This window comes from Siccibacter turicensis LMG 23730, assembly GCF_000463155.2.
Classification (GTDB): Bacteria; Pseudomonadota; Gammaproteobacteria; order Enterobacterales; family Enterobacteriaceae; genus Siccibacter; species Siccibacter turicensis.
This window is the reverse complement of the sequence record NZ_AWFZ01000042.1, coordinates 361557-419227: the sequence shown is the minus strand read 5'-3', so window position 1 is coordinate 419227 and position 57671 is coordinate 361557. Positions and strand designations below refer to the sequence as shown.

Sequence of the window (57671 nt, the reverse complement as noted above, 5' to 3'; positions counted from 1 at the left end):
CGTGCAGCCGCAGCCCGGCGAAGCCCTGCACGGCCCCGAGCCAGATGGCCCCGGTCGCCGCCGCGTGGATGCCGTCATCGCAGCTGTGCGGGTCGTCGCCGAGATCGATGTGCGTTCCCTCGTGCCAGAACCGGTAGGCGCTTGCCGCATCGTGACAGCGTGCGGCGACAATGCCGTGGATCGCCTTGCTCAGGGAGGAGTCGTGGATGGTGCGCGGCTGGTAAAACGCGAGGTTCGCCGCCATCTGCTGCGGGGTAAAACAGCCCGGCAGCATATAGGTGAGCATCACCACGTCCGCCTGCTTGAGGATCTGCATCTCGTTGACTTCCGCCCGGGAGTAGTCGAGCAGGATCACCTGGCTACCGGCCCGCGCCTGATAGCGGGTCAGATCGATGGAGGGCTTCTGCATAAAGGTATCGTCCTGTGCCAGCACCCCCTGCTCATCCGGCTGCGGCAGCCAGAGCCGGGCGAGAAAATCCTCCGCCCTGGATTCAAATGCCGCGTCGCACAGCTGCCACTCGCGCAGCCAGGCCAGCGTCTGGGCCACGTTGTAGTGCGCCATGTAGTTGGTGAACGCGTTGTTGTTCACGTGCTCGGTGTATTCGTCGGGGCCGATGACGTCGTGCAGCTCCAGGCGGCCATTCACCTCCACCGCGCGGCTCATCCAGAACAGCGCCGTTTCGCGCAGCAGGTCCAGCCCTTCCCGCGCCATAAATTCGCCGTCCTGGGTCGCCTGATAGTAGTTCACCACCGCCCAGGCGATGTCGGCTACCAGATGGTGCTCCGCCAGCGCCGACGCCACGCGCTGCCGTACCCCGGTGCGGATATTGATGGCCGCAAATGCCGGGGTCTCCTCCTCGCCGCTACGGGCGCTCTCCCAGGGGAACAGCGCACCCTGATAGCCGTACTGGGCCGCTTTCTGCCTGGCGCCCGGCAGGTTATACCAGCGGTAGCGCAGCAGCTGGCGCGCCACGCCGGGACGGGTGAAGAGAAAAAACGGCAGCAGAAACACTTCGGTATCCCAGAACACATGGCCTTTGTAGCCCTCGCCGGTCAGCCCTTTCGCGGCGATACTGGCGCGGGCATCGTGGCAGGGCGTCATGGCAAACAGGTGATAGAGGGCAAAATCAAGCGCCTGCTGATCGTCCGGGTTGTCGCTCGCCACCTCTACCCGGCTGCGGGTCCAGAAGGTGGTCCAGCTGGCCGCCGACTCTGCCAGCAGCGCGTCGTAGCCCTGCCCGAGCGCGTCACGCAGATGGCGCAGCCCGTCGGCGCTGATGTCGTTGTTCTGCCCGCTGCCGTCGAGCCAGGCGGCAATCCAGCTGATTTTTTCCAGATTGACGCTCTGGCCCTTCTCGACCGTAGCGCTGCTGCACTGGGTGAGCCGCCGGTTTTTGGCCGTAAAGTGGGTGACCGCGCCGTCGTCCACCCGGCAGTGGCTGGAAATGGTCAGCTGATGTGCGCCATCCTGGGTAGCGTAGATTCCCTGCATATGCGCCCGATCGAATACCCGGACCTGGACTTCGTCCAGATGCTGGCGTCCGACGTTGGTCTGGGTGGCGTCGATCCCGGTAGTGACGGTTATCGTCGCCGGGCCACTGAGCGGCGTGATGGAAAGCTGCTGAGCAAAGCACGACAGGCGCCGGGCGCTTAAAAAGCGGCGGCTTTCAATGGCGAAGCGCTGTCCGTTCGGCGACAGCCACACCAGTTCCCGGCGCAGCTCGCCGCAGTCGTAGCGCAGTTCGCGCCGGCTCGACAGCAGCGTCCCGCTGAGCAGCGAGAACGGCTCGCCGTCCAGCGTGATCTGCATACCCACCACGTCAGGCAGGTTAACCAGTTCGGTTGTCTCCTGCTCGCCGGCACGGTGGTAAAACCCGGCGCAGAACATGCCGCGGGTCTGGTGGGTGTAATCCTCTTCCAGCGTCGCGCGGATCCCTAAATAGCCGTTGCCGGAGGCCATCAGCGTGGCGTCCTTGTTCAGACTGTGCGGGTCAAAATGCGAACGTGTCAGTGAGGTCAGTGTATTCATAGTTCGACGAAGGTCCCTTTCTCCGCGGCCTCGTAGATAGCGCTCACCAGTTGCTGAATGATGAAGCCCTGCTCCGCGTCGGCGATGGTCACCGGTTGGCCCTGCACGTGATCGACAAACGCCTTCATGCTGCGCACGTGGCGGTTGTCATCCGCACTCTGCCGCTCGCACAGGGTAATCAGCTTGCCGTCCCGATCCTGATAAACCTGCGCCGGAAACAGCGTGGCGCCGGCCCGTTCGCCGCAGAACTCGACGTTCATGATCGACTGCTGGGGAATGTTGAGCGCAAACGAAGTGTCGAGGCGCAGGATGCCGCCGTTGTGGAACTCGACGGTCGCGAACACCGCGTCCTCCACGCTGTAGGCGGCGGGGTCCCACTCGCCAAACTGGCCGCTGTGCTTGTGGGTGCCGATGCGCTGAAAGCTGTGGGCGCTGACGCGTCGCACCGCCGGGAAGCCCAGCACGTACATCGCCGCGTCGAGCATGTGAATGCCGATATCAATCAGCGGCCCGCCGCCGGAGAGCGCTTTGTTGGTAAAGACGCCCCAGCCGGGGACGCCGCAGCGGCGCAGCGCTTTAGCGGTGGTCACGTACACTTCACCCAGCACGCCCGCCTGGACCTGCTCTCGCAGCATCCGGGCATCAAGCGCAAAACGGTGATGAAAGTCATAGGCCAGCACCCGGCCGGCCTGACGTGCGGCACGGCGCATTGCGTCGGCCTCGTCCAGCGTCATAGCCGGGGGTTTTTCGCACATCACGTGGCAGCCTGCCGCCAGGGCCTGCATCACGTGCTCATAGTGAAAGCGGTTCGGCGAGCAGACGCTGACGATGTCAGGCCGCGCCTCGTTGAGTAACGTCTGCACGTCGGTGCAGACCAGTGGAATACCGTAGCGCCCGGCGAAGTCCCGTGCCTGAGCCTCACTACTGTCGCACACCGCGACCATCCGAAGATCGTCGCGGGTGCGGTAGTAAGCGGCATGAACCTTGTCGGCCACCTGTCCGGCGCCGATTATCGCCACGCGAAGCGGAGACGATGAGGTTGCATTCATTCGCTCACCGTCCCTCAGCAGTCACGCAGAAATGCCAGCGACTGGCGATACGCCTGCGCCGGGTCCTCGGCGCGGATGCGGCACTCGTACACCACATAGCCGGTGTAACCGTCGCGGCGTAGCTGGTCGAACAGCGCGTGGAAATCCAGCGCGCCGCTGCCCGGCTGGTAGCGATGGTTATCGGCGATATGTACATGGCCGAGCAGATCGCGGTTGGCGTGCAGCGCCCCGGCGATGCTGTCCTCTTCAATATTCATGTGGTAGAAGTCACCGATGATTTTCACCTGCCGTAGCGCGCCCTCTTCGATATAGCGTCGCGCATCCGCCAGGGTGTTAATCATGTGATCCTGGTAGCGGTTCAGCGGTTCAAGGAACACCGTGGTGCCGGTACGGGCAGCCACCTCGTCCAGGTAGCGCAGCGAGGCGCTGACGGCCTGGCGATCCCCGGCCAGGCTGCGCGGTGACACCATCGGCGGCAGACGGAAGGTAAACATTCCCCAGGCCGCCGGGACCACAATGCCCTTGCCGCCCACTTCCGCCAGCGCCTCCAGGATGCGGGCAATCTGCGCCAGACCGTTCAGGCGGCGCTCCTCGATAAAGTCACCGATCCAGCCGTCATAGCCGCCGCAGGCGGTGGTCACCGGCAGACCGGTTTCCCGGATGGCGGCCTTGACCTCATCGAGGTGGTCCACCAGCAGCCTGCCGTCGATCTCATACCCGTCAAAGCCCATTGCTTTGATGTAGCGGAACTTCTCCAGAATATTTTCCGGAAAGAAGCCCTGATTCTGCGTTGCGATTTTCATGGTCATTTCATCCTTGATTAAAATGTCACACCCATTTTGATGCTCAGTTCCGGGTGTTGGTCCACATACTTCATGTAGCTTTCCGGGCTGCTGGCGAAGGTGACCACCGGGTCAATCAGGTCTTCGCACGCGAGATAGCCGTTCATCAGCAGTTCCCAGCAGGTATTCTCAATGCGCTTGCGGCTCCAGCGCGGGTAGTCCGGGTTTGGTTCGCTGCAGGCGCGCGAGAACACGATCTTCGCGTTATTAAAGTGCGCTTCCCGGCCCAGGTTGAGGCGGGTAAAGGGCTTGGCGAACGCCACGTAAGAGATCGTGCCGCCGTAGGCCAGCCCGCGCAGCGCCGACTGCAGCGCATCGCTGTGGCCGCTGGTTTCGATGATCGCATCCGCGCCCTGTTTGCCGGTCAGGGTTTTAATCTCCAGCCCCACGTCGGTTCCCACCGGGTTAAGACAGAAATCCGCCCCGTGGCGACGCGCGATGTCGCAGCGGTGCGCGATAGGATCCACGCCGATCACCACCGAGGCACCGGCTTTTTTCGCCAGCTGAACGGCAATCTGCCCGATGGCTCCCAGCCCGATGACCACCACGTAATCCCCGACGCGCACGTTGGCATCCCGCACGCCGCTCATGGCAAACTGCGCCGGGTCGTAGCACACGGCGTTCTGCCACGCCGCGTCCTGCGGCATGATGCGCAGCTTATAGTTGTCCACGCCGTTGACGATGACCGTCTCCTGCAGCGGCCCGTAGGTGCAGACGCGGTCGCCCAGCTGGTAATCGGTCACCGCGCTACCCTTCTCAACGATCTCCCCCACCACCATATTGCCGAGCTGGAATTTACCGAACTCGATGCCGCGCGCCGCACCTTCCGGGCGCGGGCAGAACAGCTGCCACTCGCTGTTGAACTCTTCATCAATAAACGGGCTGGCCGCCCGGAAATCCACCACTTCGGTGCCGTGCTTCGGCGCGCCAAAACGGACGCGGATCTTCACCTCATGTTCCGCAACGGGACGATCCTGATACTCGACCAGCGCGGCAACGCGCGGCTGTGTGGCAATTAACTTCTTCATCATTTCTCCTTAAACAATGGCCGCCTTAGCCCTTAACGCCGCCGGCGGTCAAACCACTTTTGATAAAACGTTCAGACAGGGCGTACATCAGAATGACCGGCAGCGCGGTAACCAGCGATGCCGCCATCATGCGTCCCCAGACGTAGTCCGGCGTGCTGAACAAGGCGTTCAGTCCGACCGGCAGCGTGAAGTTGCTGGCGCTGGAGAGGAAAATCGAGGCAAACAGATAGTCGTTCCACGCCACCATAAAGCAGTAGACGAACACCGAGACCAGCCCGGAAATCGCCAGCGGCACGGTGATGTAGAAGATGATCTGTAGCCGGTTAAGTCCGTCGACCATCGCGGCTTCTTCGATCTCATCCGGGATGGTGTCGAAGTAGCTTTTCAGCATGAAGACCGCGGTGGGCAGCGTCTGGGTGACCATGGTGACGATCAGCGCCAGTTCGGTGTCGTAGATGCCAAGCGCGGTGATGATTTTGAACAGCGGCACCACCAGCAAAATCCCGGAAAACATGTACACCGTATAAAAGCTGGCATTGATGGTGGTTCGCCCCTTGAAGCGCAGGCGCGACAGCGCATAGGCGCCGAGAATGCCAATGAACACCGCCACCACCGAGGCGCTGACCGCTACCACCAGGCTGTTGCGAAAGTAGGTGACGAACGGAAAGATCAGCGGATTAAAAATGTCGAGATAGTGCTCCAGGGTCCAGTGCTGCGGCAGCAGCGTCGGATGCAGCGAAATCGCCTCTTTCGGGCTTTTGAACGAGGTCATCAGCATCACGAAAAACGGCAGCAGCGTGAAGAACAGAAACGCCACCAGTCCGGCATAGAACCCGACCCGTTTCAGGGTACGTTTATTTATTGCCATAGAGATTCACTCGTTTACGGGTGAGCAGGATCACCGCGAAGATAATGATGAACAGCACCACGGAGATGGCGGCCGCCTTGCCCAGGTCGTTGAAGGCAAACGCGGTTTTGTAGAGATAGACGCCGAGAATATCGACCTTGCTGGTGAGCAGCCAGACGTCGGCAAACATATAGAACATCCAGATGGCGCGCAGGGTCAGGACGGTGGCCAGCACCGGCAGGATCGCCGGGAGCGTAACGATGCGAAACCGCTGCCAGCCGTTGGCGCCGTCCATCTCTGCCGCCTCGTACAGCGACTTATCGATGGTTTGCAGGATCGCCAGGAAGGAGATAAAGGCGTACGGGAAATAGCGCCAGATGGCGAACAGCACCACCAGCACAAAGCTGCTGCCGGGGTTGTCAAACCACAGCGGCGCGCGATCGTAGAGGTGAAGCAGATCCCCCGCCACCCAGTTCACGATGCCGTAGCCGTTGTTGAACATATACTTCCACGCGAACACCAGCGAAATGGAGGGCGTCACGTAGGAGAGCAGCACCAGCGAGCGCGCGGTTTTACGCAGGCGAAACTCGCGGTTGAAGAAGATGGCCACGCCCAGCCCCAGCGCCGTACTGCCGATCACCACCAGCGCGGTGTACCAGAAGGTCAGCCACAGGGCGTGCCAGAATCCGCTGTCGGAGAGGATGCGGATATAGTTATCCAGCCCGACAAAGCGCGGCGTCAGACGCGGGTTAAGCGGCAGACGCAGAACGCTGATCTCGACGTTCGACAGCGCCGGCCAGAGCACCAGGCCCCCCAGCAGCAGCAGGCTGGGGCGAGAAGTAACAGAGCGAACGGCATATCCGAACGCCCGTTGAACCACGTTTTCATTGTGCGTATCCCTGCCGATTACTGCTGAGCGATCAGCGCGTCAAGACGCTTCTGGCTGCCGGCTACGGCGTCGGCCACCGCGTGATGACCGACGGTAACGCCGTTCACCATGCTGCTCAGCACGCCGGTGGCGGTCACGTCTCCCATGCGGGTGAAGTTTTTATCCCCTACCGAGCCGAACACTTTGACGTTGGGATACTGGGCAATCAGCTCAGCCGGCAGCGTGCCGAAGGCTTTGATCACCGCGTTGTCCTTGTACGCCGGAATCTGGCTCACCGCTTTGGTCACCGGCAGTGCGGCGCCCGGCGACATCAGCACCCAGTCGGCGGCGCTCTGCCCCTCTTCGATAAAGGCGACAAACTTCTCGGCGGCCGCGGTCTCCTCCTTGGACTGCCCGGCGGTGATGGTCAGCGAGGTCACCATGCCGTAGACCGCAGACGACGTCTCGGTGGGCACCATAAAGCCGATTTCGTCCGGGCTGCCCTCTTTGTAAACCGCCGGCAGAATATAGGTGGAGTAGATCGCCATCGCGGAGGTGCCGTTCATGAAGGCGTCTTTCACTTCCATGACGTCGTTCGAGCCGGGCATGGTATAGGCGGCAAGCTGGCGGTAGTAGTCCAGGGCCTGGCGCATTTCCGGGGTGTCCACCGTGATGTCGCCATTGGCGTTAAACACGTTGGCATTGTTAGAGAGCGCAAACTGCGAGAAAGCCTGCTCGGTGATCACGCTTTCCGCGGTAGGGAGCGCGATACCAAACTTCTTGTGGGCGGGATCGTTGAGGGTTTTCGCAGCGTCGAGCAGCAGCGACCAGTTGCGCGGCGGTGCCAGATTGGCCTTTTCGAAGGCGGATTTGTGATACCAGACGCCCTGGATCCAGGCGCTGATCGGTACCCCGGTCCAGGCCGTGCCGTCTTCGGTACGCACGATACGCAGCACGCCATCGTAGAACTGCTGTTCGCCCATGCCGTGAATCACATGACCGATCGCCTCTCGGTCGATCATCTGCTCTTTATCCATCACCTTGGCGTAGTCATGGCTTATCTCAATCACCTCCGGCAGCGCGCCGGTCTGAGCCAGAGTGATCACCTTGGTGTTGTAGGCGTCCTCCTCAACCGGCACCTGTTTCACGGTGATGTCCGGGTTGCGTTTTTCGAACTCGGCGATGAGGCGCGTCAGTACCGCCTGGCGCTCCTGCTCCACTGACGAGTGCATAAACTCGATGGTGACCGCGGACTTTTTATCATCCTTACAGCCTGTCATCAGGGCGCAGGCAATCAGTGCTGATAACAGCACGGTGCGTTTTGTTGTCATGGTAATTTCCCTTTACTGTTGGCGAAGCCACATAACCTGCCAGGGTTTCACAATCACTTCGGGCGTGATGAGCGTGGTGGCAGTAATTAATTCCTGATAATCTCCCGGCGGCAACTCAACATAAAACGGCGTCTCCCCGAGATTAAATAATGCTATAACCGTTTCACCGTTATTGGCGGTGCGCGTCAGGCAAATAACCGATTCCCCGACCGCCTCAATCGTAAAGGCGCTGTCCGGATGAAACGCACAGTGCTGACGGCGAAGTCTGATAAGGTGAGAGAGCTGCTGATAAACCTGATAATTAAGCGAACGGGTATCACCGAGCAGCGCATCTATTTCACTTTCGGTATATTTACGCCGGTTAATGGCCCGGTTATAACCGAGGCGCTTCACGCCATCATAATCATTACGCGCCCCGAGAATGCTCTGAATATAAATGGCCGGTACACCCGGGAAGGAGAGCAAAATAGCGTGCGCCATAATAAACCGCGCCAGGCGTTCATTATTACTGCTGTCACGACGGCTCACGGCGTCAATATAGGTGACGTTTATTTCATAGGGGCTGCGGCTGCCGTCAGGGTTATTTTTCCAGTTCACCAGGGCGCCCTCCAGCTGGAGCGCATCGACCAGCGCCAGAATCTCCTCTTCGGGTAGAATACCGCGCAGCGGATTGAGGCCGATGCCATCGTGGGAGGCAAGAAAGTTAAACCAGGTGGTCTCGGTAGAGACCGGTTGCAGCGACTGTGCCCACTCGCACAGCGTCACCACCGAGCCGGTGTGGATGGCATGCAGCACCAGCGGCGGGAGCGTAAACTGGTACACCATATGCGCTTCATCGTGGCCATTGCCCAGATAGGCAATATTATCCTGATGCGGCACGTTGGTTTCGGTAATGATAAGCGTACCCGGCGCTACATGGTCGACGATGGCCCGGAACAGCTTCACCAGCAGGTGGGTTTTGGGCAAATGAATGCAGCGGGTACCCGGCGTTTTCCACATATAGCCCACCGCATCGAGCCGGATATACTCCGCCCCTTCGCGCAGGTAGTGGAGCAGCACGTCCACCATCGCCAGCAGCACCTGCGGATTTTCGTAATTAAGGTCAATCTGATCGTCACTGAAGGTGGTCCACAGATGACGCTCGCGGCCGGCGGCGTCACGAAACGGCGATAACAGCGGCAGCGCCCGCGGACGCGTCACCGCCGATAAATCCGTGGCGGGGTCGACGTTAATAAAGAAATCAGCGTATTGCGGGTCCAGCGCCAGATAGCGAGTAAACCATTCGCTGCGTGCGGAAATATGGTTACAGACAAAATCGAACATTAAACGGGTAGAATTATTGAGGCGTGAAATATCTCGCCAGTCGCCGCTTATCGGGTTGACCTGATGATAATCAATAACTGAAAAGCCATCGTCGGAAGACCAGGGATAAAACGGCAGAAGATGAATATGGGAAAATTGCTTTGCCAGCCAGCGGGCGCGAATGCGATCGAGGGTTTTTAATCGCGCCTTCCCTTCACAGGAGAATTGATCGGCGTAGGTAATAAGCACCACATCATTTTCATCCCACCCCGGTTTGCGCGGACGGTTTATTTCCCTGGCGCAGGCGGAAATATTCTCCGTTAGCTGCTTAAGGTGCGCATCGGTAAATGCTTCGCCGTAAATTTCCGTGAGTAACTCTGTTATTTTCTGCATAGCGTCCTTTTCCATGGTAGCGGTCCCACGGAAAGCGAGACTACTCCCGGCCTATTATTCTGTCAACGAAGCGGAGGCGGGAGAATGCTGAAAAAATAGCGCAATTAATGCAGTAAGATCAGTAAATGTGAACTAACTCAAATTTGACTGTGAACGGCTGCGCCGGAGCGCAGCGTTTATCGGGAAAGCGGCGGGCGTTTTTGCAGATAGCGGGCGCTGAAGCGGGTGGCGACTTTCTTAAGCAGCGGTTCGAGGGCGAACGCCAGCAGCATTTTCGCCGGGCGGCGCGCAACGGATTTCACTGCCCAACCGGCGACGCCTGCGGGGCCGTAGCGTAACGCGGTCAGCAGCACCATTTTACCGGCGAACTTCAGTACCGGGGTGGCGCGGCGGCCGGCGGTGTGCCATTTAGAATCAGAATACATGGAACCTCATTAAGGGGGCGTGGCCCCCCAGATTAAAGCTGACGGAAACGGCTGCGCAGCGAGAAGGTATCCGACGTCACGTAGCGCTCCATGGCACGTAACCGCGTTTCGCCAGCGGCAAGCTGGGCATCAACGCTGTCCAACAGCTGCTGGCTGGTGGGGCTAATCTCGCCCTCCTCTGCCCCGGCGGGCATCGGGTCGAGCACAAACGTCAGGGCGATATAGGCCACAACGACCAGGAAAAACAGGCCAAAGAGCATCGCCAGCACGGTAATCACCCGGACCAGTTTCACGGGGACATCAAGATAGTATGCGATACCGGCGCAGACGCCTTTCACCATTCCCTGTTGCGGCATACGCCACAGTTTACGGCCTGCAAAGGTGCGGGTCATGACGGGTTCCTCCAGTTCGGGTGTTCGGCATCCAGGATCTGCTCCAGCGTCTCAATACGTTCGCGCATCCGGCGCGCCTCGTCGGTCAGCGCGGCAAGGCGCTGCTGCTCGCTCTGGCTCAGCTCCCCGCTGCGTGCGGCGCGGTTGTTGTAGTGCAGCCAGAGCCAAATCGGCGCGACGAACAGCACGAAAATCGTCAGCGGAATGGCAAGAAAAAGGGCGCTCATGTGTACTCCTTACGTCTGCTATCGCGGCGCGCTCGGGCGCCGCCTTTTTCATTATTGACCGTCGCGTACTTTAGCTTTCAGGGCTTCAAGCTGGGCGTTGATTTCATCATCCGCCTGCAGCTCGGCAAACTGCTGATCGAGGTTCTTCTGCTTACCGAAACGGTGGCTTTCCGCTTCCGCTTCCATGTGGTCGATACGGCGCTCAAAGGACTCAAAGCGGGCCATCGCTTCATCAATCTTGCCGCTGTCGAGCTGACGGCGCACGTCGCGAGAAGAGGATGCCGCCTGATGACGCAGCGTCAGCGCCTGCTGGCGTGCGCGGGTTTCAGAAAGCTTGTTCTCCAGCTCGCCGATTTCGGTCTTCATGCGTGCCAGGGTTTCATCCACCTGGGCGGCTTCGTCCTGCAGCAGCGCGATAAGGTCGGTCAGCTTCTGTTTTTCAATCAGCGCGGCGCGCGCCAGATCGTCTTTCTCTTTACGCAGCGCCAGCTCGGCTTTTTCCTGCCATTCGGCCTGCTGCGCGGTCGCCTGCTCAATGCGGCGTGACAGCTGTTTTTTCTCAGCCAGCGCACGGGCCGACGTGGAGCGGACTTCCACCAGCGTATCTTCCATTTCCTGAATCATCAGACGCACCAGCTTCTGCGGATCTTCCGCTTTCTCAAGCAGGGAGTTGATGTTGGCGTTCACGATGTCGGCAAAGCGTGAAAAAATACCCATTGTTAATTCCTCCAGTTATGGGATGGGCAAAGCCCGTCTGAATTTAATAATCCAATTATCGTGCCAACTTTGTAAGTTACTGTTATCTGGTAAAAAGGGTGTGAACGCGCCTGTTCTGTGCCAGGCTATAGCGGTGACATTCACTAACAAGTGGTTAATTTCATCATGTCCGAACAAAAAGAGACGCTGATTGGCGAAGCCAACGCCTTTATAGAAGTGCTGGAGCAGGTCTCCCGCCTCGCGCCGCTCAACAAACCGGTACTGGTGATCGGCGAGCGCGGTACCGGGAAAGAGCTTATCGCTAACCGCCTGCACTACCTCTCCCGCCGCTGGCAGGCGCCGTTTATCTCCCTCAACTGCGCAGCGCTCAACGAAAACCTGCTCGATACCGAGCTGTTCGGGCATGAGGCTGGTGCCTTTACCGGGGCGCAGAAACGCCATCCGGGACGCTTCGAGCGCGCCGACGGCGGGACGCTGTTTCTTGACGAGCTGGCCACCGCCCCGATGCTGGTGCAGGAGAAGTTGCTGCGCGTGATTGAGTACGGCGAGCTGGAGCGCGTCGGCGGCAGCCAGCCGCTGCAGGTCAACGTCCGGCTGGTGTGCGCCACCAATGCCGATCTGCCCGGCCTGGTGCAGGAGGGCAAATTCCGCGCCGATCTGCTCGACAGGCTGGCGTTTGACGTGGTGAACCTTCCCCCGCTGCGCGAGCGCCGCACCGACATCATGCTGCTGGCGGAGCAGTTCGCCATTCAGATGTGCCGCGAACTGGGCCTGCCGCTGTTTCCGGGCTTTACCCCAGATGCGGAAGCGATCCTGCTCAACTACGGCTGGCCGGGCAATATTCGCGAGCTGAAAAACGTGGTTGAACGCTCGGTGTACCGGCACGGCACCAGCGACGCGCCGGTGGACGAGATTATTCTCGACCCCTTCCAGCGCACCGCGTCAGACGTTCCCGCGCCGGGCGTGGCACAGGCCGCAGATAAGCTGCCCGCCCTGCCGCTAGACCTGCGTGAGTGGCAGACGCATCAGGAGGAAGCGCTGCTGCGCCAGAGTCTCGTCCAGGCCCGATATAACCAGAAACAGGCGGCGGAACTGCTGGGTGTGACCTATCACCAGCTGCGTGCGCTTTTGAAAAAGCATGCGATTCGCTGAACCGATGGCAATTCCGGGATAAAAACGCGCGTTTTTACAGCTAAAGGGTAGAGATTTTTACGCGGCGTGCCTAAGTGCGATACACTTTGGCTATTCGTCTTAAAAACTCATACTCTAATGCGCGTATTTCTCTCTTTCCTGTTGATGACGTGTGGTTTTCTCGCGGGCCAGACGCAGGCTGCCACGCCGCCTGGCGACATTCGCCAGAGCGGTTTTGTCTATTGCGTTAACGGTCAGGTCAACACCTTTAGCCCGCAGAAAGCCAGCAGCGGGCTGATCGTCGATACGCTGGCCGCCCAGATTTACGAGCGGCTGCTCGACGTCGACCCCTATACCTACCGGCTGGTGCCGGAACTGGCCGAAAGCTGGGAAGTGCTGGATAACGGCGCCACCTACCGTTTTCATCTACGCAGCGGCGTGCAGTTTCAGACAACCGCGTGGTTTACCCCTACCCGCGCGATGAATGCTGACGACGTGGTGTTCACCTTCCAGCGCATCATTGACCGCACCAATCCCTGGCACACCATCAACGGCGGCAGCTTCCCCTATTTCGACAGCCTGCAGTTCGCCGATACCGTGCGCAGCGTGCGCAAAATCAACAGCCGCACCGTGGAGTTTCGCCTCGTGCGCCCGGACGCCTCTTTCTTATGGCATCTGGCCACGCACTACGCCTCGGTGATGTCGGCAGAGTACGCTGACCGTCTGGCCGCGGTGGATCGTCAGGAGCTGTTCGATCGTGAACCGGTCGGCACCGGCCCGTTCCTGCTGGGGGAATACCGCGCCGGGCAGTACATTCGCCTGCAGCGCCATCCGCACTTCTGGCGCGGCACGCCGCTGATGCCGCAGGTGGTGGTGGATCTCGGCTCCGGCGGTACCGGTCGCCTCTCGAAACTGTTGACCGGCGAGTGCGACGTGCTGGCGTGGCCGGCGGCCAGCCAGCTGACGGTGATGCGCGACGACCCGCGTCTGCGCATGACGCTGCGTCCCGGCATGAACATCGCCTATCTGGCGTTCAACACCAATAAAGCACCGCTCAATAACCCCGAGGTGCGTCACGCCCTGGCGCTGGCGATCAACAACGAGCGCCTGATGCAGTCCATCTACTACGGCACCGCCGAGACCGCGGCGTCTATCCTGCCGCGCGCCTCCTGGGCCTACGACAGCACCTCGACCATCACCGAATACAACCCGGCCAAAGCGCGCGCCCGGCTCAAGGCGCTGGGGATTGAAAACCTGACGCTGCAGCTGTGGGTGCCCACCAGTTCCCAGGCCTGGAATCCCAGCCCGCTGAAAACCGCCGAGCTGATTCAGGCGGATATGGCGCAGATTGGGGTTGAGGTGATCATCGTCCCGGTGGAGGGCCGCTTCCAGGAGGCGCGCCTGATGGACATGGACCACGATTTAACCCTCGCCGGCTGGTCAACCGACAGTAACGATCCGGACAGCTTCTTCCGTCCGCTGCTGAGCTGCGCGGCCATCCGTTCCCAGACCAACTACGCCCGCTGGTGCAACCCGCAGTTTGATGAGGTGCTGCGTAACGCCCTCACCTCGCAGCAGCTGGCCTCGCGCATTGAGGTCTACGACACGGCGCAGAAAATTCTGGCGCGCGAACTGCCGGTGCTGCCGCTGGCCTCGTCGCTGCGCCTGCAGGCCCACCGCTCGGATATTAAAGGGCTGGTGCTCAGTCCGTTTGGCAATGCCTCGTTCGCCGGGGTGACGCGCGACAGCGCCGGGGTGAAAGAACCATGATTATTTTTACGCTACGCCGTCTGCTGCTGTTGCTGATCACGCTGTTCATGCTGTCGATCGTCGGTTTCAGCCTGAGCTATTTCACGCCGCACGCCCCGCTGCAGGGGGCGTCGCTGTGGAACGCCTGGGTGTTCTGGTTCAATGGCCTGCTGCACTGGGATTTTGGCGTGTCGAGCATCAACGGACAGCCCATTACCCAGCAGCTTGCCGAGGTGTTCCCCGCCACCATGGAGCTGTGCGTGCTGGCATTCGGGCTGGCGCTGCTGATTGGCATTCCGGTCGGCATGATGGCCGGAATTATGCGCAACAAGTGGCAGGATCGCTTTATCAGCGCGCTGGCGCTGATGGGATTCTCGATTCCGGTGTTCTGGCTCGCCCTGCTTCTGACCCTGTTTTTCTCGCTCACCCTTGGCTGGCTGCCGGTGTCCGGGCGCTTCGACCTGCTATACGAGGTGAAAACCGTCACCGGGCTGGCGCTGGTGGATGCCTGGCTCTCCGACTCCCCGTGGCGCGATGAGATGATCGTCAGCGCCCTGCGCCACATGGCGCTGCCGGTGGCGACGCTGGCGGTGGCGCCGACCACCGAGGTGATCCGCCTGATGCGTCTGAGCACCATCGATGTTGTAGATCAGAACTACATCAAAGCCGCCGCGACCCGGGGCCTGTCGCGCTTCGCCATTCTGCGTCGGCACATGCTGCATAACGCCCTGCCGCCGGTGATCCCGCGCCTCGGGCTACAGTTCTCCACCATGCTGACGCTGGCGATGATCACCGAAATGGTCTTCAGCTGGCCGGGGCTTGGGCGCTGGCTGATTAATGCCATCCGTCAGCAAGACTATGCTGCCATCTCTGCCGGGGTGATGGTGATTGGCGCGCTGGTTATTATTGTTAACGTGATTTCAGATCTGGTGGGTGCGCTGGCGAACCCGTTGAAGCATAAGGAATGGTATGCCTTACGATAGCGTTTATCGCGAAAAGCGCCCGCCTGGCGCGCTGCGCACCGTGTGGCGTAAATTTTATGGCGATACCACCGCGATGATCGGCCTTTACGGCTGCGGCGCGCTGGCGCTGGTGTGCATCTTCGGGTCGCTGTTTGCGCCCTACGGGCTGGACCAGCAGTTCCTCGGCTATCAGCTGATGCCGCCCTCCTGGTCGCGCTACGGCGACGTGTCGTTCTTCCTCGGTACCGACGACCTCGGGCGCGACGTGTTAAGCCGGCTGCTCAGCGGTGCGGCCCCGACGGTGGGCGGCGCCTTTGTGGTGACGCTGGCGGCGTCGGTCTGCGGGCTGGTCCTTGGCGTGATTGCCGGGGCGACCCACGGCCTGCGCTCGGCGGTGCTCAACCACGTGCTGGATACCCTGCTCTCGATTCCGTCTCTGCTGCTGGCGATTATCGTGGTGGCCTTTGCCGGGCCGCAGCTCTCCCACGCCATGTTTGCGGTGTGGCTGGCGCTGCTGCCGCGCATTGTGCGCTCGGTCTACAGCATGGTGCACGACGAGCTGGAGAAAGAGTACGTGGTGGCCGCGCGGCTTGACGGCGCGACCACGCTTAACATTCTCTGGTTCGCGGTGCTGCCCAATACCGCGTCGATACTGGTTACCGAAATCACCCGCGCGCTGTCGATGGCCATCCTTGATATCGCGGCCCTCGGCTTTCTCGATCTCGGGGCGCAGCTCCCCTCGCCGGAATGGGGCGCGATGCTCGGCGACGCGCTGGAGCTTATCTACGTGGCGCCCTGGACCGTGATGCTGCCGGGTGCGGCAATCATGATAAGCGTGCTGCTGGTCAATCTGCTGGGCGACGGCATGCGTCGCGCCATCAATGCAGGGGTGGAATAATGCCGTTACTTGATATCCGCAACCTGACCATCGAAGTGAAAACCGGCGACGCGTGGGTCAAAGCGGTAGACCGCGTCAGCATGACCCTCAGCGAAGGCGAAATTCGCGGCCTGGTGGGTGAGTCCGGCTCGGGTAAGAGCCTCATCGCAAAAGCGATTTGCGGGGTGACCAAAGACAACTGGCGCATCACCGCCGACCGTATGCGCTTCGACGATATCGACCTGCTGCGCCTGAGCGCACGCGAGCGCCGCAAGCTGGTGGGCCATAACGTGTCGATGATTTTCCAGGAGCCGCAGTCCTGTCTCGATCCGTCGGAGCGCATTGGCCGCCAGCTGATGCAGAACATCCCCGGCTGGACCTACAAGGGCCGCTGGTGGCAGCGTTTTGGCTGGCGCAAGCAGCGCGCCATTGAGCTGCTGCACCGCGTCGGCATCAAGGATCATAAAGATGCGATGCACAGCTTCCCCTATGAGCTGACCGACGGCGAGTGCCAGAAGGTGATGATCGCCATTGCGCTGGCAAACCAGCCGCGACTGCTGATTGCCGATGAGCCGACCAACGCCATGGAGCCCACCACCCAGGCGCAGATTTTCCGCCTGCTGACCCGGCTCAACCAGAACAACAACACCACTATTCTGCTCATCAGTCACGACCTGCAGATGCTGAGCCAGTGGGCGGATCGCATCAACGTGATGTACTGCGGCCAGACGGTGGAAACCGCGCCGAGCGAAGAGCTGATCACCACCCCGCACCACCCGTACACCCAGGCGCTGATCCGCGCTATTCCCGACTTTGGCAGCGCGATGCCGCACAAGAGCCGACTCAACACCCTGCCGGGGTCGATTCCGCTGCTCGAACAGCTGCCGATTGGCTGTCGCCTCGGCCCGCGCTGCCCCTACGCGCAGCGCGAGTGCATCATTACCCCGCGTCTTGACGGGCCGAAAAATCACCTTTTCGCCTGCCACTTCCCGCTAAACATGGAGAGAGAGTGAGATGGTTGAGACGCTGCTTCAGGTTCGTAACTTAAGCAAAACCTTCCGCTACCGCACCGGCTGGTTCCATCGTCAGACCGTGGAGGCGGTAAAACCGCTCAGCTTTACGCTGCGCGAGCGCCAGACGCTGGCGATCATCGGTGAAAACGGGTCGGGTAAATCAACGCTCGCCAAAATGCTGGCGGGCATGGTGGAGCCGACCACCGGCGAGCTGATGATTGATGACTGTCCGATGCACTACGGCGACTATTCGTTTCGCAGCCAGCGCATCCGCATGATTTTCCAGGACCCTTCTACCTCGCTCAACCCGCGTCAGCGCGTGTCGCAGATCCTTGATTTTCCGCTGCGCCTGAATACCGATCTCGACCCCGAGTCGCGGCGCAAGCGGATTAACGAAACGCTGCGCATGGTCGGCCTGCTCCCGGACTACGCCAGCTACTATCCGCACATGATGGCGCCGGGCCAGAAGCAGCGTCTGGGCCTGGCGCGCGCGCTGATCCTGCGCCCGAAGGTGATTATTGCCGACGAAGCGCTGGCCTCGCTCGATATGTCGATGCGCTCCCAGCTGATCAATCTGATGCTGGAACTGCAGGAAAAACAGGGGATTTCGTACATCTACGTTACCCAGCATATCGGAATGATGAAGCACATCAGCGATCAGGTGATGGTGATGCACCACGGCGAAGTGGTAGAGCGCGGCAGCACCGCCGACGTGCTGGCCTCGCCGCTGCATGATTTAACCAAACGGTTAATTGCCGGGCATTTTGGTGAGGCGTTAACCGCCGACGCCTGGCGAAAAGACAGGTAATATTAATAATGACAGTGCCGGTCACCCGCCGCGTGCAGGATAAGTGGAGTGGTCGGATTAACGGATTCTTAGAGACGTGGTAGAATCCCCGCGATTTAACGACGGCAGTGTGGCTTATTCACCTGCCGCCATAACAATATGATAAGGATCAAAGCTATGGGTTTTCTTACCGGTAAGCGCATTCTGGTGACCGGCGTCGCCAGCAAACTTTCCATCGCCTACGGTATCGCGCAGGCGATGCAGCGTGAAGGGGCTGAACTGGCGTTCACCTATCAGAACGACAAACTGAAAGGCCGCGTGGAAGAGTTTGCCGCTCAACTGGGTTCCAGCATCGTGCTGCCGTGCGACGTTGCGGAAGATGCCAGCATCGAAGGCCTGTTTACCGAGCTTGAGAAAGTATGGCCGAAATTCGACGGCTTCGTACACTCCATCGGTTTCGCACCGGGCGACCAGCTGGACGGCGACTACGTTAACGCCGTAACCCGTGATGGCTTCAAAATTGCGCACGACATCAGCTCTTACAGCTTCGTGGCGATGGCGAAAGCCTGCCGCGCGATGCTGAACCCGAACTCTGCGCTGCTGACCCTCTCCTACCTGGGTGCCGAGCGCGCCATCCCGAACTACAACGTGATGGGTCTGGCGAAAGCGTCTCTGGAAGCCAACGTGCGTTACATGGCGAACGCCATGGGGCCGGAAGGTGTGCGCGTGAACGCCATCTCCGCGGGTCCGATTCGTACCCTGGCGGCATCCGGTATCAAAGACTTCCGTAAGATGCTGGCGCACTGCGAAGCGGTCACCCCGATCCGCCGCACCGTCACCATCGAAGACGTGGGTAACTCCGCGGCGTTCCTGTGCTCCGATCTCTCTGCCGGTATCTCCGGTGAAGTGGTTCACGTTGACGGCGGCTTCAGCATCGCCGCGATGAACGAGCTGGAACTGAAATAATCGTCGCCCCTCGCGCAGAGGGGTAACGCAGACAAGGCAGATAGTGCAGACTATCTGCCTTTTTTATTTCCCGCTCCGCAGTTATGCCTTTCCGCTATTTATTATCACCGAACAATCTTTTGTCACCCTTTCCCCTTACGCCAGGATAAAGCCAACACGATCCGTGACAGCGCGGTGTTGCTACGGATTGCTCACCAGACCAAGGAAAGACCATGGAACAACGCCGCTTCTCCGGCAAAAGCCACTGGTACCATGAAACCCAGGCACGAACCTGTCACGCGGATGTGCAGCCGCTGGTTCCGGAAGCCGCCCGCGTTAACGACCGCTTTCTGCTCGACCTCGTGGTACCCGACGACGTTCTTCACGCCCATCACGCCTGGCTCACTGTCGCCCGTGACGCAGGTGACCATCTGCTTCCTGATACGGTAACGCCCTCTCGCCTGGCCACGCTCACGGCCTATGACCGGCTTAGCACCGCGCTTACCGTGGCGCAGGTGTCCGGGGTGCAGCGCCTGTGCAACCACTATGCCGCGCGCCTGGCGCCGCTGCCGGGTCCGGACTCCTCCCGGGAGAGCAATCGCCGTCTGGCGCAGATCACCCAGTACGCCCGCCAGCTCGCCAGCTCCCCAACGCTTATCGATGCCCGGGCGCGCATTCAGCTTGCCGAGGTCGGCCTGACCGACGCTGACCGCGTGACTTTTAACCAGATTGTCGGCTTTATCGGCTTTCAGGCGCGGGTAATTGCCGTACTTCAGGCGCTCAACGGCCAGCCGGCGCGCTGGCTGCCGGGGATTGATATTCAGCAGGATGCGCCGGTGGAGCGCTTCGCCGCCGCCGCCGCGCCCCAGTGGCAGCCGGATATCCCGCTGCCCGCGCCGGGCTATCTGCGCCCGGAACAGACCCAGGCGCTGACCGAGGCGCAGCGCATCGAGGCGATGCAGCCGTTGGCCGAGGGTCTGGTAGGTGATGAAGCGGCCCTCTCGCTGCTGAGCGCGCTGGTGGAGGCGCTCTATCAGGGGCCGGACGCGGCGCTGGTGGCGCTCATCAGCGCGCGCATCAACGGCAGCAGCGACTGTTTTGCCCGCATGACCCGCGCAATTTCCGATGCGGCGCTGTCTGACGCGGTGCGTAACGGCGAGCGGGCGCTGCTGGCGTGGAGCCATAACCACCCGCGGGAGCGCGCGCTGATCCAGGCGGCGCAGGCCCTGACCCGCAGTCCCGATCGCTTCAGCGCCGCCCATCTTCAGCCCGTCAGTGACGTGGACGTGCCGCGCGATGTGCTGCTGCGGCTGCTCGGGCTGACCGCCCTGTGCGGCTGGCTCAATCGGCTGAAAATCGGCCTCGGCAGTGCGCCTTCAGGCCAGACGGCAGCGTCATCCGGCTGAAACAGCGCTTGCTGCAACCGGCGTAATCGCGTAAAACTGTCAGCCGCTCTTTTGGCCACGAAAATAGAACACTATGTTTCAGGACAACCCGCTGCTTGCGCAGCTAAAACAGCAACTGCATTCTCAAACACCGCGCGCTGAAGGCGTGGTGAAAGGCACCGAAAAAGGCTTTGGCTTTCTGGAAGTAGACGGACAAAAAAGCTACTTCATTCCGCCGCCGCAAATGAAAAAAGTGATGCACGGCGACCGTATTACCGCCGTGATCCACACCGATAAAGATCGGGAGTCCGCCGAGCCGGAAGAGCTTATCGAACCTTTCCTGACCCGCTTTGTTGGCCGGGTACAGAAAAAAGACGATCGTCTTTCTATCGTGCCGGACCATCCGCTGCTGCGTGATGCCATCCCCTGCCGCGCTGAACGCGGCGTGGAGCACGACTTCAAAGAAGGCGACTGGGCCGTGGCCGAGATGCGCCGTCATCCGCTGAAAGGCGACCGCGGTTTCTACGCCGAACTGACCCAGTTCATCACCTACAGCGACGACCACTTTGTGCCGTGGTGGGTCACCCTCGCGCGCCATAATCTGGAACGCGAAGCGCCAAACGGCGTTGCCACCGAGATGCAGGATGAAGGCCTGGTGCGTGAAGATCTCACCGCGCTTGAGTTCGTCACCATCGACAGCGCCAGCACCGAAGATATGGACGATGCGCTGTATGTGGAAACCCTGAGCGACGATCGCCTGCAGCTCACCGTGGCCATCGCCGACCCGACAGCCTGGGTTCGCGAAGGCAGCGCGCTGGATAACGCCGCCAAAGTACGCGCGTTCACCAACTACCTGCCGGGCTTCAACATCCCGATGCTGCCGCGTGAACTCTCTGATGACCTGTGCTCCCTACGCCCTGACGAAACCCGTCCGGTGCTGGCCTGCCGCATGATCGTCAATCAGGACGGCAGCATCAGCGACGACATCCATTTCTTTAGCGCCTGGATTAAGTCGCAGGCCAAGCTGGCCTATGACGACGTGTCCGACTGGCTGGAGAACAACGGCAGTTGGCAGCCGCAGAACGATGCGATTGCCAACCAGATCCGTCTGCTGCAAACCATCTGTCTGCGTCGCGGCGAGTGGCGTAAGACCCACGCGCTGGTGTTCAAAGACCGTCCTGACTACCGTTTTGTGCTCGGTGAGAAAGGCGAAGTGCTGGATATCGTTGCCGAGCCGCGTCGTATCGGTAACCGCATCGTGGAAGAAGCGATGATCGCGGCAAACATCTGCGCCGCTATCGTGCTGCGCGAGAAGCTGGGCTTTGGGATCTACAACGTCCACGCCGGGTTCGACCCTGCCGGGACCGAACAGATGGCCGCCCTGCTGAAAACCCACGATCTGCACGTCGATCCGGAAGAGGTGCTGACGCTCGAAGGCTTCTGCAAACTGCGTCGTGAGCTGGATGCCCAGCCGACCGGTTTCCTCGACAGCCGCATTCGCCGCTTCCAGTCGTTCGCTGAAATCAGCACCACGCCTGGCGCGCACTTCGGTCTTGGTCTCGAAGCCTACGCCACCTGGACATCACCGATTCGTAAATACGGCGACATGGTCAACCATCGTCTGCTGAAAGCGATCATCAAAGGTGAAACCATCGACCGTCCGGCCGACGAAACCACGGTGCAGATGGCGGAGCGCCGTCGCCTGAACCGCATGGCGGAACGCGACGTCGGTGACTGGCTCTATGCCCGTTACCTGAACGATAAAGCCGGCACCGATACCCGCTTCAACGCGGAGATTATTGATGTCAGCCGCGGCGGGATGCGCGTTCGCCTGGTGGATAACGGCGCGGTTGCCTTTATCCCTGCGCCATTTATTCACGCGGTGCGCGATGAAATGGTGTGCAGCCAGGAAAACGGCACGGTGCAGATCAAAGGCGAAACCGTTTATAAAGTCACGGACGTGATCCAGGTGACCATCGCCGAAGTGCGTATGGAGACCCGCAGCGTGATCGCCCGTCCGGTCGCCTGAGCTTTTCCCTGATTAATCAGGGAGCTGCTTTGCCCCATCTGATGCGGCAGTTCTTCATTGAGCTGCTGCATTTTTTTTGCCTCGTCTCACAAAATTCAAAAAACCTACCACACTGAAACTATTGGCTACGATAACGTGAGCGGCGGCGATTCATTATTATTCCAGAGGATACGGCGTTTTCTGCCCTGTCGTACCGCTTTTCGCGGTAGCCGGCCCGCGGCGGAACTTCACGCTTTACCCTCCTCAAACCGGTTCGACACGAAGCGTGCGCGTGGTGTTTTTCGGGAGATGGCATGAAAGATTATCTGGAGCAAAACCCGCTTTATCGTTACGTCGGGACGAACAGCCCGTTCTGGCGTCTGCCCGCGGACAGCAACGCGTTGCAGCTTGCGGCCTCGGAAGAGGCTGATGCCTGTCAGGCGGTGGCGCTCTCCCCCGAGCAGGCCGAGCGCATCCGCGACATGACGGTCATTACCTCCAGCGTCTCCATTACCCTCACTCTGTTTGGCGAAGAGACGCCCGTGCATCTGGTGGGTCGAAAAGTCTCGCGCGGCGAGTGGGCCGGTACCGCCTCAGCCTGGCATGACACCCCCGCGGTGGCGCGCGATCTGATGCAGGGACTGTCGTTTGCCGAACAGGTGGTGTCCGAAGCCAATTCGGTGATCGTCATTCTTGATCGGCATGGCAACATTCAGCGTTTCAACCGGCTTAGCGAAGAGTACACCGGGATGAAGGAGCATGAGGTCATCGGTCAGAACGTGTTTCGGCTGTTTATGAGCCGCACGGAAGCCAGCGCCTCGAAGCGTAACATCTCCGGGTTTTTCCGGGACGGCAACTCCTATGAAGTCGAACGCTGGATCAAAACCCGCAAGGGACAGCGCCTGTTCCTGTTTCGCAATAAGTTTGTCCACAGCGGCAGCGGCAAAAACGAAATCTACCTTATCTGCTCCGGCACCGACATCACCGAGGAGCGGCGCGCCCAGGAGCGCTTACGGGTGCTGGCGAACACCGACACCATCACCGGTCTGCCCAACCGCAACGCGATTTACGAGCTTATCAGCGATGCCCTGACCACGCGCAGTGACGAGGAGCAGATCGGCATCGTCTATCTCGATCTCGACAACTTCAAAAAAGTGAACGACGCCTACGGGCATATGTTCGGCGATCAGCTGTTACAGGCGGTATCCATGGCGATTCTCAGCTGCCTTGATGAGGGTCAGGTGCTGGCGCGTCTCGGCGGGGATGAGTTTATCGTGCTGGCCACCCGCTCCTCTCAGGGCTCGCTGGAAGCCATGGCGTCGCGCATCCTGACGCGCCTCAGGCAGCCGTTCCGTATCGGTCTGATTGAGGTGTACACTGGCTGCTCGCTCGGTATTTCCGTGGCCCCCCACCATGGCGTCGATCGCGAGGCGCTGATCCGCAGCGCGGACACCGCGATGTATACCGCCAAAGAGGGCGGCCGCGGCAAGTTCTGCGTCTTCTCGCCGGAAATGAACCAGCGGGTGTTTGAGTATTTGTGGCTGGATACCAACCTGCGCAAGGCGCTGGAGAACGATCAGCTGGTGATTCATTACCAGCCGAAAATCACCTGGCGGGGTGAAGTGCGCAGCCTTGAAGCGCTGGTGCGCTGGCAGTCACCGGAGCGCGGGCTGATTCCGCCGCTCGATTTTATCTCCTACGCGGAAGAGTCCGGGCTGATTGTGCCGCTCGGGCGCTGGGTGATGCTCGACGTGATGCAGCAGGTGGCGAAGTGGCGCAGCAAAGGAATTAACCTGCGCGTGGCGGTGAACGTGTCGGCACGCCAGCTTGCGGACCAGACCATTTTCAGCGATCTCCGGCAGGCGTTGCGCGATCTTAACTTTGAATACTGCCCTATCGACGTCGAGCTGACCGAAAGCTGCCTGATTGAAAACGAGGAGCTGGCGCTGTCCGTGATCCAGCAGTTCAGCGCGCTGGGCGCCCAGGTACACCTGGATGATTTCGGTACCGGCTACTCGTCGTTATCGCAGCTGGCGCGTTTTCCGCTCGATGCTATTAAGCTCGACAAAGCCTTCGTGCGCGATATCCATAAGCAGTCGGTGTCGCAGTCGCTGGTGCGCGCCATCGTCGCCGTGGCGCAGGCCCTGAACTTACAGGTGATTGCCGAAGGGGTGGAGAGCGCAAAAGAAGACGCCTTTCTGACCAAGAACGGCGTCAATGAACGGCAGGGTTATCTGTTTGCTAAGCCCATGCCCGCTGCCGCTTTCGAGCGATGGTATAAACGTTATCAGGCCCGCATGCCGCGTTAGCCAGCCTTACGCAGCGCGCTGGCGGTGTGGCGGTTTTGCAGCTGCACCAGCCGTTCCATATAGGCCACGTCCTTCTCCTGCAGCGTGAAGGCGGCCTCCACCCAGTCTTCGGTGATCTCCATCAGCTCGGCACGCGGCAGGCGCATCACCCGCTGGCGGGCGCGCAGCATCGCCTTCACGCCGTTCAGCTTCGGCTGGAGGGTGTCGATGAAGGTACGCGTCGCCACGTAGCTCTGCCCCGGTTCAAACAGCACATCCACCAGACCATGCTGCTCATGCCACTCCGCGGTATGGGATTCACCCTTGTAGATCAGGGCCTCCGCTAACTTCATCCCCGCCCGTCGTGCGACCAGTGAATAGCCGCCCATGCCGGGGAACAGGTTAAACGCGATTTCCGGGAAGCCCATCCGCGCATCGCGCTGCGCCAGCACAAAATGGTGCGCCAGCGCCGCCTCGAAGCCGCCGCCTAACGCGCTGCCCTCGACCATCGCCAGGCTGATGGCGCCGGTATCAAACCCGCGTGACGCGGCGTGAACGCAGTCGACACAGGCCCGGGCATAGGCGCGCAGCGCCTCACGGCGGCCGCTGCGGATACAGTTAACAAAGAAGCTGAGATCGCCACCGGTGTTGTACAGCCCCGGCACCAGCGAGCCGGTCACCCAGAAATCGACCTCGAACGCCGACTCCTGCACCAGATAGCCGAAGTTCATGATCTCCTCGATCAGCACGTGATCGAAACAGGGGCGCGGTCTGGCGCTGAGCATCATCCAGATGGTGCGGCGCTCCGGCTCATAGAACCCCGACAGCTGGGTAAAACGCGCCGGATCGGTAAAGATTTTGCAGGTTGATTGATTTAAGACGGTCATAGTCGTGTCCTCTGTAGGTGAAAATGCGTGTTGCACGCAGAATCAGCCTACTGCACGGTTGCCATACCGGAGAAGTAGACGCGCAATCGCGCTGCAGAATGCGCGTTTTGCGTTAACCATTTGATGCATAAGCGCACTGGCGAGCGTTAACTGCTTCTCTTTTGACGCCGTTTTTTGCATCATGAAGGTCGTAAACAACAAGGGGAAAATCATGCCTACTGTGGATACCAAAAATCTGGCACAGCGTATCGATACGGTTCTCGATATTCTTGTTGCGGGCGACTACCACTCCGCCATCAATAATTTAGAGATCCTCAAGGCTGAACTGCTGGCGCTGGAACAGCGCGACAGCAACGAGCAGCCCGGCGCCGTTAAAGCGCCCTGGGAAATCTGACCCGTCCGCCGTATCGCGTAGCAGGTTACGCTGCGCGATCTATACTCAACCCGGCGGCAGCGTGCCGCATAACCCATATCGAACATGAATCCCCGACAACAGACTATTTTACAGATGGTGATCGATAACGGTCGCGTCAGCGTCGCTGAGCTTGCCAGAACCACCGGCGTTTCCGAAGTCACCATCCGCCAGGATCTGAATCTTTTAGAGCGGCAAAGCTATCTGCGCCGCGCCCACGGCTACGCGGTGCCCATCGACAGCGACGACGTGGAAGCGCGCATGATGAATAACTTCCCGCTCAAGCGCCGTCTGGCGATGGCGGCCGCGTCGCTGGTGCAGGATGGCGAAACGGTGTTTATCGAAAACGGCAGCAGCAACGCCCTGCTGGCGCGCGAGCTGGCTGAAAATAAGCGCGTCACCATCATCACCGTGAGCAGCTATATCGCCCATCTGCTGAAGGAAACCGACTGCGAAGTGATTCTGATTGGTGGCATCTATCAGAAGAAGAGCGAAAGCATGGTCGGGCCGCTCACCCGGCAGTTTATCGGCCAGGTGCACTTCAGCAAGGCGTTTATCGGCATTGACGGCTGGCTGCCCGGCACCGGTTTTACTGGCCGCGACATGATGCGCAGCGATGTGGTCAGCGCGGTGCTGGACAAAGGCAGCGAAGCCATCGTCCTGACCGACAGCTCCAAGTTCGGCGTAATGCATCCCTATACCCTGGGGCCGATGGAAAAATTCAGCCGGGTCATCACCGACGACGGTCTGGATCCCGATATTCAGCAGGCGCTGGAGCGCCACGCGTTGCAGATCGAAATGGTACCGCGCGTTACCCCTGCCTGACCCCTGCTCCGCCGCGGGCGGAGCCCTCTCGCTATAAGAGCTTTCTGAACCCTGAATTAAGACAATTTACCTGTCGCAGGTGCGTGAAAAACATAAAAATTATCACTAACGATATCACTGAAAGTAACTATCACTCGCGTTACCAGTCGGTGTTTATTTTCGCGACATCGTTTCACGGATTGACGCTTTAAGCGCTGTGATTGCCACTATACTTAAAGAGTAACTTCCTTCCGTGAATCAATAATTCAGGAGAAAGTATTATGTCATTAAACACTAAAAAAATTGCAACTGCGGTACTGGCGATTACGCTGGCGATGTCGGTGAGCGCCTGCTCGAACTGGTCTAAACGTGACCGCAACACCGCAATTGGTGCGGGTGCCGGTGCAATCGGTGGGTCAGTGCTGACGGATGGTAGCGCGCTGGGTACGCTGGGTGGTGCCGCCGTGGGTGGTATCATCGGTCATCAGGTTGACTGATAACCGCTAACGCGCAGACGCTACGCTTGACGTAATCACTGAACGTTGCGAACAACTGGCATTCGTGCCACACAAAAAAGGCCACGCACGCGTGGCCTTTTTTCACATGTGCCGGTATTAACCGCCCGCCAGCTTCACTTTCATGCCGCGCGCTTCCAGCAGGGTTTTGATCAGGTCGCGTTTATCGCCCTGAATTTCAATTACCCCATCTTTCACCGACCCGCCGCAGCCGCACTTCTTTTTCAGCTCTGCCGCGATGGTGGCGAGCGTGGCGTCATCGGCATCAATGCCGGTGATCAGGCACACGCCCTTCCCTTTGCGCCCGCTGGTCTGGCGCTGAATGCGTACGATGCCGTCGCCCTTAGGACGCACCGGGGCGCTCTTCGGCTCGTCTATGCGACCGGTTTCCGTGGAGTACACCAGACGGCTGTTGTCGTCTTTCATTATGCCTCCTCGCGAAGCGATGCCAGAATAGCGCGCAGCGCCTGCGCAGGATGGGCGGCCTGGGTAATGGGACGCCCGATCACCATATAATCCACCCCGGCGCGTTGGGCATCCTGCGGCGTCATGATGCGGCGCTGATCGCCGGCATCGCTGCCTGCCGGGCGGATACCCGGCGTGACCAGGCGAAACGCGTCGCCCAGTTCCGCTTTAAAGCGCACCGCTTCCTGAGCGGAGCACACCACGCCATCCAGGCCGCACTGCTGTGTCAGGCGCGCCAAACGTTCGGCGTGTTCCGCCGGCGACAGCGTGATGCCGATGTCGGCCAGATCGCTGGCTTCCATGCTGGTCAGCACGGTGACCGCAATCAGCAGCGGCGCATCTTTACCAAATGGCTGCAGAGCCGCGCGAGCGGCTTCCATCATGCGCGCTCCGCCGCTAGCGTGGACGTTGACCATCCAGACGCCCAGCTCCGCCGCCGCGGCAACCGCCCGCGCCGTGGTGTTTGGGATGTCATGGAATTTCAGGTCGAGAAACAGCTCAAAACCGCGCTGTTGCAAATCGCGAACCAACTGAGGGCCAAACAGCGTGAACATCTCTTTGCCCACCTTCAGACGGCAGTCGCGCGGATCGATACCGTCGACAAACGCCAGCGCGCTGTCTCGATTGTCGTAATCCAGTGCCACAACGATCGGTGAGTCGGTGACAGCATGCAACGTGGAGGATTCAGCTAACTTCATGACCGGACCTTCTGAGAGAGCACCTGATGCGGCGCGGATGGATAAACGGCATGCATTCTACCTGCCCCCCTGGCAAATTTACAGGCGCGATTTACCCTGCTAAGCGGCTAACGACGCCGAAGCCGAACGTATTATCGATTTTATCTTTAGTATGTTGTAACTAATGATGATGGTAAAAAAAGGGCAGTCTGTTACTGCCCGTCTAATCCGCGGATGGGTTTGATGGATGACCACGCCCGACAGGATGGGCAGTGCCAGTAGAGCGTGAAGGCGGTAAAGCCGCACTTCTGGCAGCGGTAGCGCGGTTTGGTACGCACCTGTTCGCCAACCATTTCCCGCAGTACCATCAGGCTCTCTTTGGCGCGCCCCTCTTCTGCTTCCTGAAGATGGTAATCCATCAGGCGGTGGAACACGCGCATGGTGGGATGCCGCTGGAGCTGCCGCGTTACGTACACCTGTGCGGTTTCCGGACCTTCGCGCTGCTCCATCACTTCCGCCAGCATCAGCTCGGCGGTGGCACCGGTGTTCTCTTCCACGCAGCGCTTAAGGAATTCTGCCCACTCATCGGGTTTGCCCAGCTGCTGATAGCACACCTGCAGCATCTCGAGGATTTCGCTGACCAACTCGCGATCCTGCTCGATGACGCGCTCCAGGCTCTCAACCGCTTTGTTGTACTCACCTTTAGCGATGAAAATGCGCCCCATCATGATGGAAACGCGGGCGCTGTTGCGATCGGCGGCGGCGCCCTTCTTCAGCAGCGACATGGCTTTATCCATGTCGTCATTACCCATCATCTGCAGCGCCAGCTCGCAGTAGAAATGGGCGATCTCGACCCGTTTCTGATCTTTCCCGAGCTTGACCAGCCGTTCAGCGGTATCAATGGCTTTCTGCCAGTCGCTGGTGGCCTGATAGATCTGCAGCAGCTGTTGCAGCGCGCTGACGCGAAAATCGGTCTCATCCACCAGCTGCGCGAACATCTCTTCGGCGCGGTCGTACATTCCCGCCGCCATGTAATCCCGACCGAGTTGTTGGATGGCCAGCAGCCGCTGATCGTAGGTCAGCGAGGCGCTTTCCATTAGCGACTGGTGAATGCGGATGGCGCGGTCAACCTCGCCGCGCGAGCGGAACAGGTTGCCGAGGGTGAGATGCGCTTCGACGGTGCCGGTGTCCTCTTTGAGCATGTCGAGGAACAGGTCAACGGCTTTGTCCTGTTGATTGCTGAGCAGGAAGTTGACGCCCGTGACGTAGTCACGCGACAGGCGGCTGGCCTCCTGCTGCTTGTCCTGATGTGCACTTCTGCGCCCCATATACCAGCCATAGGCGGCCGCAACGGGCAGCAGCAGAAACAGCAGTTCCAACATTGGGCGCTATTCCCTGACGGCAGGCGCTGACGGCACCGCGGGGGTTTGCGTCGCGGTGGCGAGCTGCTGCTCAAGACGTTTCACCTTGCGCTCTGCACGGGCCAGCTGGACGCGACCGCGCAGCCAGAACATGCCACAGATGAGCCAGCCAATGATAAACCCGGCGGCAAACAGCAGTGCCAGCAGCGTTGAGATGCGGTATTCGCCCTGGGCGAGCAGGAAGTTAAAGGTCACCTGCTGGTCATTTTGCGCGCCAAGCGTGACGGAAATAACGAAGATGGCTAATACCAGTAAAAAGATCAGTAAATATTTCACATGACGTCCCGTATGTGGTCTGAGCGAAGAGATGTAATCCGACCTGAAGCCCACCCCGTAAATTACCATTTTCAGCCGCGGCGCGAAATCGGAAAAGCGCCGCGGCATCGGTATTTAGTGAGGGCAAAAGTAAAAAACTCAACCTTTAGCGCATTTCCTGCTCGCGCTCAGCGATTTCCTGCTGCTCCTGCACCGGCGGCGTCAGCGGGCCGCACACGCGCTGGGCGATCCAGCAGGCCAGCGTCACCAGCAGCCAGGAGATGAGCGTGGCCACCACCAGGTCGCGTGGCCAGTGCATACCGAGCAGCATGCGGCTGCTCATGACCGCCGTGGCCCAGACCAGCAGCACCACGATGGTGACGGTACGACGGCGGGGCCATAGCAGGCCGACGCCCAGCAGCGCCCAGCTTGCCGCGAACATGGTGTGCCCCGACGGGAACGCAAAGCCGGTCTCTTTCTGCCAGTGCTTACGCAGCCAGCCCGGAATATCGGTTTCGTCCTTCAGTTGCTCATGTACCACGTGGCCTCGCGCTTTGCGATCCAGGGTATAAAACTCGCTGGCCGGCACCTGATGCGTTTTCTCAAGCCACATCACGAACGGTCGTGGCTCCTGTACCCGCTCTTTGATAAACGATTTGGCGGTCTGCCCCACCACGATCGCTGCGCCAAGGATGGCAAACAGCAGAATGGCGGCCCGTAGTCGAAAGCGCAGGCACCACAGGAACCAGGCGCAGAGCAGCACGTGAGTGATAATCCCCCACGGACGGGTGACGGTTTCGGTCATCCAGTACATCAGCTTCAGCCAGTTCCCATGCCCGGTGGGGTGCCACTGCCAGCCTGAAAACCAGACGAGGAGAGGAATGATAAGCAGAGCGACTGCCCCGCAGGCGGTCCGTTTCGCGATATCCAGCATGTTTGCTCCTGTTTTCAACACCTTTCAAGCATAACCGAAAACCACAGACTGACACCAAAGCTGACCGATTAGTGCGCTTAAAAACCTGCGTCCCGGCCTTCAGGTAGGCGAACAATGTCCGAATGTGGCAAAATACGTCCAGTTGAAAAGCCTGCGGGCGACAAGGCATCAAGAAATGCCAGCAATTTCGGAGAATCACATGCAGCTTAAACGTGTGGCAGAAGCCAAACTGCCAACCCCCTGGGGCGATTTCCTGATGGTGGGTTTTGAAGAAGTGGCCACCGGCCAGGACCATGTTGCCCTGGTATTTGGCGACACCTCCGGGAGCGCGCCGGTGCTGGCGCGGGTACACTCCGAGTGCCTGACCGGAGACGCGCTGTTCAGCCTGCGCTGCGACTGCGGATTCCAGCTGGAGGCGGCGCTGGCGCACATCGCTGAAGAGGGTCGCGGCATCCTGCTCTATCATCGTCAGGAGGGTCGTAACATTGGCCTGCTGAATAAAATCCGCGCCTACGCGTTGCAGGATCAGGGCTACGACACGGTGGAAGCGAATCATCAGTTAGGCTTTGCCGCCGACGAGCGCGACTTCACCCTGTGTGCCGATATGTTCAAGCTGTTGGGGGTGGACGCCGTGCGCCTGCTTACCAACAATCCGCGCAAGGTCGAAATCCTCAGCGAAGCCGGGATCAACATCGTGGAGCGCGTGCCGCTGATCGTTGGCCGCAACCCGGAAAACGCGCACTACCTGGATACCAAAGCGGCTAAGATGGGGCACCTGCTCTCTAAGTGACGTTGTCACGCTACGCCATTAAAAGAAAGGCCTGCAGTGCAGGCCTTTTTTACGTCTGAGGGTTGTCTGACGATCAGAGCATATTACGAATCACGTAGTGCAGGATGCCATCGTTACGATAGTAGGTCAGCTCGTTGCTGGTATCGATACGGCAGCGGCAATCAATGGTCTCCTGACTGCCATCGGCACGCGTGAGCGTCACCGGAATGGTGCTGCCCGGCGTGATGTTTTGCAGATCCGCCACGTCAATACGCTCCTCCCCGGTGAGCTGCAGGGTTTTACGCGTCACGCCCTGCGGGAACTCCAGCGGCAGAATGCCCATGCCGATCAGGTTCGAGCGGTGAATACGTTCGAACGATTCGGCAATCACCACGCGCACGCCCAGCAGACGCGGGCCTTTCGCCGCCCAGTCGCGGCTGGAACCGGAGCCGTACTCTTTCCCGGCAATCACCGCCAGCGGCAGGCCCTGCTCTTTATAACGCATTGCCGCGTCATAAATCGACATCACCTCTTCACCCGGCAACAGCCGCGTCATCCCACCTTCCACGCCTGGCACCATTTCGTTGCGGATACGGATGTTGGCGAAGGTGCCGCGCATCATCACCTCGTGGTTACCGCGTCGAGAACCGTAGGAGTTGAAGTCGTTGCGCTCGACGCCGTGACTCTGGAGATAGCGTCCCGCCGGACTGTCGGCCTTGATGCTGCCGGCCGGCGAGATGTGGTCGGTGGTCACAGAGTCGCCCAGCATCGCCAGAATGCGCGCACCGTGGATATCTTCCACCGGCTTCGGTTCTTTCAGCATGTCGTCAAAGAACGGCGACAGGCGAATGTAAGTCGAGTCATTCTGCCAGCTGTAGGTATCGGAGCGTTCCACGTCGATGGACTTCCACTCGTCGGTACCTTCGAACACTTCGGCATACTCTTTGCGGAACATGTCCGTTGACACCTCCTCGACCGCAAGGGCGATCTCCTGGCCTGAAGGCCAGATATCCTTGAGGTACACCGGATCGCCGTTGCGATCGTGACCCAGCGGATCGCGTGCGAGGTTGATATTCATATTGCCCGCCAGCGCGTAGGCCACTACCAGCGGCGGTGATGCCAGCCAGTTGGTTTTCACCAGCGGATGAATACGCCCTTCGAAGTTACGGTTGCCGGAGAGCACCGCACCAACGGTCAGGTCGCCCTGACGGATAGCCTGCTCAATCGGGTCAGGCAGCGGGCCTGAGTTACCGATACAGGTGGTACAGCCGTAGCCGACGAGGTTAAAGCCCAGCTCATCCAGATAAGGCGTCAGTTTGGCGTGGGCGAGATAGTCGGAAACCACTTTCGACCCCGGCGCCAGCGAGGCTTTAACCCACGGCTGGCGTTTAAGACCGAGGGAAACCGCTTTTTTCGCCAGCAGGCCCGCGGCCATCAGCACGCTCGGGTTTGAGGTGTTAGTACAGGAAGTGATAGCGGCAATGACCACGGCGCCATCGGGAAGCTGATGGGACTGCCCTTTGAAGCTGTAATCCACCGGGTGACGATCTTTTTGCGCGGTGTTCAGCTCCAGCTCGGTGCTGGCTGCGAACGCTGCCGGGACATCGCCCAGGGCGACGCGATCCTGCGGGCGTTTTGGCCCGGCAAGGCTCGCCTCTACGTCGTCCATCGACAGTTCAAGCGTGCTGGTAAATACCGGCTCGTCGCCTGGGTTGCGCCACATGCCCTGCGCTTTGGCGTAGGCTTCCACCAGCGCGACCTGCTCGTCGCTGCGCCCGCTCAGACGCATGTACTCAAGCGTCACGCTGTCGATCGGGAAGAAGCCACAGGTAGCGCCATATTCCGGGGCCATATTGGCGATGGTGGCGCGGTCCGCCAGCGGCAGCGTGTCGAGGCCGTCGCCGTAGAATTCAACAAATTTACCCACCACGCCGTGCTTACGCAGCATCTGGGTGACGGTCAGCACCAGGTCGGTTGCGGTAATGCCTTCGGGCAGTTTGCCGGTCAGCTTAAAGCCCACCACGTCCGGGATCAGCATGGAGACCGGCTGGCCCAGCATTGCCGCCTCGGCTTCAATGCCCCCTACGCCCCAGCCCAGTACGCCCAGACCGTTGATCATAGTGGTATGTGAATCGGTGCCGACTAAGGTATCCGGATAGGCGACCATCGCGCCATCCTGCATTTCGCTCCACACCGCTTTGCCAAGGTACTCCAGGTTAACCTGGTGGCAGATACCGGTGCCCGGCGGGACCACGCTGAAGCGGCTGAATGCCTGTTGTCCCCAGCGCAGGAACGCATAGCGCTCGTGGTTACGCTCCATCTCAAGGCGAACGTTTTCTTCAAAGGCGTCGTCGTCACCAAAGTGATCGACGGTCACCGAGTGGTCGATAACCAGATCGACCGGCGAAAGCGGGTTAACCTTAGCGACATCACCGCCAAGGCGCTTCACCGCTTCGCGCATGGCGGCCAGGTCCACTACCGCCGGAACGCCGGTGAAGTCCTGCATCAATACGCGCGCCGGGCGATAGGCAATCTCGCGATCGGCGTGGGCGTCTTTCAGCCATCCCGCCAGCGCGTGGATATCCTTGGCGGTGACGGTATTGTCATCCTGCCAGCGCAACAGGTTTTCGAGCAGTACTTTAAGCGACTTGGGTAACCGTGAGATGTCCCCAAGCTCTTTTGCGGCCAGCGGCAGGCTGTAGTAGTGGTAGGTTTTATCGCGTGCCTGCAGTGTGTCCTTACTGGCTTCGCGTAGCGTCAACGACATAGCTCCTCCTTCAGGAAAGGGATTGCGATACCCTGATGACTTTCAGGGTTTGTATTAAAGATAACACAAACATGTCGTAACGTTTTGATAACAACCCAAATTGATAAATGGGCCGCTACTCGTGCGGTAGAAACAAAAACGCCCGGCGCATGGCCAGGCGTTTTTACTGTCCCTGAGTGGACTCGTTAGCGCATCATCACCCACAGGATCTGAGCCCAGACCAGTGAGGAGACGGCGAAGGCCCCAAACCAGGACCAGTATTTGACACTGATAACGTTATTCATAGTTCACACCGCAAATAAGAATCATTCATTTAAACTGAACGGTTATTCAGTTCCGGGTATGCTGTCTGTAATTATTGACTAGTACAACGCGTCAAATTTAATAAGAAAGTGTTATTAATTTTAAGTAAGTATTGTGAAGACGTTGCCGTCGCTATTGTTTTTTGTGATCTGGTTCCGCAAACAAATCTATAAATGCCTGCTGCTGCGCAGAGAGCTTCCAGGAGGCGGGAACGCCCTTCTTTGGCTCACTTTCAGACTTTTCTTGGGTGTCACGTGAGTGACACACTTTACGAACCGATGACAGGCGTTCCTGAACGCTCATCTTCAGCCCCATAAATTCCAGATCAGCAAAGCAACGCCAGCCCAGAACAGGGCTGAAAGCAAAAACACCGCAATCCAGGCTTTACGCTTAAGCGCCTCATCCTTGTGCGGTTCTTCACTTCCTGAAGGCATTACTAACCTCGTGCAATCGGTATCACTTATCATATTCACACCAAACAATTGGTTCAGCTAATCAACTGATGAGATAAATCCTAAAGAAACTGTAGACGAAAATCCAGTGAATTTACGTTTGTTTTTAGACTAAATAGTTAATCTTTTGACGTGAAATAAATAATTGAAGTATCAAATTTGCACGCATGACATTTATTTTCTACCTTGATCGCGAATAAGCGCCACTTAACCATCTATTGTGCATGGCTTTTATTTGCAGAGTATTTTAGTCAGGAAAGCGTGATCTACATCTTATTTGGATTAGGGGCGCGGATTGCACCCCTGAGATGTGATTTCGGGCGGGATTACTTAGCGGGCAGCTTAATATCTTTAAACATCGCTTCGATATCGTCGTTTGAGCGCAGGGCAACAGCGGTATCCACCACATCACGGGTCAGATGCGGTGCGAAACGCTGAATGAAATCATACATATAGCTTCGCAGGAAGGTGCTGCGACGAAAACCGATCTTGGTGGTGCTGTGACTGAAGATGCCGTGAGCATCCAGACGCACCAGATCCGGGTCGGCAATCGGGTCCACCGCCATGCTGGCAATCACCCCTACCCCCAGACCAAGCCGGACGTACGTTTTAATCACATCCGCATCGGTGGCGGTAAACACGATGCGCGGCGTTAAGCCTGCCCGGTTAAAGGCCGTGTCGAGCTCGGAGCGGCCGGTAAAGCCGAAGGTATAGGTTACCAGCGGATACTGCGCCAGTTCATCAATCGTCACCGACTCTTTGGACGCCAGCGGATGCTCGGGCGTCACGACAATCGAGCGGTTCCAGTGATAGCACGGCAGCATCACAAGGTCGTCATAGAGATGCAGCGCTTCGGTGGCAATGGCAAAGTCCGCATTGCCTTTTGAGACCGCCTCGGCGATCTGCGTGGGTGACCCCTGATGCATATGCAGCGAGACGCGTGGATAGCGCTCGATGAAGCCCTTGATCACACCCGGCAATGCATAGCGCGCCTGCGTATGCGTGGTTGCCACGTACAGCGAGCCTTTGTCCGGCCAGGTGTGCTCTCCCGCCACGGACTTGATGGCATCAACCTTAGACAGCACTTCCCGGGCGATACGAATGATCTCCTGCCCGGCCGGGGTCACCTGCGTCAGATGCTTGCCGCTGCGGGCAAAAATCTGCACGCCCAGCTCATCCTCCAGCATGCGAACCTGCTTGCTGATACCGGGTTGCGAGGTATAAAGGCCTTCCGCCGTTGAGGAGACATTGAGGTTATGATTGACCACCTCAACGATGTAGCGTAGCTGCTGTAATTTCATGGTCTGTCCCGGAATTGTGCTGCGCCTTCGCGCGGGCTAAGACGATTTAATAATAAAAAACAAATTTACTATAACCACTATATCATCTATTCCCTGACTGTATAGATGTGTAAAAAAATAATCGGGCATAAAAAAAGGGCCGGAAGACCGGCCCTCAAGGTGTATGAAACGGATACCTTATTTCTTCGCTTCGACCCATTTACCATCGATAAAGAACACTGACCAGCCGGTCGCTTTGCCCTCTTTTTCGGAGGCCACATACTGCTGACGGGTTTTACGGCTGAAGCGAACCAGCGTCTTGTTACCTTCTGGATCCTGCTGCGGCGCATCCGCCAGATAACGCAGTTTCTCAGGCAGACGATCGCGGAAGCGGTACAGCTCCTCCACCAGCGGCGCACGGGTTTCGCGCGATTTCGGGAAGGTGTTGGCGGCAAGGAATACCCCTGCCGCACCGTCACGCAGTACGAAATAGGCGTCCGACTTCTCGCACGGCAGCTCCGGCAGCGGAACCGGATCTTCCTTTGGCGGCGCAACTTCACCGTTACGCAGGATTTTACGGGTGTTCTTACAGTCGTCGTTGGTACAGGCCATGTACTTCCCGAAACGCCCCATTTTCAGGTGCATTTCCGAACCGCACTTCTCGCACTCCACCACCGGGCCGTCGTAGCCCTTGATGCGGAACTCGCCCTCTTCGATTTCGTAGCCGTCGCAGCCCGGGTTGTTACCGCAGACGTGCAGCTTACGTTTTGGATCGATAAGGTAGCTGTCCATCGCCGTGCCGCATTTCTGGCAGCGGCGTTTGGCGCGCAGCGCGTTGGTTTCCGCATCGTCACCTTCCAGGATATTGAGAACTTCGTTCTCCGGCACCAGGTTGATGGTGGTTTTGCAGCGCTCTTTCGGCGGCAGCGCATAACCGGAGCAGCCGAGGAACACGCCAGTGCTGGCAGTACGAATGCCCATCTTGCGCCCGCAGGTCGGGCAGTCGATGGTGGTCAGCACCATCTGGTTCGGGCGCATACCGCCCTCTTCAGGATCTTTCTCGGCCGTCTCAAGCTGCTTGGTAAAGTCGCTGAAGAAGTTATCCAGCACCTTTTTCCACTCCGCCTGATGGTTTGCCACCTGGTCGAGGCTGTTCTCCATCTGAGCGGTAAAGTCGTAGTTCATCAGCTCGCGGAAGTTCTCTTCCAGACGATCGGTGACGATTTCACCCATCTTCTCGGCATAGAAACGACGGTTTTCCACGCGTACATACCCGCGGTCCTGAATGGTTGAGATGATCGAGGCGTAGGTAGACGGACGACCGATGCCGCGTTTTTCCAGCTCTTTCACCAGAGACGCTTCGCTAAAGCGCGCCGGCGGCTTAGTAAAGTGCTGGGCTGGCGTCAGGTCGATAAGCGACAGGCTGTCACCTTTATTAACCGCCGGCAGCGTGCGATCTTCATCGCCCTTACGCAGCGCAGGCATCACCCGCGTCCAGCCGTCAAAGCGCAGGATACGACCGCGCGCTTTCAGGCGGAACGCATCGGCACCTACCGTCAGGGTGGTCGAGTCATACAGCGCCGGCATCATCTGGCAGGCGACAAACTGACGCCAGATCAGCTGATAAAGTTTCTGCGCGTCGTTTTCCATATCCTTCAGGGATTCGGCCACCACGCTGACGTCGGAAGGACGAATCGCTTCGTGCGCTTCCTGCGAGTTGTCTTTGCTGGCGTACTGGTTCGGCGACTCGGGCAGATATTTCTTCCCGAAGCTGCTGTCGATATAGCCGCGCACCATGCTGATAGCGTCCTGGCTCAGGTTCGTTGAGTCAGTACGCATATAGGTAATGTAGCCCGCTTCATACAGACGCTGAGCAAGCATCATGGTTTTCTTCACCCCAAAGCCCAGACGCGTGCTGGCCGCCTGTTGCAGGGTGGAGGTGATGAACGGCGCGCCAGGCTTGCTGCTGGTCGGCTTATCCTCACGATCGAGAACGCTGTAGCGTGCCTTTTCCAGCACGCTGACCGCCGCCATCGTCTGGTCACGATTGACCGGGCGGAACGGCTTGTCGTTCTGGTGGGTGACCTGCACCGGCAGCGAATCACCGCCAGGGGTCGCGAGGGTGGCGTCAACTTCCCAGTACTCTTCGGGAACAAACGCTTTGATTTCACGCTCGCGCTCCACCACCAGGCGTACCGCAACGGACTGAACGCGACCGGCGGAAAGCCCGCGAGCGATCTTTTTCCACAGCAGCGGCGAGACCATGTAACCCACGACGCGGTCCATGAAACGGCGCGCCTGCTGGGCATTCACACGGTCGATATTCAGCTCGCCAGGCTTCTCAAACGCCTGACGAATGGCGTTCTTAGTGATTTCGTTAAACACGACGCGGCTGTAGCGTTTTTCGTCGCCACCGATGATCTCCCGCAGGTGCCAGGCAATGGCTTCCCCTTCGCGGTCAAGGTCGGTTGCGAGATAGATGTGGTCAGCTTTTTCCGCCAGAGATTTCAGTTCAGAAACCACCTTCTCTTTGCCGGGCAGCACTTCATACTGAGCGTCCCACTCATGCCAGGGATCGACTCCCATGCGATTTACCAGCGCGCCGCGTTCATCCTTTTTGGCTTTCTTGGCCGTTTTGGTGGAGGCAGAGTCCGCGCTCTTTTTCGATGCTGAGCCACTGGTCGGCAAATCCCGGACGTGACCGACGCTGGACTTAACCACGTAGTCATTTCCCAGATATTTATTAATCGTTTTGGCTTTTGCCGGGGACTCAACGATAACGAGAGCTTTACCCATGTTCACCTTTACCTAATGTGATTCGTCCAGGAATACGTCGTTCGCCGGGTTGCCCACTACTCACAACGTGCTTTTTTCAATATCGCGACAGCGTGAGGAGATATCAACCCCCGCTCTCCAGCAGATGCGTGTTTACCACACTGCACACCTCGCTGAATTAGCGTGTTTTTTCGTGCAGGCGTTTTAGCACGACGGGATTTCGGTCGAATGTCAAGCAAATCTGTTGCCAGATTTATGAAAGCGTCACACTCTACCTGATAAAAATCGTTACGCAACTTTATTAGCATGCATTCCCCATTCACGCCACCACGCCCCCCGGACCGATAACCCCTCAACGCGCATGGAAAATTTGCAGTTGTCCGAAGGACGGCAGTACACTTACGCCAGTTTGTAAGGAGGTAAAAAATGCACGAGTCTACCCAACCCATCGATCGCGATACGCTGTTGATCGAAGCCAATAATCTCATTCGTGGCCATGAGGATTATCTCTCCGGCATGGTTGCGACCAGCGTCACCCAGAAGAATGGCGTACTGGTGTTTGGCGGCGAGTACTTTCTTGACGAGCAGGGTTTGCCGACCCCGAAAAGTACGGCGGTATTTAACATGTTCAAGTACCTGGCCCATACGCTCTCGGAGAAGTACCACCTGCAGGAGTGATAAAAAAAGCGAGGCGTTTGCCTCGCTTTTCGCATTACAGCAGCGGCTTCTGTCCGCGCTGCCACAGACGGAGCAGCAGACCTTCAGCGCTTTTTGCGGCGCTGCCGGTAAAGCGGTCCATCAGCTTTTTACGCTGCGCATAGCGAATCGACACCACCTCATACTGCTTCATCCGGTCCAGCAGCAGATCGTCGCTGGTGGCAATCTCGTCCACCAGCCCTTTCTCTTTCGCCTGGCTGCCGTACCAGTGTTCGCCGGTCGCGACCGCATCAATATCAAGCGAAGGGCGCATATCGTGGACGAATGATTTGAACACCAGGTGGGTTTCGTTGAGATCTTCCCGGAACTTCTCACGCCCCTCGTCGGTGTTCTCACCCAGCAGCGTCAGGGTGCGCTTGTATTGCCCGGCAGTGTGGAGTTCGATGTCGATATCATTGCGTTTAAGCAGGCGGTTGAAGTTAGGGATCTGCGCAACCACGCCAATTGAGCCGACAATCGCAAACGGCGCGGCCACGATTTTATTTGCCACACAGGCCATCATGTAGCCCCCGCTGGCGGCCACTTTATCGACGGCAACGGTCAGGGGGATGTTGTGCTCACGCAGGCGCTGCAGCTGCGAGGCGGCCAGCCCGTAACCGTGAACCACCCCACCCGGGCTTTCCAGGCGCATCAGCACTTCATCCTGCGGTTTCGCCACGGCCAGCACGGCGGTCACCTCTTCGCGCAGGGAGTTCACTTCATGGGCGTCCATGCTGCCCTTAAAATCGAGCACATAGAGTTTTGCTTTGCCGCTCGGCGTGCGCTCGCCGCGTTTCGCGCGTGCTTTCGCCGCTTTGGCTTCCTGCTTTTGCTTCTTTTTATGATCCTTGTGCCACAGTTTTTGCTCGTGCGGGTCAAGGAAGGCAACCGCCACCTCTTCCTGCATCTCTTTATACTGTTCGCTCAGATTCGTGACCCGCAGTTCGCCGCGCTGCTGTTTTTTGCGCTGCGCAAGATTAACAATCAGGGTCGCAACGATGGCGATAGCCACCACCACGGTAACAATTTTGGCTAAAAACAGCCCATACTCAGTCAGTAATTCCACAGATTCCGCCCTAATTTCAAGGATTCACATTACGTCAGTCTACCCGACGTGAGAGATTACGTCTTGCCTCAACGCTAAACCTGCGAGGCGCCTTCCTCAATTTCCGCATCCCAATGAAAGATTTGCAAAATGTTAACTACCGCCACACTCTCCGCCCGGCTGATTGTATTCGGCAGCATATTGAGGCATAAAGCGTCTACTATTGCGCTACAAAACGGGCCGCACACCGATACGCCGGCCACAGGAGTTCCCCGTGCACTATCAACCTCAACACGATCTGCTGCAAAACCGCATTATCCTCGTCACCGGTGCCACCGACGGCATTGGCAAAGAAGCCGCCGTCACCTATGCGCGTCATGGCGCACACCTTGTGCTGCTTGGCCGGAACGATGAGAAGCTGCACCAGGTCGCACAGCATATTCATCAGCAGGGGTATCCGCTGCCGCACTGCGTGGTGCTGGATATGGCGACCGCCACCCGCGCCGACTGTGACGCCGTAGCGCAGCAGATAGAAACCCTGGTGCCGCGCCTGGATGGCGTCCTGCACAATGCCGGCATCCTGGGAGACGTGGTGCCGATGGCGGAGCAGGAGGAGAGCCGCTGGCTGGAGGTGATGCAGGTTAACGTCAACGCCACGTTTTTCCTCACCCAGGCGCTGCTTCCCCTGCTGCTTAAATCAGATTCCGGCTCGCTGATTTTTACCACCTCCAGCGTAGGCCGTCAGGGCCGGGCCGACTGGGGAGCCTACGCGGTGTCGAAATTCGCCACCGAAGGCATGATGCAGGTGCTGGCCGAAGAGTATAAACAGCACAACCTTCGGGTGAACTGCATCAATCCGGGCGGAACCCGCACCAAAATGCGCGCCAGCGCATTTCCCACCGAAGATGCTGACAAGCTGAAAACGCCAAAGGACATCATGCCGGTCTATCTGTGGCTGATGGGCGACGACAGCCGCCGTAAAACCGGGATGAGCGTGGATGCTCAGCCGGGCCGCAAGCCGGGTATTGCCGAATGAACGACGATCGCCACCAGCAGCGCCAGCAGAAGGTAAAAGAGAAAGTTGACGCCCGTATCGCCGCCGCCCAGGAAGAGCGCGGCATTCTGATGGTCTTTACCGGTAACGGGAAAGGCAAAACCACCGCGGCCTTCGGAACCGTCACCCGCGCCGTGGGCCACGGCAAAAAGGCGGGCGTGATTCAGTTCATCAAGGGCGAGTGGCCGAACGGCGAACGCAACCTGCTGGAAGCCCACGGGGTTGAGTTTCAGGTGATGGCCACCGGGTTTACCTGGGACACACAGAATCGCGAAACCGATACTCTCGCCTGTCAGGGCGTATGGCAGCATGCGGTTCGCATGCTTGCCGATCCGGCGCTCGACCTGGTGGTGCTGGACGAACTCACCTACATGGTGGCTTACGACTACCTGAGCCTGGAGGCGGTATTAACGGCGCTACAGAACCGTCCGGCGCACCAGACGGTGATTATTACCGGGCGAGGCTGTCACCGGGATATCACCACGCTGGCGGACACCGTGACGGAGATGCGTCCGGTGAAGCATGCGTTTGATGCCGGAATTAAAGCGCAGATGGGAATCGACTACTAGTCGGGAAACGATGCCCCTCGTCGCGAGGGGCATAAAGCAATTAGCTGTTTTTATTGCGGGTGCTGCCGGGACGGGTACTGCCCTGACGGGAGCTGCTGCGACGCGAGGTGGTGTTGTTGATCTCGCTGTGACGTTTCACCGCACGACGGATCTGGTTCGCCTTCATACGACGACGATCCTTCTCCACCGCCACTTTGCTGGCGGTTTCCGGGGTCAGCTCAACCAGTTCACGCAGATAGTTGGTCTGGGCCAGGTCCAGCTCGGTATAGCCACCGCGCGGCAGGCCTTTCGGCAGCAGAATGTCGCCGTAGCGCACACGGATCAGGCGGCTTACCTGGACGCCAACCGCTTCCCACAGGCGACGCACTTCACGGTTGCGCCCTTCGGTCAGGGTGACGTTGTACCACTGGTTGATACCTTCCCCGCCGGTGAAACGGATGGTTTTGAATGCCGCCGGGCCGTCTTCCAGCTGCACGCCACGCGCCAGCTCACGGATTTTATTCTCGTCGACTTCGCCGAACACGCGTACCGCGTATTCACGCTCTACTTCACGACTCGGGTGCATCAGGCGGTTCGCCAGCTCACCGTCGGTGGTGAACAGCAGCAGCCCGCAGGTGTTAACGTCCAGACGGCCTACGGCAATCCAGCGTGCGCCGCGCAGTTTCGGCAGGCGATCAAACACCGTCGGACGCCCTTCCGGATCGTTACGGGTACACAGTTCGCCTTCCGGCTTGTAGTACGCCAGCACGCGGCAAATCTGTTCCACCGACTCTTTCACGGCAACCAGATGACCATCAATACGGATTTTCAGTGCCGGGCTAACCTCAACGCGGTCGCCGAGCGTGGCAATTTTGCCATCAACGCTGACGCGGCCTGCTTCGATTTTTGCTTCGATTTCTCGGCGGGAGCCGTGACCTGCACGCGCCAGGACTTTCTGTAACTTTTCGCTCATGGAGCTTCCTCAAGGTGTCGCCTTCCCAGGCGTCGGAGTGGGTATATCAAATAGGGTAGAAAATCAACGGATTACGCAATTTCTGACCGACCATTATATCGCGTTTTATGGCGGCTGTAACGGCATTTATATGGGAGCGGGTATGCGGTGCAACGTGCGTCTGGCGCGTATCAGGATGAGCAATCTAACCGATTGATTTTTGTTAGGTAATCTTAATTAACGATTAAACCTGTGCTGAAGGATGCCGATGAAATACTTAGAACAGTAATAATTATAAGGAAGTAATAATGAACAAGACTCTGTTACTGCTGTTAGCGTTTGCCTGCCCAGCCGCGTTCGCTGCCGATACCGGCACGGATACCATCAAGGCCCAGTCTCAGGCGATGATCCGCCAGGCCGGACACACCTGCGATACCGTTCAGGGTGTCTACCCTGCGGCCTTCGGTGGGTCGGTCACGGTGGTATGCGATGACGATCGTCGGTACGTGATAAAAAACAAAAGCGGGAATTTCGTGGTAGAAAAAGCGGAATAAGCATCGCCGCCGCATCGCGCGGCGGCGTTGTAATTACAGGAACGGGGTCACGTCTCCGACCCCTTCACGCAGCACCACCGGCGCATCGTCGGTCAAATCAATCACCGTCGTGGGCTGCTGGCCCAGATAGCCGCCGTGAATAATCAAATCCACCTGCTTCTCCAGACGATCTTTGATTTCGTCCGGATCCGACTCGGTAAAGTCGCTGCCCGGCAGCATCAGTGAGGTTGAGAGCATCGGCTCATTCAATGCCTCCAGAAGCGCAATCGCAATAGGGTTTGACGGCACGCGCAGACCAATGGTTTTACGCTTCTCCTGCAGCAAGCGCCGCGGCACTTCTTTCGTGCCCTTGAGGATGAAGGTGTAGTTACCCGGCGTGTTGTTTTTTATCAGACGGAACGCGACGTTATCCACGTGGGAGTAGGTCGACAGCTCCGACAGGTCACGGCACATCAGGGTAAAGTTGTGCCCGTCCGGCAGATGACGGATGCGGCAGATGCGCTCCATCGCGCTCTTATCTTCAAGCTTGCAGCCCAGAGCATAGCCGGAATCGGTCGGGTAGATAATGACCCCGCCCTTACGGATGATCTCGACCGCCTGGTTGATCAGGCGCTGCTGCGGGTTATCAGGATGAATATAGAAATACTGGCTCATACTACCTCTCTTTGTATCGCCTCCGGCGACGTCCAGCGCGACCACACCGGCACCACGCCGGTCGGGAGCCACAGCTTGCGGCCAAGCTCGATCCACGCAAACGGCTGGTGGAAATCCGAGCCCTGCGAGCCAAGCAGGCCATACTGCCCCGCGTACGCGGCAAGCTGGCTACGCTCATTGGGCGCCTGCTGACACTGCGCCACTTCCATGGCGTCGCCGCCCTTTTCCGCAAACCACGCCAGCAGCCGTTTCAGCCACTTCGCGGAAAGGCCGTAACGCCCGGGGTGCGCCAGCACCGCCTGACCGCCGGAATGGTGAATGACATCAATAGCTTGTTCTATTGTACACCACTGGGGAGGAACATATCCGGTTTTCCCTTTTGCCAGATAGTACTTAAACACCTCCGCCATATTATTGGCGCGGCCATCTTCGATTAAAAAGCGGGCGAAGTGCCCGCGGGTAACCGCCCCGCCATCTGCCAGGCGCTGCGCCCCTTCCAGCGCGCCGGGAATACGCGCTTTCGCCAGACGCTCGCCGATAAGCACCGCCCGCTGATGGCGTTTTTCGCACTGCTCTGCCAGAAAGGCCACCAGCGCCGGATGCTCAATATCAATATTCAGCCCGACGATGTGGATCTCGTGATTTTCCCACAGGGTCGATATCTCCACGCCGGTCACCAGGGTGAGCGGCAGCCCGGCGCGGGCAATTTCGGCCCGGGCAGGTGCGATGCCCAGGGTGGTGTCGTGATCGGTAATGGCCAGCGTGCCCACCCCCATCTCGACGGCGCGGTGAACCAGCTGTTCCGGCGTGAGGCCCCCGTCAGAGGCGGTGGTGTGGCTGTGCAGGTCATAGGTCACGGCTAAAGTGGGTTCGCTCAAATCGGCTCCAGGGCTATAAAACGGATAATCCACGTCTATGATAACGATTCCCGGCAAATATCTGAAACCGGGGGTTGACTTTATTTCATCGAACTAGTTAACTAGTACGCAAGTTCACTCTGACAAGGTATCTGACCATGACAGCACGTAGCGTACTTCATCGCGGATGGCGCAGCTCCTGAAACCGGGCGGTGTCTCCATGCAGGCGTTTTACGCCATCGGATACCCGGCCCGCATGATGCGGGCTTTTTTTTGAGCAGTATGACGAGAGCAAACAACTATGCAAACACAACAACCGGCACTCGAACTTCTGACCCGCGACGGGCAGTACCGCGAAAACCCGACTGCGCTGTTTAACCAGCTGTGCGGCAGCCGCCCGGCGACGCTACTGCTGGAGTCGGCCGATATCGACAGTAAGGACGACCTCAAGAGCCTGCTGCTGGTCGACAGCGCGCTGCGCATTACCGCAAACGGTGACACTGTCACGATGGAAGCACTGAGCGACAACGGCCGCGCGCTGCTCGAACGCCTGGACGGCGCCCTGCCCGCTGGCGTAGACAATCAGGCTACCGCCACCACGCGCACGCTGCGTTTCCCGCCGGTCAGCGCCCTGCTCGATGAAGACGCGCGCCTGTGTTCGCTGTCGGTGTTTGACGCCTTCCGCCTGCTGCAAAATCTGGTGACGCTGCCTGCTGACGAGCGCGAAGCGATGCTCTTCGGCGGGCTGTTCGCCTATGACCTGGTGGCGGGCTTTGAAGCGCTGCCGCCGCTGCGCGCCGAAAACGCCTGCCCTGACTACTGTTTTTATCTCGCGGAGACGCTACTGGTGATCGACCACCAGAAACGCAACACCCGCATTCAGGCCAGCCTGTTTACCCCTTCCGCCAGCGAGCGCGATCGCCTGACCGCGCGCATGGCTGATATTCAGCAGCAACTGGCCCTGCCCGCCGCGCCGCTGCCGGTGCAGACCGTCGCCCAAATGCAGGCCGGCTGTAGCCAGACCGATGAGGAATACGGCGCCGTGGTGCGCGAGATGCAAAAAGCCATCCGCGCCGGGGAAATTTTCCAGGTGGTGCCATCTCGCCGCTTTACGCTGCCCTGCCCGTCGCCGCTGGCGGCATACGACACGCTGAAGAAGAGCAACCCCAGCCCCTATATGTTCTTTATGCAGGATCAGGACTTCACGCTGTTCGGCGCCTCGCCGGAAAGCTCGCTGAAATATGACCAGACGTCGCGACAGATTGAGATCTACCCGATTGCCGGTACCCGCCCGCGCGGCCGCCGTGCTGATGGTTCGCTGGATCGCGATCTCGACAGCCGTATTGAGCTTGAGATGCGTACCGACCATAAAGAGCTTTCCGAGCACCTGATGCTGGTGGATCTGGCGCGTAACGACCTGGCGCGCATCTGCACCCCAGGTTCACGCTACGTTGCCGATTTAACCAAGGTGGATCGCTACTCCTTCGTAATGCACCTGGTATCGCGCGTGGTAGGTGAACTGCGCCACGACCTGGATGCGCTCCACGCCTATCGCGCCTGTATGAACATGGGCACCCTGAGCGGCGCGCCGAAAGTGCGGGCGATGCAGCTGATCGCCGATGCGGAAGGCACGCGCCGCGGCAGCTACGGTGGTGCGGTCGGCTACTTCACCGCCCACGGCGATCTTGATACCTGCATTGTGATCCGCTCCGCCTGGGTGGAGGACGGCATTGCCACGGTGCAGGCCGGTGCTGGCGTGGTCCTCGACTCCGTTCCGCAATCCGAAGCCGACGAAACTCGCAATAAAGCCCGCGCGGTACTGCGCGCTATCGCCACGGCACACCACGCTCAGGAGATTTTCTGATGGCTGACATTCTGCTGCTCGACAACTTCGACTCCTTTACCTACAACCTGGCGGATCAACTGCGTGCGAGCGGCCATAACGTGGTGATTTACCGCAACCATGTGCCCGCGCAAACCCTTATCGAACGTCTGGCGACCATGGATAACCCGGTGCTGATGCTCTCTCCGGGTCCGGGAACCCCGTCTGAAGCGGGCTGTATGCCTGAACTGCTGGCGCGCGTGCGCGGCAAGCTGCCCATCATCGGCATCTGCCTCGGCCATCAGGCGATTGTGGAAGCCTACGGCGGCTACGTGGGCCAGGCGGGCGAGATCCTGCACGGCAAGGCGTCGAGTATTGAACACGACGGCATCGGGATGTTCAGCGGGCTCACCAACCCGCTGCCGGTGGCGCGCTATCACTCGCTGGTGGGCAGCAACGTGCCGGCTGGACTAACCGTCAATGCCCACTTCAACGGCATGGTGATGGCGGTGCGTCATGACACCGACCGGGTGTGCGGTTTTCAGTTCCATCCGGAGTCGATCCTCACCACCCAGGGCGCGCGTCTGCTGGAGCAGACCCTGGCATGGGCGTTGACCACCCGGCAGCCCCAGAACGCCATTCAGCCTATCCTGGAAAAGCTGTACGGGGCGCAGACCCTCAGCCAGCAGGAGAGCCACCAGCTGTTCTCCGCCGTGATACGCGGCGAGCTGAAACCCGAGCAGCTGGCAGCGGCGCTGGTCAGTATGAAAGTGCGCGGCGAGCAGCCGGTGGAAATTGCCGGTGCCGCCCGCGCGCTGCTGGAGAATGCGGCCCCCTTCCCGCGCCCTGACTACCCGTTCGCGGATATCGTGGGCACCGGCGGGGATGGCAGCAACAGCATCAATATCTCCACCGCCAGCGCCTTCGTGGCGGCAGCGCTGGGGCTGAAGGTGGCCAAACATGGCAACCGCAGCGTATCCAGCCGGTCAGGCTCGTCCGATCTGCTGGCGGCGTTTGGCATCAACCTGGATATGAGCGCCGAGGCGTCGCGCGAGGCGCTGGACGAGCTCGGGGTCTGTTTCCTGTTTGCCCCGAAATACCACACCGGTTTCCGCCACGCTATGCCGGTGCGCCAGCAGCTCAAGACCCGCACCCTGTTTAACGTGCTCGGCCCGCTGATCAACCCGGCCCACCCGCCGCTGGCGCTGATTGGCGTCTACAGCCCGGAACTGGTGCTGCCGATTGCCGAAACCCTGCGCGTGCTCGGATATCAGCGTGCGGCCGTGGTCCACAGCGGCGGGATGGATGAGGTGTCGCTCCATGCGCCGACCGTGGTGGCGGAGCTGTGCGAGGGAGAGATCAGAAACTATCAGCTTACCGCCGACGACTTCGGCCTGACGCCGTATGCGCAGGAGGAGCTGGCGGGCGGTACGCCGGAAGAAAACCGTGACATTCTTACCCGCCTGTTACAAGGTAAAGGTGAGCGCGCGCACGAAGCGGCCGTGGCGGCGAACGTCGCCATGCTGATGCGCCTGCACGGTAAAGAAGATTTAAAAGCCAACGTACAACAGGTGCTGACAGTGCTCCATAACGGCGGCGCCTATGACTGCGTCACCGCGCTGGCAGCGAGAGGGTAAAACATGCAGACCGTTTTAGCGAATATCGTCGCAGACAAAGCGATTTGGGTAACAGCCCGCAAGGCAGCGCAGCCGCTGGCAAGCTTTCAGCAGGCGATTGAACCCAGCACGCGCAGCTTCTATCAGGCCCTGCAGGGCGCGCGTACGGCATTCATTCTTGAGGTAAAAAAAGCCTCGCCCTCAAAAGGTGTGATTCGGGAAGATTTCGATCCGGCCCAGATTGCCGGGGTTTACCGGCACTACGCCTCGGCGGTGTCGGTGCTTACCGATGAGAAGTACTTTCACGGCAGCTTTGACTTTCTGCCGATCGTCAGCGGCATCGTCAGCCAGCCGGTGCTGTGCAAAGATTTTATTATCGACCCATACCAGATTTACCTCGCGCGTCACTATCAGGCCGATGCCTGCCTGCTGATGCTGTCGGTGCTCGACGACGAGCAGTATCGTCAGCTGGCGGCGGTGGCCCACAGTCTGAATATGGGCGTGCTTACCGAAGTCAGTAATGAAGAGGAGCTGGAGCGCGCTATCGCGCTGGAAGCTCAGGTGGTGGGGATCAATAACCGCGATCTGCGCGATCTCTCTATTGACCTCAACCGCACCCGGGAACTGGCCCCGCGCCTCAGCTCCGGCGTGACGGTGATCAGCGAATCGGGCATCAACACCTACGGCCAGGTGCGCGATCTGTGCCACTTCGCTAACGGTTTCCTCATTGGCTCCGCGCTGATGTCCGAACCGGATCTCACCCAGGCAGTGCGTCGCGTGCTGCTCGGTGAGAACAAAGTCTGCGGCCTGACGCGTCCGGAAGACGCTGCCGCGGCGTATGAGGTCGGTGCCATCTATGGCGGGCTGATCTTTGCCGAAACCTCTCCGCGCGTTATCGGCATAGCTGAAGCCCAGGCGGTGATGCAGGCGGCGCCGCTGCGCTACGTGGGCGTCTTCCGGAATCAGCCGGTAAAAGAGATCGCCCGCCTGGCGCAAACCCTCGGCCTGGCCGCCGTCCAGCTGCACGGTGAGGAGACCCAGAGCGATATCACCGCCCTGCGCGCGCTGCTCCCGGCAGAGATCCAGATCTGGAAAGCGCTGAGCGTGGAGAATGCCGTGCCGGTGCGCGATTTTACCGACGTTGACCGCTACCTGTTCGATAACGGCCAGGGCGGAACCGGGCAGCGCTTCGACTGGTCGCTACTTCAGGGGCAAAATCTCGACAACGTCATGCTGGCCGGTGGGCTTAGCGCCGACAACTGCGTGGAAGCCGCGCAGCTTGGCTGTGCCGGTCTCGATTTCAATTCAGGCGTGGAGAGCGCGCCGGGCATCAAAGATGCCGCTAAACTTGCTGCGCTGTTTCAGACGCTACGAGCCTATTAAGGAAAAACAATGACGACTTTACTCAATCCATGGTTTGGCGAATTTGGCGGCATGTACGTGCCGCAGATCCTGATGCCGGCGCTGCGTCAGCTGGAAGAAGCCTTTGTCAGCGCCCAGAGCGACGCTGAGTTTCAGGCGCAGTTCACTGACCTGCTGAAGAACTATGCCGGTCGCCCGACGGCGCTGACCAAATGCCAGAACCTGACCACCGGGACACGTACCACCCTTTACCTCAAGCGTGAGGATCTGCTCCACGGCGGCGCGCACAAAACTAACCAGGTGCTGGGCCAGGCCTTGCTGGCCAAACGCATGGGCAAAACTGAAATTATCGCCGAAACCGGGGCCGGGCAGCACGGGGTGGCCTCGGCGCTGGCCAGCGCCCTGCTCGGCCTGAAATGCCGCATCTATATGGGTGCCAAAGACGTGGAGCGCCAGTCGCCGAACGTGTTCCGTATGCGTCTGATGGGAGCCGAAGTGATTCCGGTTCACAGCGGCTCCGCCACCCTGAAAGACGCCTGTAACGAGGCGCTGCGCGACTGGTCCGGAAGCTACGACCGGGCGCACTACATGCTCGGCACCGCCGCCGGTCCGCACCCGTTCCCGACCATCGTGCGTGAATTCCAGCGCATGATCGGCGAGGAGACCAAAGCGCAGATCCTGGAAAAAGAGGGACGCCTGCCGGATGCGGTTATCGCCTGCGTGGGCGGCGGCTCCAACGCCATCGGCATGTTTGCCGACTTTATCGATGAAACCAACGTCGGCCTGATCGGCGTGGAGCCTGCGGGCCACGGTATCGAAAGCGGTGAGCACGGTGCGCCGCTCAAGCATGGCCGGGTGGGCATCTACTTCGGTATGAAGTCACCGATGATGCAGACCGAAGACGGGCAGATTGAAGAGTCCTACTCTATCTCCGCCGGGCTCGACTTCCCGTCGGTGGGGCCGCAGCACGCCCACCTGAACAGCATTGGTCGCGCCGAGTACGTGTCGATCACCGACGACGAGGCGCTGGATGCCTTCAAAACTCTGTGCCGTCAGGAGGGGATTATCCCGGCGCTGGAGTCCTCCCACGCCCTGGCCCACGCGTTAAAAATGATGCGCGAAGACCCGGAGAAAGAGCAGCTGCTGGTGGTTAACCTCTCCGGTCGCGGCGACAAAGATATTTTCACCGTTCACGATATTTTCAAAGCCCGAGGGGAGATGTAATGGAACGCTACGAGCAACTTTTTTCCGATCTGGCCGCACGCAAGGAAGGCGCGTTCGTTCCCTTCGTCACGCTGGGCGATCCGTCGATTGAACAGTCGCTGAACATTATCGAGACGCTGATTGAGGCCGGTGCCGATGCCCTGGAGCTGGGCATCCCCTTCTCCGATCCGCTGGCTGACGGCCCGACCATCCAGAACGCGGCGCTGCGCGCCTTTGCCGCCGGGGTCACGCCCGGTCAATGCTTCGAGATGCTGGCCACCCTTCGTGCGAAACACCCCACTATCCCTATCGGCCTGCTGATGTACGCGAACCTGGTGTTCAGCGGTGGGGTTGACGAGTTTTATGCCCGCTGCGCCCAGGTGGGCGTCGATTCGGTGCTGATCGCCGATGTGCCGGTGGAGGAGTCCGCCCCGTTCCGCCAGGCGGCGATGCGCCATAACATTGCGCCGATTTTTATCTGTCCGCCGAACGCCGATGACGATCTGCTGCGCCAGATTGCCTCTTACGGGCGCGGGTATACCTATCTGCTGTCACGCGCCGGGGTCACGGGTGCAGAGAATCGCGCCAGCCTGCCGCTCGGTCACCTGGTGGATAAGCTCAAGGAATATCATGCCGCGCCGCCGCTGCAGGGCTTTGGCATCTCTGAGCCGTCACAGGTGCGCGATGCGCTGGGTGCGGGCGCTGCCGGTGCCATCTCGGGTTCAGCGGTAGTGAAAATTATCGAGAAGAATCTGGGGGATCGTAGCGCGATGCTGGCCGAACTGAAGGCGTTTGGCAGCGCCATGAAGGCGGCGACGCGTCAGGCGTAACGTACCTGCCCGCCCCGGTTGTCCGCTAATAAAGGGAGTAACGGGGCGGGCGAGTTGTATCAGAAGCGGTAACCCGCGGAGAACATAAAGACGAACGGATCGATGCGGGTGCTGATGTTCTGCTGCTCGCCGCCGGCTTTGAATTTCACTTCGGTATCAATGTCCATGTACCACAGCGACATGTTGATCAGCCAGTCCGGATTCACCATGTAATCCAGCCCTACCTGCCCCGCCGCACCCCATGAATCCTTCACGCTCAGATCGGTCAGGCCGATATCATCACCGGTTTTATTGAAATCGGCGTCAAAGAAGGTGGTGTAGTTGATGCCCGCGCCAATGTAGGGACGCAGCTTGCTGGTGGCGTCACCAAAATACCACTGCGCCATCAGGGTCGGCGGCAGCTGACGCACGGTCGCCAGATCCCCGGTTGCTCCCAGGCCCACTTTATGGCGGAACGGCGTGGCGGCCAGCAGTTCGATACCCACGTTGTCCGTCGCCATCCAGGTGAACGTCAGGCCCAGCTGGGTATCGTTGCTCACCTTGAAGCCGCCCAGACCTAACACATTGTCAGATCCCTCGGTCGGGCGCACCGTTGCGGTACCCGCACGCATAAAGAAATCACCCGCCTCGTGCGCCGATACGGCACCTGAGAGACATCCCGTTGCAAGTAACAGCGCCACTGTCAGCTTTTTCATGTCCTTTCCTTTTTTGTGGTTTTATTGGCGCGTTGAATATACTCACATTGGGGTAAAAATGGATCGAGCGCAGATCACATTTAACCCTCTGATTTAACATTCATTGATCCAGATTAATTTTTGTCTTTACCGTCAAAACGCATTTCTCGTCCCTGAATCAAATTTTGCGCTTGCTCGCAAAATCTGGCGTAGGTACGGGCATGGACATGCGCCGAGGTGGCGCGTTTTGCCTCGGGTGCGTACAGGAAAGCAGCGGTGGCACGCGGATATACACCGCTTTACACCCCGGCGCTGCCACTGCGCATCCATCCAGGGTACAATCGGCGGCAAATTACTACCTGCATCATTCAAGGAGCGTGCATGACTATCACGGCAAAATCCGTTTACCGTGACACGGGGAATTTCTTTCGTAATCAGTTCCTGACCATCGGGCTGATTGCATTACTTTGCGCCTTTATTACGGTGGTGATCGGGCACGCCTTTGCCCCCAGCGAGGAGCAGATGGCGGTGCTCTCCCAGGGCGACAACCTGACGGGCAGCATGGGGCTGTTTGAACTGGTGCAGAACATGACGCTGGAACAGCAGCAGGTGCTGCTGCGGGCCTCGGCGGCGGCCACGTTTTCCGGGCTGTTTGGTAATGCCATCCTGGCCGGCGGTATTCTGATGCTGGTGCAGATGGTTTCCGCAGGCAAGCGCATCAGCGCGCTGCATGCCATTGGCACCGCGGCGCCCAAACTGCCGTGGCTGTTTATTCAGTTCTTCCTGACCACCCTGCTGGTGCAGATGGGCATTATGCTCTTCCTGGTGCCGGGCGTGCTGCTTGCCATCGTGCTGGCCTTCGCGCCGGTGCTGCTGGTGGTGGAAAACCAGGGGCTGTTTACCGCTATGCGCAACAGCATCCGTCTGGCCTGGGCTAATATGCGCCTGGTGGCGCCAGCGATTATCGCCTGGCTCATCGCCAAAACGGTCCTGCTGCTGCTGGCCTCGCGCTTCGCGGTGCTGACGCCGGAAGTCGGTGCGGTGGTTGCCAACACGCTGAACTACCTGTTCTCCGCGCTGCTGCTGGTCTACCTCTTCCGTCTCTACACGCTCCTTCGCCCCTGATCTCAACCGGCCCGGCATCCACCGGGCCTTTAACGGAACCGATTATGAAGCAGTTTCTCGATTTCTTACCGCTGATTGTCTTTTTTGCTTTCTACAAGCTCTACGACATCTACGCCGCCACCGCCGCGCTTATCGTCGCCACCGCCATCGTGCTGATCTACAGCTGGTTCAAATACCGCAAAGTCGAAAAAATGGCGCTGATCACCTTTATTCTGGTGGCGGTATTTGGCGGCCTGACGCTGTTCTTCCATAACGATGAGTTTATTAAATGGAAAGTGACGGTGATTTACGGCCTGTTCGCCGGTGCGCTGCTGATTAGCCAGTGGGTGATGGGCAAGCCGCTTATCCAGCAGATGCTGGGCAAAGAGCTGCACCTCCCGCAGCACGTGTGGTCGCGTCTGAATATCGCCTGGGCGGTGTTCTTTATTCTGTGCGGCCTGGCCAACATCTATATCGCGTTCTGGCTGCCGCAGAATATCTGGGTCAACTTCAAGGTCTTCGGCCTGACCGGTCTGACGCTCGTGTTCACCCTGCTGAGCGGTGTTTATATCTACCGTCATATTCCGCAGGAAGAGAAGTAACGCTTACTTTATTGTTTTTTTACCGGTAGTTAGCGCTATTTTCACAGGCTATACTCAGCACGCTCCCGCTTGTTAAAGCGAAGCGTGCTTTTTTATGTCGTAACAGGTGGCACGTCACTCAGAGACCCCTCTGGATTGGCTACCGGACACCCTGTCTGACCCTTTTACCGCGTTAGCGATGTCATCGATAACGCCTGAGGAACGCACCTGGCGAACAGCATGCTGAAATTATTTGCAAAATACCTCTCCGTTGGCGTGATCAACACCCTGATACACTGGGTCGTTTTCGCGCTCTGCCTTTACGGGTTCGGCTTCAGGCAGGCCAGCGCCAACCTGGTCGCTTTTTGCGTGGCCGTGAGCTTTTCGTACTTCGCCAACGCCCGTTTCACATTCAAGGCACCAACGACTACAATGCGTTACGTGCTATTCATTGGGTTTATGGGAATGCTGAGTGTTGCCGTAGGATGGATGGCAGACATGACGGCGCTTCCCCCGCTGCTGACGCTGGTGATCTTCTCCGCAATAAGTCTGGTGTGCGGTTTTTTCTATTCAAAATTCGTTGTTTTCAGGGAATCTAAATGAAAATCTCTCTTGTCGTTCCTGTCCTGAATGAGGAAGACTCGATACCGGTTTTCTATAAGACCGTCAGAGAGTTCACGCCGCTTGCTCCTTATATCGTCGAGATTGTTTTCGTAAACGACGGCAGCACGGACGCCTCAGAATCAATTCTCGACGCCCTCGCCGTGGCCGACCCGCTGCTTACCGTTATCTCCTTCACCCGCAATTTTGGCAAAGAAGCGGCGCTGTTTGCCGGCCTGGAATTTGCTACCGGCGATGCGGTGATCCCTATTGATGTCGATCTGCAGGACCCCATCGAGGTTATTCCCCACCTGATTGAAAAATGGCAGGCGGGTGCTGATATGGTGCTGGCGAAGCGGTCGGATCGCTCAAGCGACAGCCGGCTTAAACGCAAAACCGCCGAATGGTTCTATAAGCTGCACAACAGAATCAGCTCACCAAAGATTGAAGAAAACGTCGGCGATTTCCGCCTGATGAGCCGCGAGGTGGTCGACAACATTAAACTGATGCCGGAAAAAAATCTCTTTATGAAGGGCATCCTGTCATGGGTCGGTGGTAAAACCGACGTGGTGGAGTATGTGCGCTCCGAGCGGGTCGCCGGCACCTCGAAATTCAACGGCTGGAAGCTGTGGAATCTGGCACTTGAGGGCATCACGTCGTTCTCAACCTTTCCGCTGCGTATCTGGTCCTATCTCGGCGTGGTGGTGGCACTGCTCTCTTTCTCCTACGGGGCGTGGATGATAATCGACAAGCTGATTTGGGGAAATGAGGTGCGTGGCTACCCTTCCCTGATCGTGTCCATTCTGTTCCTGGGCAGCGTGCAGCTTATTGGGATTGGCGTGCTGGGGGAGTATATCGGCAGGATTTACACGGAAACGAAACAGCGCCCGCGCTATCTGATCAAAAAACAGAATAAGCATTAATTTGAAAAATGGACAAATGATGATGACGTCAAAGATGTTTACCAGAACCCTCTTCCTGATAGCATTTTTGCTGATCTTTCTTATCGAGTGGTACACCCCCATTCACTCCGATGATTATCGCTACTCGCTATTAGGCATCTCTTTTGAGCGGCACTATTTCCACTATATGACCTGGAGCGGCCGTGTGGTGGCGGATTATGTCAGTTCGCTACTGACGGTGATTAACTCCCGTGTGGTGTATTCCACCGTGACGGGCCTGGTGGTGGTGCTGTTCTGCTATCTGATTGTCAAAACCCCCTCCAGCACCTTCAGGCTGCATAAAAACGATGCCATTCTCTTTCCGCTGGTGTTCCTCACCTACTGGGTTTCTAACCCGAACCTCGGGCAAACCACCTTCTGGATCGTAGGCAGCGCCAACTATCTATGGACCAACCTTTTTGCCGCCGCCTGGGTGTGGGGCATGGTGCGCATTTACAACCACAATATCACTCGCGTTCAGTGGCCAATGGTGGTGCTGAGCCTGATGGCAGGCTGCTCGACCGAAAGCATCGGCCCGTTCATCGTGCTGCTGGCGACGCTGGCCGTGGCATGGGATCTATGGTTTAGAAAATCCGTCTCGCTCAGCAAGGTTGTCTACGCGGTAGCGGCGCTGGTGGGTGCACTGATCCTGATACTGTCACCGGGTAACTTTATCCGTGCCGACAATGCGCACCAGGTCTGGTTCGCGAAGCCGTTATTTGAGCGTATTGCTTACCATCTGACCGAGCGCTTCTTTAGTCATCAGGCGCTGATTTGGATTGGCTGGGTCGTGCTGGTGCTGCTGGGCCTGCTGGCGTTCGCCTGCGTGAAGCGCAACATCGCGCTCAGCCGCGTCAAGGTAGTGATGATGTGGCTGGCCATTGCCACCGGCGTGGGTACCTCGCTGATTATGTTTGCGTCGCCGACCTACCCTGACCGGGTGGTGAACGGGAGCTTTATGTTTATCCTGTTCGGTATCGCGTTCCTGGCAAATGCCCTGCTCGACGTCCGCGACCGCCTCGCGACGCGTGGGGTAGCCAGCATTACGCTCCTGCTGGCGGGCGTATTTATCTGGTCTTACGGCCTGATGCTGACGGCGTATAAAGCGGTGTATCAGCAGGATCAGGTGCGCTTAAGCATCATTGCTGACGAGATTGCCAGAAACCAGACGAACTTTATTATTCCCGATTTCCATTTCTCGAAGCTGCAAAATAGCGGCGGTCATTTTTGTTTCTTCCACGATCCACTGGTGTATGGCGAATATTTT

At 59.0% G+C, this 57671-nt stretch carries 55 protein-coding genes, 1 pseudogene and 1 other annotated feature (1 of these 57 only partly in view); of the genes and pseudogenes, 28 read left to right on the top strand and 28 right to left on the bottom strand.

What is annotated here, in order from left to right; translation table 11 throughout:
* The 12 genes and pseudogenes from DW58_RS13955 to pspA all read right to left on the bottom strand — a co-directional run.
* Positions 1-2029, bottom strand: the 5' portion of a protein-coding gene (locus DW58_RS13955) for a glycoside hydrolase family 65 protein (protein WP_024547572.1). It extends 272 nt beyond the left edge of the window; 2029 of the gene's 2301 nt are visible here — the first part of the coding sequence; its start codon is at positions 2027-2029; its stop codon lies off the left edge, out of view.
* Positions 2026-3078 (bottom strand): Gfo/Idh/MocA family protein, encoded by a 1053-nt coding sequence (locus DW58_RS13950; protein WP_024547571.1) that lies wholly within the window; start codon positions 3076-3078, stop codon positions 2026-2028. The genes DW58_RS13955 and DW58_RS13950 overlap by 4 nt, the downstream gene beginning before the upstream one ends.
* 14 nt (positions 3079-3092) lie before the next feature.
* Positions 3093-3881, bottom strand: a complete 789-nt coding sequence (locus DW58_RS13945; protein WP_024547570.1) for a sugar phosphate isomerase/epimerase family protein — start codon at positions 3879-3881, stop codon at positions 3093-3095.
* Between the two features lie 17 nt (positions 3882-3898).
* On the bottom strand, positions 3899-4948 hold the full coding sequence (locus DW58_RS13940; protein WP_024547569.1) for a zinc-dependent alcohol dehydrogenase: 1050 nt from the start codon (positions 4946-4948) through the stop codon (positions 3899-3901).
* Positions 4949-4973: 25 nt separating this feature from the next.
* On the bottom strand, positions 4974-5816 hold the full coding sequence (locus DW58_RS13935; protein ID WP_024547568.1) for a carbohydrate ABC transporter permease: 843 nt from the start codon (positions 5814-5816) through the stop codon (positions 4974-4976).
* A pseudogene (locus tag DW58_RS13930) lies at positions 5803-6683 on the bottom strand (carbohydrate ABC transporter permease). The gene DW58_RS13935 and the pseudogene DW58_RS13930 overlap by 14 nt, the downstream one beginning before the upstream one ends.
* Positions 6684-6701: 18 nt before the next feature.
* On the bottom strand, positions 6702-7994 hold the full coding sequence (locus DW58_RS13925) for an ABC transporter substrate-binding protein (RefSeq protein WP_024547567.1): 1293 nt from the start codon (positions 7992-7994) through the stop codon (positions 6702-6704).
* A gap of 12 nt (positions 7995-8006) precedes the next feature.
* Positions 8007-9704 carry an alpha-amylase family glycosyl hydrolase gene (locus DW58_RS13920; RefSeq protein ID WP_035885484.1) on the bottom strand — a complete coding sequence of 566 codons (1698 nt, stop codon included), beginning with the start codon at positions 9702-9704 and terminating at the stop codon, positions 8007-8009.
* A gap of 161 nt (positions 9705-9865) precedes the next feature.
* Positions 9866-10114: a phage shock protein PspD gene (pspD, locus tag DW58_RS13915; protein ID WP_024547565.1), complete on the bottom strand. Its 249-nt coding sequence runs from the start codon at positions 10112-10114 to the stop codon at positions 9866-9868.
* Between the two features lie 32 nt (positions 10115-10146).
* Positions 10147-10506, bottom strand: a complete 360-nt coding sequence (gene pspC, locus DW58_RS13910; RefSeq protein WP_024547564.1) for an envelope stress response membrane protein PspC — start codon at positions 10504-10506, stop codon at positions 10147-10149.
* Positions 10503-10733 carry an envelope stress response membrane protein PspB gene (gene pspB, locus DW58_RS13905; RefSeq protein ID WP_024547563.1) on the bottom strand — a complete coding sequence of 77 codons (231 nt, stop codon included), beginning with the start codon at positions 10731-10733 and terminating at the stop codon, positions 10503-10505. The genes pspC and pspB overlap by 4 nt, the downstream gene beginning before the upstream one ends.
* Before the next feature lie 51 nt (positions 10734-10784).
* A complete protein-coding gene (pspA, locus tag DW58_RS13900; RefSeq protein WP_024547562.1) occupies positions 10785-11450 on the bottom strand; it encodes a phage shock protein PspA in 666 nt (221 codons plus the stop codon).
* 150 nt (positions 11451-11600) lie between these two features.
* On the opposite strand from pspA, the gene pspF reads away from it, so the two are divergent.
* From pspF to pdeR, 10 genes are all read left to right on the top strand, one after another.
* Complete coding sequence (gene pspF, locus DW58_RS13895; RefSeq protein WP_024547561.1) at positions 11601-12602, top strand: phage shock protein operon transcriptional activator; 1002 nt, start codon at positions 11601-11603, stop codon at positions 12600-12602.
* 117 nt (positions 12603-12719) lie between these two features.
* The gene (gene sapA, locus DW58_RS13890) at positions 12720-14351 is read left to right on the top strand and encodes an ABC transporter substrate-binding protein SapA (RefSeq protein WP_024547560.1); all 1632 of its coding nucleotides are present in this window, start codon (positions 12720-12722) and stop codon (positions 14349-14351) included.
* Positions 14348-15313 carry a putrescine export ABC transporter permease SapB gene (sapB, locus tag DW58_RS13885; protein WP_024547559.1) on the top strand — a complete coding sequence of 322 codons (966 nt, stop codon included), beginning with the start codon at positions 14348-14350 and terminating at the stop codon, positions 15311-15313. Before sapA ends, sapB begins: the two co-directional genes overlap by 4 nt.
* The gene (gene sapC, locus DW58_RS13880) at positions 15300-16190 is read left to right on the top strand and encodes a putrescine export ABC transporter permease SapC (RefSeq protein WP_024547558.1); all 891 of its coding nucleotides are present in this window, start codon (positions 15300-15302) and stop codon (positions 16188-16190) included. The genes sapB and sapC overlap by 14 nt, the downstream gene beginning before the upstream one ends.
* Positions 16190-17182 (top strand): putrescine export ABC transporter ATP-binding protein SapD, encoded by a 993-nt coding sequence (gene sapD, locus DW58_RS13875; protein WP_024547557.1) that lies wholly within the window; start codon positions 16190-16192, stop codon positions 17180-17182. The genes sapC and sapD overlap by 1 nt, the downstream gene beginning before the upstream one ends.
* Position 17183: 1 nt before the next feature.
* Positions 17184-17990 carry a putrescine export ABC transporter ATP-binding protein SapF gene (gene sapF, locus DW58_RS13870; protein ID WP_024547556.1) on the top strand — a complete coding sequence of 269 codons (807 nt, stop codon included), beginning with the start codon at positions 17184-17186 and terminating at the stop codon, positions 17988-17990.
* Positions 17991-18146: 156 nt separating this feature from the next.
* Positions 18147-18935 carry an enoyl-ACP reductase FabI gene (gene fabI, locus DW58_RS13865; RefSeq protein WP_024547555.1) on the top strand — a complete coding sequence of 263 codons (789 nt, stop codon included), beginning with the start codon at positions 18147-18149 and terminating at the stop codon, positions 18933-18935.
* Positions 18936-19147: 212 nt separating this feature from the next.
* Positions 19148-20320 carry a carboxymuconolactone decarboxylase family protein gene (locus DW58_RS13860; RefSeq protein WP_024547554.1) on the top strand — a complete coding sequence of 391 codons (1173 nt, stop codon included), beginning with the start codon at positions 19148-19150 and terminating at the stop codon, positions 20318-20320.
* Positions 20321-20393: 73 nt separating this feature from the next.
* On the top strand, positions 20394-22328 hold the full coding sequence (locus tag DW58_RS13855; RefSeq protein ID WP_024547553.1) for an exoribonuclease II: 1935 nt from the start codon (positions 20394-20396) through the stop codon (positions 22326-22328).
* 293 nt (positions 22329-22621) lie between these two features.
* Complete coding sequence (gene pdeR, locus DW58_RS13850) at positions 22622-24616, top strand: cyclic di-GMP phosphodiesterase (protein ID WP_024547552.1); 1995 nt, start codon at positions 22622-22624, stop codon at positions 24614-24616.
* On the opposite strand, the gene DW58_RS13845 is transcribed toward pdeR, so the two are convergent.
* Entirely contained in the window at positions 24613-25482 is an 870-nt protein-coding gene (locus DW58_RS13845; protein ID WP_024547551.1) for a crotonase/enoyl-CoA hydratase family protein, read from the bottom strand. The two genes, pdeR and DW58_RS13845, sit on opposite strands and share 4 nt — an antisense overlap.
* A gap of 211 nt (positions 25483-25693) precedes the next feature.
* On the opposite strand from DW58_RS13845, the gene DW58_RS13840 reads away from it, so the two are divergent.
* The 3 genes from DW58_RS13840 (at position 25694) to osmB (ending at position 27195) form a co-directional block, all read left to right on the top strand.
* A complete protein-coding gene (locus tag DW58_RS13840; protein WP_024547550.1) occupies positions 25694-25876 on the top strand; it encodes a YciZ family protein in 183 nt (60 codons plus the stop codon).
* An 84-nt stretch (positions 25877-25960) separates the two neighbouring features.
* The gene (yciT, locus tag DW58_RS13835; RefSeq protein WP_024547549.1) at positions 25961-26719 is read left to right on the top strand and encodes a DNA-binding transcriptional regulator YciT; all 759 of its coding nucleotides are present in this window, start codon (positions 25961-25963) and stop codon (positions 26717-26719) included.
* Positions 26720-26979: 260 nt separating this feature from the next.
* Entirely contained in the window at positions 26980-27195 is a 216-nt protein-coding gene (gene osmB / locus DW58_RS13830) for an osmotically-inducible lipoprotein OsmB (RefSeq protein WP_024547548.1), read from the top strand.
* 117 nt (positions 27196-27312) lie between these two features.
* Here osmB and yciH read toward each other — a convergent pair whose 3' ends face one another.
* The 5 genes from yciH to pgpB all read right to left on the bottom strand — a co-directional run bounded on the left by yciH (position 27313) and on the right by pgpB (position 30965).
* A complete protein-coding gene (yciH, locus tag DW58_RS13825) occupies positions 27313-27639 on the bottom strand; it encodes a stress response translation initiation inhibitor YciH (protein ID WP_024547547.1) in 327 nt (108 codons plus the stop codon).
* Positions 27639-28376, bottom strand: coding sequence for an orotidine-5'-phosphate decarboxylase (gene pyrF, locus DW58_RS13820; RefSeq protein ID WP_024547546.1), 738 nt, complete (start codon positions 28374-28376; stop codon positions 27639-27641). The genes yciH and pyrF overlap by 1 nt, the downstream gene beginning before the upstream one ends.
* 191 nt (positions 28377-28567) lie before the next feature.
* A complete protein-coding gene (gene lapB / locus DW58_RS13815; RefSeq protein WP_024547545.1) occupies positions 28568-29737 on the bottom strand; it encodes a lipopolysaccharide assembly protein LapB in 1170 nt (389 codons plus the stop codon).
* Between the two features lie 6 nt (positions 29738-29743).
* Positions 29744-30052 (bottom strand): LapA family protein, encoded by a 309-nt coding sequence (locus DW58_RS13810; protein WP_024547544.1) that lies wholly within the window; start codon positions 30050-30052, stop codon positions 29744-29746.
* Positions 30053-30197: 145 nt separating this feature from the next.
* The gene (gene pgpB, locus DW58_RS13805; protein WP_024547543.1) at positions 30198-30965 is read right to left on the bottom strand and encodes a phosphatidylglycerophosphatase B; all 768 of its coding nucleotides are present in this window, start codon (positions 30963-30965) and stop codon (positions 30198-30200) included.
* Between the two features lie 199 nt (positions 30966-31164).
* Here pgpB and ribA point away from each other — a divergent pair, with 199 nt between their 5' ends.
* Positions 31165-31755 carry a GTP cyclohydrolase II gene (ribA, locus tag DW58_RS13800; RefSeq protein WP_024547542.1) on the top strand — a complete coding sequence of 197 codons (591 nt, stop codon included), beginning with the start codon at positions 31165-31167 and terminating at the stop codon, positions 31753-31755.
* Between the two features lie 73 nt (positions 31756-31828).
* Here the strand turns inward: ribA and acnA are convergent, their stop codons facing one another.
* The 5 genes from acnA to topA form a co-directional block, all read right to left on the bottom strand.
* Positions 31829-34501: an aconitate hydratase AcnA gene (acnA, locus tag DW58_RS13795; protein ID WP_024547541.1), complete on the bottom strand. Its 2673-nt coding sequence runs from the start codon at positions 34499-34501 to the stop codon at positions 31829-31831.
* A 185-nt stretch (positions 34502-34686) separates the two neighbouring features.
* Positions 34687-34785 (bottom strand): small membrane protein YmiC, encoded by a 99-nt coding sequence (ymiC, locus tag DW58_RS21415; RefSeq protein ID WP_235047724.1) that lies wholly within the window; start codon positions 34783-34785, stop codon positions 34687-34689.
* Positions 34786-35109: 324 nt separating this feature from the next.
* Positions 35110-35238: a YmiA family putative membrane protein gene (locus tag DW58_RS20260; protein ID WP_071789215.1), complete on the bottom strand. Its 129-nt coding sequence runs from the start codon at positions 35236-35238 to the stop codon at positions 35110-35112.
* 344 nt (positions 35239-35582) lie between these two features.
* Entirely contained in the window at positions 35583-36557 is a 975-nt protein-coding gene (gene cysB / locus DW58_RS13785) for an HTH-type transcriptional regulator CysB (RefSeq protein WP_024547540.1), read from the bottom strand.
* A gap of 177 nt (positions 36558-36734) precedes the next feature.
* Entirely contained in the window at positions 36735-39332 is a 2598-nt protein-coding gene (topA, locus tag DW58_RS13780) for a type I DNA topoisomerase (protein WP_024562448.1), read from the bottom strand.
* 405 nt (positions 39333-39737) lie between these two features.
* Between topA and DW58_RS13775 the strand changes: the two genes are divergently transcribed.
* Positions 39738-39989, top strand: coding sequence for a YciN family protein (locus tag DW58_RS13775; protein ID WP_024550708.1), 252 nt, complete (start codon positions 39738-39740; stop codon positions 39987-39989).
* A 34-nt stretch (positions 39990-40023) separates the two neighbouring features.
* Here the strand turns inward: DW58_RS13775 and sohB are convergent, their stop codons facing one another.
* A complete protein-coding gene (gene sohB / locus DW58_RS13770) occupies positions 40024-41073 on the bottom strand; it encodes a protease SohB (RefSeq protein ID WP_024550707.1) in 1050 nt (349 codons plus the stop codon).
* Between the two features lie 253 nt (positions 41074-41326).
* On the opposite strand from sohB, the gene DW58_RS13765 reads away from it, so the two are divergent.
* Positions 41327-42088: a YciK family oxidoreductase gene (locus DW58_RS13765; protein WP_024550706.1), complete on the top strand. Its 762-nt coding sequence runs from the start codon at positions 41327-41329 to the stop codon at positions 42086-42088.
* On the top strand, positions 42085-42675 hold the full coding sequence (cobO, locus tag DW58_RS13760) for a cob(I)yrinic acid a,c-diamide adenosyltransferase (protein WP_024550705.1): 591 nt from the start codon (positions 42085-42087) through the stop codon (positions 42673-42675). The genes DW58_RS13765 and cobO overlap by 4 nt, the downstream gene beginning before the upstream one ends.
* Before the next feature lie 40 nt (positions 42676-42715).
* Here the strand turns inward: cobO and rluB are convergent, their stop codons facing one another.
* Positions 42716-43627 carry a 23S rRNA pseudouridine(2605) synthase RluB gene (gene rluB, locus DW58_RS13755; protein WP_024550704.1) on the bottom strand — a complete coding sequence of 304 codons (912 nt, stop codon included), beginning with the start codon at positions 43625-43627 and terminating at the stop codon, positions 42716-42718.
* A 287-nt stretch (positions 43628-43914) separates the two neighbouring features.
* On the opposite strand from rluB, the gene DW58_RS13750 reads away from it, so the two are divergent.
* Positions 43915-44160 (top strand): hypothetical protein, encoded by a 246-nt coding sequence (locus DW58_RS13750; protein ID WP_024550703.1) that lies wholly within the window; start codon positions 43915-43917, stop codon positions 44158-44160.
* Between the two features lie 33 nt (positions 44161-44193).
* Here DW58_RS13750 and DW58_RS13745 read toward each other — a convergent pair whose 3' ends face one another.
* On the bottom strand, positions 44194-44814 hold the full coding sequence (locus DW58_RS13745; RefSeq protein ID WP_024550702.1) for an L-threonylcarbamoyladenylate synthase: 621 nt from the start codon (positions 44812-44814) through the stop codon (positions 44194-44196).
* Entirely contained in the window at positions 44811-45692 is an 882-nt protein-coding gene (gene rnm / locus DW58_RS13740) for an RNase RNM (RefSeq protein WP_024550701.1), read from the bottom strand. Before rnm ends, DW58_RS13745 begins: the two co-directional genes overlap by 4 nt.
* Positions 45693-45850: 158 nt before the next feature.
* Positions 45851-45946: a sequence feature (Trp leader region), on the top strand.
* A gap of 26 nt (positions 45947-45972) precedes the next feature.
* Here rnm and DW58_RS13735 point away from each other — a divergent pair.
* The 5 genes from DW58_RS13735 to trpA are packed head-to-tail and all read left to right on the top strand — an operon-like array spanning position 45973 to position 52504.
* Positions 45973-47535, top strand: coding sequence for an anthranilate synthase component 1 (locus tag DW58_RS13735; RefSeq protein ID WP_024550700.1), 1563 nt, complete (start codon positions 45973-45975; stop codon positions 47533-47535).
* Entirely contained in the window at positions 47535-49130 is a 1596-nt protein-coding gene (gene trpD / locus DW58_RS13730; protein ID WP_024550699.1) for a bifunctional anthranilate synthase glutamate amidotransferase component TrpG/anthranilate phosphoribosyltransferase TrpD, read from the top strand. Before DW58_RS13735 ends, trpD begins: the two co-directional genes overlap by 1 nt.
* A gap of 3 nt (positions 49131-49133) precedes the next feature.
* Positions 49134-50492 (top strand): bifunctional indole-3-glycerol-phosphate synthase TrpC/phosphoribosylanthranilate isomerase TrpF, encoded by a 1359-nt coding sequence (trpCF, locus tag DW58_RS13725; RefSeq protein ID WP_024550698.1) that lies wholly within the window; start codon positions 49134-49136, stop codon positions 50490-50492.
* 9 nt (positions 50493-50501) lie between these two features.
* Positions 50502-51695: a tryptophan synthase subunit beta gene (gene trpB, locus DW58_RS13720; RefSeq protein WP_024550697.1), complete on the top strand. Its 1194-nt coding sequence runs from the start codon at positions 50502-50504 to the stop codon at positions 51693-51695.
* The gene (gene trpA / locus DW58_RS13715; protein WP_024550696.1) at positions 51695-52504 is read left to right on the top strand and encodes a tryptophan synthase subunit alpha; all 810 of its coding nucleotides are present in this window, start codon (positions 51695-51697) and stop codon (positions 52502-52504) included. Before trpB ends, trpA begins: the two co-directional genes overlap by 1 nt.
* 59 nt (positions 52505-52563) lie before the next feature.
* On the opposite strand, the gene ompW is transcribed toward trpA, so the two are convergent.
* Positions 52564-53199, bottom strand: coding sequence for an outer membrane protein OmpW (gene ompW, locus DW58_RS13710; RefSeq protein WP_024550395.1), 636 nt, complete (start codon positions 53197-53199; stop codon positions 52564-52566).
* A 360-nt stretch (positions 53200-53559) separates the two neighbouring features.
* Between ompW and DW58_RS13705 the strand changes: the two genes are divergently transcribed.
* The 5 genes from DW58_RS13705 to DW58_RS13685 all read left to right on the top strand — a co-directional run.
* Positions 53560-54303, top strand: coding sequence for a YciC family protein (locus DW58_RS13705; RefSeq protein WP_024550394.1), 744 nt, complete (start codon positions 53560-53562; stop codon positions 54301-54303).
* Between the two features lie 44 nt (positions 54304-54347).
* Positions 54348-54884 carry a septation protein A gene (locus tag DW58_RS13700; RefSeq protein ID WP_024550393.1) on the top strand — a complete coding sequence of 179 codons (537 nt, stop codon included), beginning with the start codon at positions 54348-54350 and terminating at the stop codon, positions 54882-54884.
* Between the two features lie 219 nt (positions 54885-55103).
* Positions 55104-55466, top strand: coding sequence for a GtrA family protein (locus DW58_RS13695; protein WP_024550392.1), 363 nt, complete (start codon positions 55104-55106; stop codon positions 55464-55466).
* Positions 55463-56386, top strand: a complete 924-nt coding sequence (locus DW58_RS13690) for a glycosyltransferase family 2 protein (protein ID WP_024550391.1) — start codon at positions 55463-55465, stop codon at positions 56384-56386. The genes DW58_RS13695 and DW58_RS13690 overlap by 4 nt, the downstream gene beginning before the upstream one ends.
* 34 nt (positions 56387-56420) lie before the next feature.
* On the top strand, positions 56421-57671 hold a 1251-nt coding region (locus DW58_RS13685), incomplete at its 3' end, for a DUF6056 family protein (RefSeq protein WP_201784910.1).

Coding starts and splice junctions, on each gene's coding strand:
- DW58_RS13950 (WP_024547571.1), bottom strand. CDS start 3,078: ATGAATGCAACCTCATCGTCTCCGCTTCGCGTGGCGATAATCGGCGCC.
- DW58_RS13945 (WP_024547570.1), bottom strand. CDS start 3,881: ATGAAAATCGCAACGCAGAATCAGGGCTTCTTTCCGGAAAATATTCTG.
- DW58_RS13940 (WP_024547569.1), bottom strand. CDS start 4,948: ATGAAGAAGTTAATTGCCACACAGCCGCGCGTTGCCGCGCTGGTCGAG.
- DW58_RS13935 (WP_024547568.1), bottom strand. CDS start 5,816: ATGGCAATAAATAAACGTACCCTGAAACGGGTCGGGTTCTATGCCGGA.
- DW58_RS13925 (WP_024547567.1), bottom strand. CDS start 7,994: ATGACAACAAAACGCACCGTGCTGTTATCAGCACTGATTGCCTGCGCC.
- DW58_RS13920 (WP_035885484.1), bottom strand. CDS start 9,704: ATGGAAAAGGACGCTATGCAGAAAATAACAGAGTTACTCACGGAAATT.
- pspD (WP_024547565.1), bottom strand. CDS start 10,114: ATGTATTCTGATTCTAAATGGCACACCGCCGGCCGCCGCGCCACCCCG.
- pspC (WP_024547564.1), bottom strand. CDS start 10,506: ATGACCCGCACCTTTGCAGGCCGTAAACTGTGGCGTATGCCGCAACAG.
- pspB (WP_024547563.1), bottom strand. CDS start 10,733: ATGAGCGCCCTTTTTCTTGCCATTCCGCTGACGATTTTCGTGCTGTTC.
- pspA (WP_024547562.1), bottom strand. CDS start 11,450: ATGGGTATTTTTTCACGCTTTGCCGACATCGTGAACGCCAACATCAAC.
- sapA (WP_024547560.1), top strand. CDS start 12,720: ATGCGCGTATTTCTCTCTTTCCTGTTGATGACGTGTGGTTTTCTCGCG.
- sapB (WP_024547559.1), top strand. CDS start 14,348: ATGATTATTTTTACGCTACGCCGTCTGCTGCTGTTGCTGATCACGCTG.
- sapC (WP_024547558.1), top strand. CDS start 15,300: ATGCCTTACGATAGCGTTTATCGCGAAAAGCGCCCGCCTGGCGCGCTG.
- sapD (WP_024547557.1), top strand. CDS start 16,190: ATGCCGTTACTTGATATCCGCAACCTGACCATCGAAGTGAAAACCGGC.
- sapF (WP_024547556.1), top strand. CDS start 17,184: ATGGTTGAGACGCTGCTTCAGGTTCGTAACTTAAGCAAAACCTTCCGC.
- fabI (WP_024547555.1), top strand. CDS start 18,147: ATGGGTTTTCTTACCGGTAAGCGCATTCTGGTGACCGGCGTCGCCAGC.
- DW58_RS13860 (WP_024547554.1), top strand. CDS start 19,148: ATGGAACAACGCCGCTTCTCCGGCAAAAGCCACTGGTACCATGAAACC.
- DW58_RS13855 (WP_024547553.1), top strand. CDS start 20,394: ATGTTTCAGGACAACCCGCTGCTTGCGCAGCTAAAACAGCAACTGCAT.
- pdeR (WP_024547552.1), top strand. CDS start 22,622: ATGAAAGATTATCTGGAGCAAAACCCGCTTTATCGTTACGTCGGGACG.
- DW58_RS13845 (WP_024547551.1), bottom strand. CDS start 25,482: ATGACCGTCTTAAATCAATCAACCTGCAAAATCTTTACCGATCCGGCG.
- DW58_RS13840 (WP_024547550.1), top strand. CDS start 25,694: ATGCCTACTGTGGATACCAAAAATCTGGCACAGCGTATCGATACGGTT.
- yciT (WP_024547549.1), top strand. CDS start 25,961: ATGAATCCCCGACAACAGACTATTTTACAGATGGTGATCGATAACGGT.
- osmB (WP_024547548.1), top strand. CDS start 26,980: ATGTCATTAAACACTAAAAAAATTGCAACTGCGGTACTGGCGATTACG.
- yciH (WP_024547547.1), bottom strand. CDS start 27,639: ATGAAAGACGACAACAGCCGTCTGGTGTACTCCACGGAAACCGGTCGC.
- pyrF (WP_024547546.1), bottom strand. CDS start 28,376: ATGAAGTTAGCTGAATCCTCCACGTTGCATGCTGTCACCGACTCACCG.
- lapB (WP_024547545.1), bottom strand. CDS start 29,737: ATGTTGGAACTGCTGTTTCTGCTGCTGCCCGTTGCGGCCGCCTATGGC.
- pgpB (WP_024547543.1), bottom strand. CDS start 30,965: ATGCTGGATATCGCGAAACGGACCGCCTGCGGGGCAGTCGCTCTGCTT.
- ribA (WP_024547542.1), top strand. CDS start 31,165: ATGCAGCTTAAACGTGTGGCAGAAGCCAAACTGCCAACCCCCTGGGGC.
- acnA (WP_024547541.1), bottom strand. CDS start 34,501: ATGTCGTTGACGCTACGCGAAGCCAGTAAGGACACACTGCAGGCACGC.
- ymiC (WP_235047724.1), bottom strand. CDS start 34,785: ATGAATAACGTTATCAGTGTCAAATACTGGTCCTGGTTTGGGGCCTTC.
- DW58_RS20260 (WP_071789215.1), bottom strand. CDS start 35,238: ATGCCTTCAGGAAGTGAAGAACCGCACAAGGATGAGGCGCTTAAGCGT.
- cysB (WP_024547540.1), bottom strand. CDS start 36,557: ATGAAATTACAGCAGCTACGCTACATCGTTGAGGTGGTCAATCATAAC.
- topA (WP_024562448.1), bottom strand. CDS start 39,332: ATGGGTAAAGCTCTCGTTATCGTTGAGTCCCCGGCAAAAGCCAAAACG.
- DW58_RS13775 (WP_024550708.1), top strand. CDS start 39,738: ATGCACGAGTCTACCCAACCCATCGATCGCGATACGCTGTTGATCGAA.
- cobO (WP_024550705.1), top strand. CDS start 42,085: ATGAACGACGATCGCCACCAGCAGCGCCAGCAGAAGGTAAAAGAGAAA.
- rluB (WP_024550704.1), bottom strand. CDS start 43,627: ATGAGCGAAAAGTTACAGAAAGTCCTGGCGCGTGCAGGTCACGGCTCC.
- DW58_RS13750 (WP_024550703.1), top strand. CDS start 43,915: ATGAACAAGACTCTGTTACTGCTGTTAGCGTTTGCCTGCCCAGCCGCG.
- DW58_RS13745 (WP_024550702.1), bottom strand. CDS start 44,814: ATGAGCCAGTATTTCTATATTCATCCTGATAACCCGCAGCAGCGCCTG.
- DW58_RS13735 (WP_024550700.1), top strand. CDS start 45,973: ATGCAAACACAACAACCGGCACTCGAACTTCTGACCCGCGACGGGCAG.
- trpD (WP_024550699.1), top strand. CDS start 47,535: ATGGCTGACATTCTGCTGCTCGACAACTTCGACTCCTTTACCTACAAC.
- trpCF (WP_024550698.1), top strand. CDS start 49,134: ATGCAGACCGTTTTAGCGAATATCGTCGCAGACAAAGCGATTTGGGTA.
- trpB (WP_024550697.1), top strand. CDS start 50,502: ATGACGACTTTACTCAATCCATGGTTTGGCGAATTTGGCGGCATGTAC.
- trpA (WP_024550696.1), top strand. CDS start 51,695: ATGGAACGCTACGAGCAACTTTTTTCCGATCTGGCCGCACGCAAGGAA.
- ompW (WP_024550395.1), bottom strand. CDS start 53,199: ATGAAAAAGCTGACAGTGGCGCTGTTACTTGCAACGGGATGTCTCTCA.
- DW58_RS13705 (WP_024550394.1), top strand. CDS start 53,560: ATGACTATCACGGCAAAATCCGTTTACCGTGACACGGGGAATTTCTTT.
- DW58_RS13700 (WP_024550393.1), top strand. CDS start 54,348: ATGAAGCAGTTTCTCGATTTCTTACCGCTGATTGTCTTTTTTGCTTTC.
- DW58_RS13695 (WP_024550392.1), top strand. CDS start 55,104: ATGCTGAAATTATTTGCAAAATACCTCTCCGTTGGCGTGATCAACACC.
- DW58_RS13690 (WP_024550391.1), top strand. CDS start 55,463: ATGAAAATCTCTCTTGTCGTTCCTGTCCTGAATGAGGAAGACTCGATA.